The sequence below is a fragment of the Amycolatopsis sp. NPDC104587 genome, assembly GCF_055583645.1.
Window position 1 is genome coordinate 301,663 of the sequence record NZ_JBVJNO010000004.1, and the last position, 52,065, is coordinate 353,727.

General features: G+C 71.2%; 47 protein-coding genes and 1 tRNA gene. 16 read left to right on the forward strand and 32 right to left on the reverse strand.

Annotated features, from left to right (window positions below; translation table 11 throughout):
* Window positions 1–121: 121 nt before the first annotated feature.
* The 11 genes from ACZ61C_RS13305 to ACZ61C_RS13355 all read right to left on the reverse strand — a co-directional run bounded on the left by ACZ61C_RS13305 (window position 122) and on the right by ACZ61C_RS13355 (window position 12,718).
* A complete protein-coding gene (locus tag ACZ61C_RS13305; protein WP_465306212.1) occupies window positions 122–1,750 on the reverse strand; it encodes a solute symporter family protein in 1,629 nt (542 codons plus the stop codon).
* Window positions 1,747–2,097: a DUF485 domain-containing protein gene (locus ACZ61C_RS13310; protein ID WP_465306214.1), complete on the reverse strand. Its 351-nt coding sequence runs from the start codon at window positions 2,095–2,097 to the stop codon at window positions 1,747–1,749. Before ACZ61C_RS13310 ends, ACZ61C_RS13305 begins: the two co-directional genes overlap by 4 nt.
* Before the next feature lie 116 nt (window positions 2,098–2,213).
* Window positions 2,214–4,004, reverse strand: coding sequence for a sodium/solute symporter (locus ACZ61C_RS13315; RefSeq protein ID WP_465306216.1), 1,791 nt, complete (start codon window positions 4,002–4,004; stop codon window positions 2,214–2,216).
* A gap of 30 nt (window positions 4,005–4,034) precedes the next feature.
* A complete protein-coding gene (locus tag ACZ61C_RS13320; RefSeq protein WP_465306218.1) occupies window positions 4,035–4,559 on the reverse strand; it encodes a hypothetical protein in 525 nt (174 codons plus the stop codon).
* Window positions 4,560–4,572: 13 nt separating this feature from the next.
* Entirely contained in the window at window positions 4,573–5,409 is an 837-nt protein-coding gene (locus tag ACZ61C_RS13325) for a LytR/AlgR family response regulator transcription factor (protein ID WP_465306221.1), read from the reverse strand.
* Between the two features lie 84 nt (window positions 5,410–5,493).
* Complete coding sequence (locus ACZ61C_RS13330; protein ID WP_465306223.1) at window positions 5,494–6,888, reverse strand: carbohydrate-binding protein; 1,395 nt, start codon at window positions 6,886–6,888, stop codon at window positions 5,494–5,496.
* Between the two features lie 116 nt (window positions 6,889–7,004).
* Window positions 7,005–8,117, reverse strand: a complete 1,113-nt coding sequence (locus ACZ61C_RS13335; RefSeq protein WP_465306225.1) for a TetR/AcrR family transcriptional regulator — start codon at window positions 8,115–8,117, stop codon at window positions 7,005–7,007.
* A 1-nt stretch (window position 8,118) separates the two neighbouring features.
* Complete coding sequence (locus tag ACZ61C_RS13340) at window positions 8,119–9,657, reverse strand: acyl-CoA synthetase (protein WP_465306227.1); 1,539 nt, start codon at window positions 9,655–9,657, stop codon at window positions 8,119–8,121.
* A 349-nt stretch (window positions 9,658–10,006) separates the two neighbouring features.
* Window positions 10,007–10,468, reverse strand: coding sequence for a hypothetical protein (locus ACZ61C_RS13345; RefSeq protein WP_465306229.1), 462 nt, complete (start codon window positions 10,466–10,468; stop codon window positions 10,007–10,009).
* A 68-nt stretch (window positions 10,469–10,536) separates the two neighbouring features.
* Complete coding sequence (locus tag ACZ61C_RS13350; RefSeq protein ID WP_465306231.1) at window positions 10,537–11,382, reverse strand: S49 family peptidase; 846 nt, start codon at window positions 11,380–11,382, stop codon at window positions 10,537–10,539.
* Between the two features lie 19 nt (window positions 11,383–11,401).
* A complete protein-coding gene (locus tag ACZ61C_RS13355) occupies window positions 11,402–12,718 on the reverse strand; it encodes a sensor histidine kinase (RefSeq protein ID WP_465306233.1) in 1,317 nt (438 codons plus the stop codon).
* 173 nt (window positions 12,719–12,891) lie between these two features.
* Between ACZ61C_RS13355 and ACZ61C_RS13360 the strand changes: the two genes are divergently transcribed.
* Window positions 12,892–13,938 (forward strand): serine hydrolase domain-containing protein, encoded by a 1,047-nt coding sequence (locus ACZ61C_RS13360; RefSeq protein WP_465306235.1) that lies wholly within the window; start codon window positions 12,892–12,894, stop codon window positions 13,936–13,938.
* On the opposite strand, the gene ACZ61C_RS13365 is transcribed toward ACZ61C_RS13360, so the two are convergent.
* The 3 genes from ACZ61C_RS13365 to ACZ61C_RS13375 form a co-directional block, all read right to left on the reverse strand.
* On the reverse strand, window positions 13,939–14,799 hold the full coding sequence (locus ACZ61C_RS13365; RefSeq protein WP_465306237.1) for an Fpg/Nei family DNA glycosylase: 861 nt from the start codon (window positions 14,797–14,799) through the stop codon (window positions 13,939–13,941).
* Between the two features lie 39 nt (window positions 14,800–14,838).
* Window positions 14,839–15,279 (reverse strand): DUF983 domain-containing protein, encoded by a 441-nt coding sequence (locus ACZ61C_RS13370; RefSeq protein ID WP_465306239.1) that lies wholly within the window; start codon window positions 15,277–15,279, stop codon window positions 14,839–14,841.
* Window positions 15,280–15,392: 113 nt separating this feature from the next.
* Window positions 15,393–16,925: a sigma-70 family RNA polymerase sigma factor gene (locus tag ACZ61C_RS13375; protein ID WP_465306241.1), complete on the reverse strand. Its 1,533-nt coding sequence runs from the start codon at window positions 16,923–16,925 to the stop codon at window positions 15,393–15,395.
* Window positions 16,926–17,112: 187 nt separating this feature from the next.
* Between ACZ61C_RS13375 and ACZ61C_RS13380 the strand changes: the two genes are divergently transcribed.
* Both ACZ61C_RS13380 and ACZ61C_RS13385 read left to right on the forward strand, forming a co-directional pair.
* Window positions 17,113–17,185: transfer RNA gene (locus ACZ61C_RS13380), tRNA-Gly, on the forward strand.
* A 245-nt stretch (window positions 17,186–17,430) separates the two neighbouring features.
* Window positions 17,431–18,900: a phosphocholine-specific phospholipase C gene (locus ACZ61C_RS13385; RefSeq protein WP_465306243.1), complete on the forward strand. Its 1,470-nt coding sequence runs from the start codon at window positions 17,431–17,433 to the stop codon at window positions 18,898–18,900.
* Between the two features lie 42 nt (window positions 18,901–18,942).
* Here the strand turns inward: ACZ61C_RS13385 and ACZ61C_RS13390 are convergent, their stop codons facing one another.
* The 3 genes from ACZ61C_RS13390 to ACZ61C_RS13400 all read right to left on the reverse strand — a co-directional run bounded on the left by ACZ61C_RS13390 (window position 18,943) and on the right by ACZ61C_RS13400 (window position 20,497).
* Window positions 18,943–19,236 carry a YiaA/YiaB family inner membrane protein gene (locus tag ACZ61C_RS13390; protein ID WP_465306245.1) on the reverse strand — a complete coding sequence of 98 codons (294 nt, stop codon included), beginning with the start codon at window positions 19,234–19,236 and terminating at the stop codon, window positions 18,943–18,945.
* A 286-nt stretch (window positions 19,237–19,522) separates the two neighbouring features.
* Window positions 19,523–19,924, reverse strand: coding sequence for an immunity 7 family protein (locus tag ACZ61C_RS13395; protein ID WP_465306247.1), 402 nt, complete (start codon window positions 19,922–19,924; stop codon window positions 19,523–19,525).
* A gap of 33 nt (window positions 19,925–19,957) precedes the next feature.
* On the reverse strand, window positions 19,958–20,497 hold the full coding sequence (locus tag ACZ61C_RS13400; protein ID WP_465306249.1) for a DUF2716 domain-containing protein: 540 nt from the start codon (window positions 20,495–20,497) through the stop codon (window positions 19,958–19,960).
* A gap of 134 nt (window positions 20,498–20,631) precedes the next feature.
* Between ACZ61C_RS13400 and ACZ61C_RS13405 the strand changes: the two genes are divergently transcribed.
* On the forward strand, window positions 20,632–21,309 hold the full coding sequence (locus ACZ61C_RS13405; protein WP_465306251.1) for an alpha/beta fold hydrolase: 678 nt from the start codon (window positions 20,632–20,634) through the stop codon (window positions 21,307–21,309).
* Here the strand turns inward: ACZ61C_RS13405 and ACZ61C_RS13410 are convergent.
* The 3 genes from ACZ61C_RS13410 to ACZ61C_RS13420 form a co-directional block, all read right to left on the reverse strand.
* Window positions 21,294–22,853, reverse strand: a complete 1,560-nt coding sequence (locus ACZ61C_RS13410; RefSeq protein ID WP_465306253.1) for a serine/threonine-protein kinase — start codon at window positions 22,851–22,853, stop codon at window positions 21,294–21,296. The two genes, ACZ61C_RS13405 and ACZ61C_RS13410, sit on opposite strands and share 16 nt — an antisense overlap.
* A 234-nt stretch (window positions 22,854–23,087) precedes the next feature.
* Window positions 23,088–23,711 carry a hypothetical protein gene (locus tag ACZ61C_RS13415; protein ID WP_465306255.1) on the reverse strand — a complete coding sequence of 208 codons (624 nt, stop codon included), beginning with the start codon at window positions 23,709–23,711 and terminating at the stop codon, window positions 23,088–23,090.
* Between the two features lie 90 nt (window positions 23,712–23,801).
* Window positions 23,802–25,571 carry a hypothetical protein gene (locus ACZ61C_RS13420; protein WP_465306257.1) on the reverse strand — a complete coding sequence of 590 codons (1,770 nt, stop codon included), beginning with the start codon at window positions 25,569–25,571 and terminating at the stop codon, window positions 23,802–23,804.
* 211 nt (window positions 25,572–25,782) lie between these two features.
* On the opposite strand from ACZ61C_RS13420, the gene ACZ61C_RS13425 reads away from it, so the two are divergent.
* From ACZ61C_RS13425 to ACZ61C_RS13450, 6 genes are all read left to right on the forward strand, one after another.
* Entirely contained in the window at window positions 25,783–26,916 is a 1,134-nt protein-coding gene (locus tag ACZ61C_RS13425; RefSeq protein ID WP_465306259.1) for a flagellar basal body-associated FliL family protein, read from the forward strand.
* Between the two features lie 109 nt (window positions 26,917–27,025).
* Window positions 27,026–28,237 (forward strand): hypothetical protein, encoded by a 1,212-nt coding sequence (locus tag ACZ61C_RS13430; protein WP_465306261.1) that lies wholly within the window; start codon window positions 27,026–27,028, stop codon window positions 28,235–28,237.
* Between the two features lies 1 nt (window position 28,238).
* Window positions 28,239–30,608, forward strand: a complete 2,370-nt coding sequence (locus ACZ61C_RS13435) for a glycosyltransferase (protein ID WP_465306263.1) — start codon at window positions 28,239–28,241, stop codon at window positions 30,606–30,608.
* Window positions 30,605–31,882 carry an alginate O-acetyltransferase AlgX-related protein gene (locus ACZ61C_RS13440; RefSeq protein ID WP_465306265.1) on the forward strand — a complete coding sequence of 426 codons (1,278 nt, stop codon included), beginning with the start codon at window positions 30,605–30,607 and terminating at the stop codon, window positions 31,880–31,882. Before ACZ61C_RS13435 ends, ACZ61C_RS13440 begins: the two co-directional genes overlap by 4 nt.
* 21 nt (window positions 31,883–31,903) lie before the next feature.
* Window positions 31,904–32,995 (forward strand): hypothetical protein, encoded by a 1,092-nt coding sequence (locus ACZ61C_RS13445; RefSeq protein WP_465306267.1) that lies wholly within the window; start codon window positions 31,904–31,906, stop codon window positions 32,993–32,995.
* The gene (locus tag ACZ61C_RS13450) at window positions 32,992–35,331 is read left to right on the forward strand and encodes a glycosyltransferase family 4 protein (RefSeq protein ID WP_465306269.1); all 2,340 of its coding nucleotides are present in this window, start codon (window positions 32,992–32,994) and stop codon (window positions 35,329–35,331) included. The genes ACZ61C_RS13445 and ACZ61C_RS13450 overlap by 4 nt, the downstream gene beginning before the upstream one ends.
* Here the strand turns inward: ACZ61C_RS13450 and ACZ61C_RS13455 are convergent.
* The 5 genes from ACZ61C_RS13455 to ACZ61C_RS13475 all read right to left on the reverse strand — a co-directional run bounded on the left by ACZ61C_RS13455 (window position 35,325) and on the right by ACZ61C_RS13475 (window position 40,121).
* Window positions 35,325–36,248: an FkbM family methyltransferase gene (locus ACZ61C_RS13455; protein ID WP_465306271.1), complete on the reverse strand. Its 924-nt coding sequence runs from the start codon at window positions 36,246–36,248 to the stop codon at window positions 35,325–35,327. The two genes, ACZ61C_RS13450 and ACZ61C_RS13455, sit on opposite strands and share 7 nt — an antisense overlap.
* Window positions 36,245–37,240: a GDP-mannose 4,6-dehydratase gene (gene gmd / locus ACZ61C_RS13460; RefSeq protein ID WP_465306273.1), complete on the reverse strand. Its 996-nt coding sequence runs from the start codon at window positions 37,238–37,240 to the stop codon at window positions 36,245–36,247. Before gmd ends, ACZ61C_RS13455 begins: the two co-directional genes overlap by 4 nt.
* A 197-nt stretch (window positions 37,241–37,437) precedes the next feature.
* Window positions 37,438–38,106, reverse strand: coding sequence for a response regulator transcription factor (locus ACZ61C_RS13465; protein WP_465306275.1), 669 nt, complete (start codon window positions 38,104–38,106; stop codon window positions 37,438–37,440).
* A complete protein-coding gene (locus ACZ61C_RS13470) occupies window positions 38,103–39,221 on the reverse strand; it encodes a sensor histidine kinase (RefSeq protein WP_465306277.1) in 1,119 nt (372 codons plus the stop codon). Before ACZ61C_RS13470 ends, ACZ61C_RS13465 begins: the two co-directional genes overlap by 4 nt.
* Window positions 39,222–39,287: 66 nt before the next feature.
* Window positions 39,288–40,121, reverse strand: a complete 834-nt coding sequence (locus tag ACZ61C_RS13475; protein ID WP_465306279.1) for a helix-turn-helix transcriptional regulator — start codon at window positions 40,119–40,121, stop codon at window positions 39,288–39,290.
* 101 nt (window positions 40,122–40,222) lie between these two features.
* Here ACZ61C_RS13475 and ACZ61C_RS13480 point away from each other — a divergent pair, with 101 nt between their 5' ends.
* A complete protein-coding gene (locus ACZ61C_RS13480; RefSeq protein WP_465306281.1) occupies window positions 40,223–41,647 on the forward strand; it encodes an MFS transporter in 1,425 nt (474 codons plus the stop codon).
* Here ACZ61C_RS13480 and ACZ61C_RS13485 read toward each other — a convergent pair.
* Window positions 41,613–41,807 carry a DUF397 domain-containing protein gene (locus ACZ61C_RS13485; RefSeq protein WP_465306283.1) on the reverse strand — a complete coding sequence of 65 codons (195 nt, stop codon included), beginning with the start codon at window positions 41,805–41,807 and terminating at the stop codon, window positions 41,613–41,615. The two genes, ACZ61C_RS13480 and ACZ61C_RS13485, sit on opposite strands and share 35 nt — an antisense overlap.
* 20 nt (window positions 41,808–41,827) lie before the next feature.
* Complete coding sequence (locus ACZ61C_RS13490) at window positions 41,828–42,655, reverse strand: helix-turn-helix domain-containing protein (protein WP_465307014.1); 828 nt, start codon at window positions 42,653–42,655, stop codon at window positions 41,828–41,830.
* Between the two features lie 111 nt (window positions 42,656–42,766).
* Here ACZ61C_RS13490 and ACZ61C_RS13495 point away from each other — a divergent pair, with 111 nt between their 5' ends.
* Genes ACZ61C_RS13495 through ACZ61C_RS13505 form a run of 3 tightly spaced genes read left to right on the forward strand, consistent with a single transcriptional unit; the run spans window position 42,767 to window position 44,490 of the window.
* A complete protein-coding gene (locus ACZ61C_RS13495; RefSeq protein ID WP_465306285.1) occupies window positions 42,767–43,093 on the forward strand; it encodes a hypothetical protein in 327 nt (108 codons plus the stop codon).
* 4 nt (window positions 43,094–43,097) lie between these two features.
* Complete coding sequence (locus ACZ61C_RS13500) at window positions 43,098–43,622, forward strand: RNA polymerase sigma factor (protein ID WP_465306287.1); 525 nt, start codon at window positions 43,098–43,100, stop codon at window positions 43,620–43,622.
* Window positions 43,615–44,490, forward strand: a complete 876-nt coding sequence (locus ACZ61C_RS13505) for a VOC family protein (protein ID WP_465306289.1) — start codon at window positions 43,615–43,617, stop codon at window positions 44,488–44,490. Before ACZ61C_RS13500 ends, ACZ61C_RS13505 begins: the two co-directional genes overlap by 8 nt.
* Here the strand turns inward: ACZ61C_RS13505 and ACZ61C_RS13510 are convergent.
* Genes ACZ61C_RS13510 through ACZ61C_RS13520 form a run of 3 tightly spaced genes read right to left on the reverse strand, consistent with a single transcriptional unit; the run spans window position 44,487 to window position 48,089 of the window.
* Window positions 44,487–46,253 (reverse strand): gamma-glutamyltransferase family protein, encoded by a 1,767-nt coding sequence (locus ACZ61C_RS13510; RefSeq protein WP_465306291.1) that lies wholly within the window; start codon window positions 46,251–46,253, stop codon window positions 44,487–44,489. The genes ACZ61C_RS13505 and ACZ61C_RS13510 overlap by 4 nt on opposite strands.
* Window positions 46,254–46,266: 13 nt before the next feature.
* Window positions 46,267–46,764 carry a VOC family protein gene (locus ACZ61C_RS13515; protein ID WP_465306293.1) on the reverse strand — a complete coding sequence of 166 codons (498 nt, stop codon included), beginning with the start codon at window positions 46,762–46,764 and terminating at the stop codon, window positions 46,267–46,269.
* Window positions 46,765–46,784: 20 nt separating this feature from the next.
* Window positions 46,785–48,089: a UDP-glucose dehydrogenase family protein gene (locus ACZ61C_RS13520; protein WP_465306295.1), complete on the reverse strand. Its 1,305-nt coding sequence runs from the start codon at window positions 48,087–48,089 to the stop codon at window positions 46,785–46,787.
* Between the two features lie 183 nt (window positions 48,090–48,272).
* On the opposite strand from ACZ61C_RS13520, the gene ACZ61C_RS13525 reads away from it, so the two are divergent.
* The gene (locus tag ACZ61C_RS13525; protein ID WP_465306297.1) at window positions 48,273–49,031 is read left to right on the forward strand and encodes an SDR family NAD(P)-dependent oxidoreductase; all 759 of its coding nucleotides are present in this window, start codon (window positions 48,273–48,275) and stop codon (window positions 49,029–49,031) included.
* A gap of 9 nt (window positions 49,032–49,040) precedes the next feature.
* On the opposite strand, the gene ACZ61C_RS13530 is transcribed toward ACZ61C_RS13525, so the two are convergent.
* Window positions 49,041–49,721, reverse strand: coding sequence for a class I SAM-dependent methyltransferase (locus ACZ61C_RS13530; RefSeq protein ID WP_465306299.1), 681 nt, complete (start codon window positions 49,719–49,721; stop codon window positions 49,041–49,043).
* 21 nt (window positions 49,722–49,742) lie between these two features.
* Complete coding sequence (locus tag ACZ61C_RS13535; protein WP_465306301.1) at window positions 49,743–51,383, reverse strand: TM0106 family RecB-like putative nuclease; 1,641 nt, start codon at window positions 51,381–51,383, stop codon at window positions 49,743–49,745.
* Window positions 51,384–51,474: 91 nt separating this feature from the next.
* Between ACZ61C_RS13535 and ACZ61C_RS13540 the strand changes: the two genes are divergently transcribed.
* Entirely contained in the window at window positions 51,475–51,936 is a 462-nt protein-coding gene (locus ACZ61C_RS13540) for a DUF6474 family protein (protein WP_465307016.1), read from the forward strand.
* Window positions 51,937–52,065: the final 129 nt, after the last annotated feature.

Consider the following 52,065-nt stretch of genomic DNA (forward strand, 5'->3'; position numbering starts at 1 on the left):
GAGGGCGCATGCGGAGGAGGGAAAAAGGGGGACCCTTTCGGATTAGGGGGCCCCGCCGGTTGGGGGGGGGGACCGCGGGGGCGGTGGTTCCCCCCCGCCCCCCCCCCCCCCCCCGGCCGGGTCAGTGCGTGACGGCCTTCTCGGCGCCCGCTCCGGTCAGGGCGCGGACCTCCATCTCCGCGTACTTCTTCGGGTTCCGCTCCTTCGACAGGACCGTGCCGAGCCAGCCGAGCAGGAACGCCGCCGGGATCGAGACCAGGCCCGGGTTGTCCAGCGGGAACCAGTGGAAGTCGACACCCTGGATCATCGACGCGCTCTTGCCCGTCTTCGCGTCGATCGGCTTGCCCGAGACTGCCGGCGAGAAGACGATCAGCACGATCGTGACGACCAGGCCGCCGTAGATCGACCAGAGCGCGCCCTGGGTGTTGAACCGCTTCCAGAACAGCGAATACAGGATCGTCGGCAGGTTCGCCGACGCCGCGACCGCGAACGCCAACGCGACCAGGAACGCCACGTTCTGGCTCTTCGCCAGGATGCCGCCCGCGATGGCCACCGCGCCGATCACCAGCGCCGTGACGCGGGCGACGCGAACCTCGCCGCCGGTCGAGACCTGGCCCTTCTTGATCACGTTGGCGTAGACGTCGTGCGCGAACGACGCCGACGCCGTGATCGTCAGGCCCGCCACCACCGCGAGGATCGTCGCGAACGCGACCGCCGAGATGAACCCGAGCAGCACCGGGCCGCCGAGCTCGAGCGCCAGCAGCGGGGCCGCCGAGTTCGTCGTGCCCGGCGCCTTCGCGATCTTGTCCGGCCCGACGATCGCGCCCGCGCCGTAGCCGAGCACCAGCGTGAACAGGTAGAACACGCCGATCAGGACGATGGCCCAGACCACCGAGCGGCGCGCGTCCTTCGCCGTCGGCACGGTGTAGAAGCGCATCAGGACGTGCGGCAGGCCGGCCGTGCCGAGGACCAGCGCGACGCCCAGCGACAGGAAGTCGAGCTTCGTCGTGCCGGTCTTGCCGTACTGCTTGCCCGGGTCGAGCAGCGCCGCGCCGCCCTTGCCGCCCTTGTCGACGGCGGCCTGGAACAGGTCGGACAAGTTGAAGCCGTACTTCCCCAGCACCCACAGCGTCATCGCGAACGCGCCGACGATCAGCAGCGCCGCCTTGATGATCTGCACCCAGGTGGTGCCCTTCATGCCGCCGATCAGCACGTACAGGATCATGATCACGCCGACCACGGCGATCACGACGTCCTGCCCCACCTCGCCTTCGATGCCCAGCAGCAGGTTGACCAGGCCACCGGCGCCTGCCATCTGCGCCAGCAGGTAGAAGAACGAAACGGCGAGCGTCGAAACGGCGGCGGCCGCGCGCACCGGGCGCTGTTTCATCCGGAACGCCAGCACGTCGCCCATCGTGAACTTGCCGGTGTTGCGCAGCAGCTCCGCGACCAGCAGCAGCGCGACGAGCCACGCGACCAGGAACCCGATCGAATAGAGGAACCCGTCGTAACCGTTGATCGCGATGGCGCCCGCGATACCGAGGAACGACGCCGCCGAGAGGTAGTCACCGGAAATCGCGATGCCGTTCTGGGGACCGGTGAACGCACGCCCGGCGGCGTAGTAGTCCGACGCCGTCTTCGTGTTGCGGCTGGCCCGGAACACGATCACCAGCGTGATCGCGACGAAGACCAGGAAGATGATGATGTTCAGGGTGGAGTTGCTGCCCTCCACCCCCGCGGCGAGGCTCATTTGCCGGGCTCCCCTTCGATCCGGGCACGGATCTCGTCGGCCACCGGGTCGAGCTTCCGGTTGGCGTAGCGCACGTACAGCCAGGTGATGACGAACGTCGAGACGAACTGCAGCAGCCCGAAGACCAGGCCGACGGTGATGTTCCCGAACAGCTTCGTGCTCATGAAGCCGTGCGCGTAGTCGGCGAGCAGGACGTACAGCAGGTACCAGAGCAGGAACAGCGCGGTCATCGGGAACACGAACGACCGCAACCGACGCCGGAGGTCCGCGAATTCGGGACTCCCCTGGACCCTCTCCCAGTCGGTTTGCGGCTCCGCGCCACCGACGTCTTGTTCGGTGCTGCTCACGGCGGATCTCCACCTTCCCGTTGTTCGTGCTGGTAGAAACCAACGGAACTTATGGGTCGAAGGTGTAATTCGTAATCCCTCGATCGGGTATCACTTTCTTACAGACTGTCAGCGCATTACTTGCGGTGCCGACCCCGGCCGGCGATTCGCGTCTTTTCTTCTGCTTGTCCGAATCGGGCGACCGCCCTGTCCCGCATGAACCCGAGCGGATCGGGCGCGTGCAGCCGCAGCATGATGTCGTGCACGTGCTCCGGCCGGCCGTAGCCGGTCACCCGGCTGACCAAGTACGTCGTCACGAACGCGGCCGGCACGGTGATCAGCGCCGGCTGGGTGACGAACCACGGCGCCCAGCCGCCGGTGTAGCCGCTCACGACGTTGACCACCAGCGCCGCCAGCACCAGCGCGCCGCCGACGAACATCCCCGCCAGCGCCCCCGGCCAGGACAGCTTGCGCCACCAGATGCCCAGCACCAGCAACGGGCTGAACGTCGACGCCGCGAGCGCGAACGTCAGCCCGATCGACAGCGAGATGTCCTCCGGCCGCAGCGCGACCGCGAGCCCGATCGGGAACAGCGCGACCAGCCCGGTCGCCACGCGGAAGTCGCGCACCCGGCCGGGCAGCAGGTCGGTCGACACGACCCCGGCGACGCTCACCAGCAGCCCGGACGTGCTCGACAGGAACGCGGCGAACGCGCCCGCGGCGGTCACCGCGCCGAGCAGCTGCCCGCCGATCCCCGGCAGGATCGCCGAGGGCAGCCGCAGGATCGCCGCGTCCGTCTTGCCGGTGACGAGCAGCTCCGGGACGTACATCCGGGACAGCGCGCCCAGCAGCGTCGGGAAGAGGTAGAACAACCCGAGCAGCAGCAGGACGTGCACGGTGGTGCGGCGCGCGGCCTTGCCGTCGGGGTTGGTGTAGAAGCGGACCAGCACGTGCGGCAGGCCCATCGTGCCGAGGAACGTCGCGAACATCAGCGAGTACGTCTGGAGCAGGTCGGTGAGGCTGCCCGACCCCGGGTGCAGCCAGCTTTCGTTGTTCGCGATCGCGTCGCTGACCACCGGCACCGGCGTCCCCGCCAGGAACTTCAGCTTCGTGCCTTCGGAAACCGTGTGCGGCGCCAGCGGGGTCCAGTGCGTCGGCCCGGCCGCCGGACCGTTGTCCGTGCGGCCGTAGGCGTACAGGAAGGTGTCCGAAGTGACGTGCAGCGTGACGTCGGTTTGGACGTCCACAGTGGTGTCGGTGACGAACACGGGCGGCGCGGCCACACCGAGCGGGCGGAAACCGTCCGGGCCGCCGCCGGTGAAGAAGACCATGCACAGCGCGAAAGCGGGCACCGAGATCGCGAACAGCTTGAGCCAGTACTGGAACGCCTGGACGACGGTGATCGCGCGCATGCCGCCGGCGATCACGTTGAACGCCACCACGACCATCACCGCGATCGCGCCCGCCCACACCGGCACCGGCAGGATCGTCGCCAGGGTCAGGCCGGCGCCCTGCAGCTGCGGGACCATGTAGAGGATCCCGATGAACACGACGAACGCCGTCGAGAACCGGCGCAGGCCGATCGAGCCGAGGCGCATCTCCAGGAAGTCCGGCAGCGTGTACGCGCCGGAGCGGCGCAGCGGCGCGGCGACGAAGAGCATCAGCGCGAGGTAACCCGCGGTGAAGCCGATCGGGAACCACAGCGCGTCGGCGCCGTCCTTGAGTACGATGCCGGCGATACCGAGGAACGACGCCGCGGACAGGTACTCACCGGAGATCGCGGCCGCGTTGCGCCGGGACCGGACCGTGCGCCGCGCGACCAGGAAGTCGTGGGTGCTCGTGGCCGAACGCGAGGAGCGGTGACCGAGGTAGAAGGTCACCACGGCGACCAGCACGATGCCGGTCAACGCCCACGGGTTCAGCTGCACGGGAGGAATCCTCGCACGAGTCGTGCGGAGCTAGTTTTCGATCATGTCCACGAACGCGCGTTCGTTGCGCTCGGCCAGCCGGTTGTACCAGATGCCGACGCCGAACAGGAACGGGAACGGCAGCACGCCGAGGATCAGCCACGCCACCGGGATGCCGGCCAGGCTCAGCCCGGAGAACCCGGGCACCAGGTAGAACAGCACCGGCAGCGAGCCGAACACGACGACGACGAGCAGCGACAACAGCAACGCCGTCCGCAGCTGCACCTTCACCAGGTGGTCGCGCACCAGCAGTTTTCCCCAGCTGGTCTGCTCTTCCAGCTCGACGCGAGCGCGCAGGGTGCCGGCGCCGCGCCGCGGGTCGTTGAGGATCACCCGTTCCCGCTTGGGCCGGGCGTGGTGCTCCGGTTTCGGCGCTTCTTCGTCCGGCGCCGGCGGGAGCGACTCGACGACGGCCCGGTCGGTCGGCTGCGGCAGTCGTTCGCGGGCGCGCCGGCCGAGCGTGGGATCCGGTTCGCGCACGCCGTTCGCGCGGCGCTCGTAGAAGTCGTCGGTCATGACCGGGCCCGGCTCAGCCGTTCCGGCCCGAACCGACCAGCCGGTCCTTCAGCGCGCGGGTGTGCCGCCGGCTCACCGGCAGCACCTTCTCCTCGTTGCCGATCACGACCTGGTAGCCGCCTTGGCCCATCCGCAGCTCGGTGATCAGCGGCAGCGCGACCAGGAACGACCGGTGGATCCGGACGAACCCGGCCTTCTCCCAGCGTTCCTCGAGCTGGGCCAGCGGGATCCGGACCAGGTGGCTGCCTTCGGTGGTGAACAGCCGCGCGTAGTCACCCTGCGCCTCGACCCAGCGAACCGACGAGCGCGGGATGAGCTTGGTGGTGCCGGCCAGCTCGACCGGGATGACCTCGTCGTCGTTCTTCACGCCCGGCTCGCCGCCCAGCGCGCCGGGCGGGGGCGCCGCGGCGGAGGCCAGCTTGTCGATCACGCGCGTGATCGCGCGGTCGAGGCGGTCCTGCTGGTACGGCTTGAGGACGTAGTCGAGCGCGCCGAGGTCGAAGGCGTTGACCGCCTCTTCCGCGTGCCCGGTGACGAACACCAGGGCGGGCGACGGGCGCAGCGCGGCGAAGACGCGGGACATCTCCATGCCGGACAGGCCGGGCATGTCGATGTCGGCGAAGACGGCGTCGACGATCGGCAGGCCGCGGTCCTTGCGCTCGCGCAGCCTCGGGTCGTCGGTCGAGAGGATGCGCAGCGCTTCCGACGCGTCGATCGCCGGGAACACCTTCGCCACGTGCGGGCTGTGTGTCAGGCAGTGGACGAGTTCGTCAAGCCCTTTCGGCTCGTCGTCCACAGCCAGGACCACGAGCTTCCGGGTGTCATCGTGAGCACTCACAGTGAAACGCATCCTGCCCATTGCCGAGTGCAATGTCCAGCCCCCGTCCGCCTGAAGTGGGGAGACCCGCGGCCAGGGGGCCGCGGGTCCCTCGTCTCAATGCACGAAGGTGAACCAGTTGAGGTTCACGAAGTCGGCGGGCTGGCCGCTTGTGAAGGTCAGGTACACATTGTGCACGCCGGTGACACCGCTGATGTTCGCGGGCACGGTCCGCCAGCTCTGCCAGCCACCGGTGTTCCCGACGGCGAAACTGCCGATCGGGGCGTTGGACAGGCTGTCGAGCCGCACTTCGACCAGCCCGCTGACACCGCCGGCCGCGCCGGACGCCACGCGCGCCTGGAAGTTTGTCGCGGCGGAGCTCCCGAAGTCGACACCCGGGTAGAGCGCCCAGTCGCCGTTGCCCGCCGGCCCGATGCTCTGGCCGCCGCCGGTGTCGCTGGTCGTCTGCTTGGCCAGGCCGTTCTGCTGCGAGTACGACTCGGCCTGGATCGTGCTGTACGCGCTGCCTCCGCTCCCGGGCGGCGGAGTGGTGGTCGTGGTCGGCGGTGTGGTGGTGCCGCCGCCGGAGCCGCGCGTGGACACCGTGACGTAGTCGACGACCATCGGGCGGCCCGGCACGATCCCCGGCCCCGGCGTGGTCGTGCCGGAGTTGTTGTTGGGGAACGCGCCGCCGATCGCGACGTTCAGCAGCACGAAGTAACCCTGGTGGCTGGTCATGTTCGCCCACGTGGTCGCGTCGACCTGGTTCTGGCTCACCGAGTGGAACTGCTGCCCGTCGACGAACCAGCGGAACACCTGCGGGCTGACGCTCGCGTCCCATTCGAAGCGGTAGGTGTGGAAGGCCGACTGGCAGCTGCTGCCGGGGCAGGCGCGGTTGGCCACGATGCCGGTGGTCTCGTTGCACGGGCCGCCCGGGTTGACGCCGCAGTGCAGGACGCCCCAGACGGAGTTGATCCCGTTGACGTTCTCCATGATGTCGAACTCGCCGACGGCGGGCCAGTTCCACCAGTTGCCGCGGTAGGGGCCGCCGAGGGCCCAGAACGCAGGCCAGTAGCCGAGCGCGGCGGCGCCGGTGACGTTCGGCATCTGGATCCGGCTTTCGATCCGCATGACCCCGCCCGCCGGCGGCTTGAAGTCGGTGCGCTGGGTTTCGACGCGCGCCGACGTCCAGTTGCCCGCGCCGTCGCGCAACGGCGTGATGCGGAGGTTGCCGGCGCCGTCCTGGGAGAGGTTCGACGTGCTCGCCGTGTAGTTCTGGATCTCGCCGGTGCCCCAGTTGCCGGGGCCGCCGGGGTAGGCGTGGCCGGTGTCGATGATCCAGTTCGAGCCGGACGGCAGGCTGCCCGCGCCGCCGGTGAAGTCGTCGGCGAAGACCGTGGTCCAGCCCGAGTCGGGCGGCGGGATGGACGCGGCGGCGGGCAGGGTCAGCGGAACCGCGATGAGCGCGGCGCCGAGCACCGCGCCGATGGCGAATCTTCGGGAGTGGGGCATCGGGTACGACCTCCTCGTCGTCCGGATTTGTTGCCGATCGCAACAAAGCCCGTGACAAGGGGACCTCCCGACCGGGGAAGATCGCCAGACCCGTTACCAGGGAAGAGTGATCCGGGTCACAAAGCCTGCCCGGAACTACCCGAACCGGACAGACCGAGCAGGGCCGACCCGATGGCGAGCAGCGCGTCTTCGATGCCCGGCAGCGTACGCAGGTGCGGGGTCCGGGCGACGTCGTTGACCACCGTGAGGACGGCCTGGACCCGAACCCGCGCCGGGCCCGCGTCGAGGTCCGGGAGCCGTTCGACCCACGCTTCGACGTACTCGCGCTGGGTGCGACGAAGGGCGTGCCGCTCGGGTTCCGGCAGCAGCCCGACCTCGGTGATCAGCAGGTCGACCACGTGCCGATGGGCCAGCGAATACCTCGTGTACGACCGCAGCAGCCCGGGCAGCGACGCCGTCCGCAGGCCCTCGCCGAGCGCGTCGGCCCCGGCGCGCAGGGCCGTCATCAGCAGTTCGGACTTGCTCTCGAAGTGGTGGTAGACGCTCGGCCCCGCGATCCCGGCGGCCGCGCCCACCTCCTCGATGCCGACGCTGTGGAAACCGCGCTCGGCGAACAGCCGGGTCGCGGTCGCCAGCAGCAGCTCTCGCCGGTTCGCGGGCTCGGCGACCGGTTCCGCGGTGCGCTCACCCAGGTCCGGGAGGGCGACCGAGGCGACCGTTGCCGCCAGCGACGTCATCAGCTCGTCGTAGGCCGGACGCGGCAGCCCGACCCGCTGGAACGAGACGCTGACCAGCACCGCGAGCACCGACCAGGCCAGCAAGCCGGCCTGGTCGGCGGTCAGCTCCGGGCGCCGGTCCCGGAGCCGGCCGGCGAGCTGCCGCGCCAGCTGCCGCAGCGGTTCGCCGACGCGGTGGCGTTCGGCCGGGTCGAGGTGCCGGGACTCGCGCTGCCACAGGACCCCGGCGTCGCGCCGGTCGAGCACCCCGGTCGCCAGCTCGGCGAGGTCGCCGACGTCGAGCGCGCGCAAGGCGTCTTCGACGACCTCGGCGAGCAGCTCCTGCTTGCCGCGGAAGTGCCGGTACAGCGCGGACGGCCCGATCGCGACGGCCTCGGCGATGTCGCCCATCAGGACGTGCGGGTACCCGCGGCGGACGAACATCTCCGCGGCCGCGGCGACGATCAACGCGCGGCGGTTGCGCGGCCGGGTGCCGCGGGCGGGTGCGGACAACTCAGTGGACCCCGCGGTCGCCGCCGGTCCAGTGCCGCTTCCGCAGCTCGCGCTTGAGGATCTTGCCCGCGCCGGACATCGGGAGCGCGTCGGTGAACTCGAAGGTGCGGGGCACCTTGTACCCGGCGATCGCTTCGCGGCAGAAGTCGCGCAGCTCGTCTTCGGTCGCTTCACGGTCTTCAAGCAGCACGACCACAGCGTGCACCCGCTCGCCCCAGTGCTCGTCCGGCACCCCGATCACCGCGCACGCGGCCACGGCCGGATGCTTCGCCAGGGCGTTCTCCACCTCGGCCGAGTACACGTTCTCGCCGCCGGACACGATCATGTCCTTGATCCGGTCGACGACGAAGACGTACCCGCGCTCGTCCATGTACCCGCCGTCGCCGGTGTGCATCCAGCCGCCGCGCAACGCCGTCGCCGTCTCCTCCGGCCGGTTCCAGTAGCCGAGCATGACGTGGTCACCTCGGCAGACGATCTCGCCGACGGTCCCCCGCGGCACCTCGACGTCGTCCGGATCGACGATCCGGACCTCGGCGTGCGGCGCCGCGCGGCCGGCGGCCCGGCGCAGCGCGGGGTCGTCGTGGTCTTCCGACGAGAGCAGCGTCGCGACCGGCGAGAGCTCGGTCATGCCGTACGCCTGGACGAAACCCGCGCCGGGGAACACCTTCCGCGCGCGTTCCAGCACGGCCTCCGAGATCGGCGAGGCGCCGTAGACGACGTGGTTCATCGACGTCAGGTCGTGCTGCGGGACGTCCGGGTGGTCGACGAGCAGCTGGATCATGGTCGGCACCAGCAGCGTGTCGGTCGGCCGCCGGGTGCTGATCGCCTCGAGCACGCCGGCCGGGGTGAACATCGGGACGATCACGTGCGTCGAGCCGACGAGCTGCCCGGCCGCCCACGCGGCGCCATCGGCCAGGTGGAACATCGGCGCGGCGTGCAGCAGCTTGCCGCGCGCGGTGAGGAAGCGGCCGGTCGCGAGGCTGCCCAGCGCCGACGTCAGCAGGTTGCGGTGGCTGAGCATGACGCCTTTCGGCGTGCCCGTGGTGCCGCCGGTGTAGTAGACGCCGAGCAGGTCGTCCCCACCGCGGCGCGCGTCCTCGACCGGGTCGGCACCGGCGACGAGGTCCTCGTACCCGAGCATGCCGTCCGGCGTCGGGGCTTCGCCGATGTGGATGACCGTGGTCAGGCCGTCTCCCAGCTTCGGGACCATCGGGACGAAGGCGTCGTCGACGAGCAGCACGCGCGTGCCGGACTCGGTGAGTGAGTAGGCGATCTCCGCCGGGCTCCAGCGGATGTTGATCGGGTTGAGCACGGCGTTCGCCCACGGCGTCGCGAGGAGGTACTCGTGGTAGCGGTCGGAGTTGAGGGCGAGGATCCCGACGCGGTCACCGGCGCCGACGCCGAGCTCCTTGAGCGCCCCGGCGAACCGCGCGACGCGCCCGGCGACCTCGCCGACGGTCCGGACGCGGTCGCCGTACTCGGTCATCGGGCGGTCGGGCCCCTGCTGCACGGCCTGGTGGAGGGTCTGCGTGAGGTGCATCCACCGCTCCCTTGCCTAGCGCTGATTCACATAGCCTAGCGCCGATTCACTTAGGAGAACAGACCTCGACGACGCCGGAGCGGATCGGCGCGCTACTCGGTTGCTTTCGGGTGTCCGGTGCTCGCCAAGACCACCCAGACGATCCGGCGGCCAGGGTCGGGGCAGTACCAGATCCGGCCGCCCCCAGTCACCTCGTACTGCCACTGCTCAAGCACCTGGCCACCGATCTCGCGCGTCGCGAAGGCAGGGCTTCCCAGCCCTTCGCCGCCTCGGAGGTCGCGAAGCGGGCCTCCCAGCCACCAGGCCGGGCCGGCGGCGCAACGCGGTCACCGCGCTTTGCGGGCATCGCTCAGCCGTCCGCGGGGCCCGGAACGGGACCGAAGTCCTCGTCGATCGGACCGCTGAGCTTTCCAGCCAGCACGGGATCGGCGTAAATGGCAGCGGTGCTGCGCCACTCGGTGATCGTCTGCGCGAGGACCGACCATTGCCCCAGTTCAGCGGAAGCCTGGAAAGCGCGCGCGAAGTCGTGCACGAACTGCGCCTGCTCCGCTTCGGGCAGGACGTCGACCCACGGGAACTCGTCGAGAAGCGCCATCGCGGCCACGTCCCGCGGCAGGTGAGCCAGCACGTTGCGCAGCGCACGCGCAGCCGCAACCGATCCCTCCGAAGCCGAGTGCGCGCGATCTTCCCTGGTCAGCAGCAGGGCCGCACCATCACGGCGGCGAACCCTGACGTCACCCACGTCGGCGAGCGCAGCGACGCTCTTGGGATCACGCTGCAGCTCGCTCCACTGCACCTCTGTGGTGGCCATGGCTCAATTCTGAACTTTTTCAGAAGTCTTCGCAAGGCTTCTGCTCGGTTTGATCGGCTGGAACTCGCTCAGAGGCCGAAGCGGGACCAGGCCGCCTTGTGCGTCACCGCGTCCAGCAGGGCCGATGCCGCCGCCGGGGCGCCGACGCCCAGACGGGCCAGCAGGGGGCGCTTCGGCTCGGCGACCGAGATCTCCGCGTCCGGGTAGCGCTGGGTGATGATCTGCCGGAGGCTGCCGAGGCCGTCGATCAGGCCCAGCTCCTCGGCCTTCGCGCCGAGCCAGACGTCGCCGGTGAAGAGGTCTTCGGTGGCGGTCAGGCGGTCGCCGCGGCGGTCCTTCACCCAGCTCACGAACAGGTCGTGGAGCTGGGTGTGCATCTTCTTCAGCCACTCGACGTCTTCGGGCTTCTCCGGCGAGAACGGGTCGAGGCGCGACTTGTTCGCGCCCGCCGTGTGGAGGCGGCGCTCGATGCCGAAGCGCTCCAGCAGCCCCGTGAAGCCGAAGCCGCCGCTGATAACGCCGATCGAGCCGACCATCGACGTGCGGTGGGCGAAGATCTCGTCCGCCGCGCAGGCCAGCCAGTACCCGCCGGACGCGGCGACGTCCTCGCAGAACGCCAGGACCGGCACCTTCTTCTCGTCGGCCAGCTGCCGGATCCGCTCGGCGACCAGGCCGGACTGCGTCGGGGCGCCGCCCGGCGAGTTGATCAGCAGCGCGACCGCCTTGAGCCGGTCGTGGGCGAACGCCCTGGTCAGCGCCGACTCCACCGTGGCCAGGTTGATCGCGCCCCTGGCCAGCGGGGACGGCGACGGCGTGATCACGCCGTGCAGCTTCACCACGGCGACGACGTCCTTGCGCTCGACCCGGTCGGCGAGCACCGGGATCCGCGAAGCCAGCTTGTCCGTAACGCTCATAACTCCAGGCTAGCCGGATTCAGCCCATGGGGAGGATGCCGGACCGGGTGCCGTTGACGCCGTTGACCTCGGCGCCGTTGAGCTGGGCCGGGCCGCCCTGCGACGGGACCTCGGCCTCGGTGTCCGAGCTGTAGTCCGGCATGTTCGGGCGGACGCCGGGGACGAACTTCGGCACCCGGAGCGTCACCTTCATGCCGGCGCCGGGCGCGGTCTCGACCATCACCGCGTAGTCGCCGCCGAACACCTGCTGCATGCGCTGGTTGATGTTGCCGAGCCCGACGTGCGCGCCGGTGCGGTGGGCGCTCTTGAGCTCGTTGAGCCGCCGCGGGTCCATGCCGATGCCGTCGTCCTCGACGCTGATCAGCGCCTCGGTGCCGTAGTCCTGCGCGATCACCGTGACGCAGCCGCCGCTGGGCTTGCTGGCCAGGCCGTGCTTGACCGCGTTCTCCACCAGCGGCTGGATGATCAGGAACGGCACGACCACACTGAGCACCTCGGGCGCGATCTTCATCCGTACCTCGAGCCGGCCGCCGAAGCGGGCGTTCTCGATGGTCAGGTAGCGGTCGATGTTGCGCAGCTCCTCGGCGAGCGAGGTGAACATGCCCGACGTCCGGAACGAGTAGCGCGTGAAGTCCGCGAAGTCCTGAAGCAGCTCTCGCGCCTCTTCGGGGTCCGTGCGGATCAGCGCGGAGATCGTGTTCAGCGCGTTGTAGACGAAGTGCGGCGAGATCTGCGCGCGCAGCGCCTTGATCTCGGCCTGCTGCAGCTGCTGCTTCGACTCGTCGAGCCGCGACAGCTCGAACTGGGTGCAGACGAACTGCGCGACCGCGTCGGCCATCTGCACCAGGCGCCCGCGGGTGCGGCCGACGACGATCAGCGCCGCCTCGGTCTCGCCCTCCACCAGCAGCGGCACGATCACCGCCGTCTTCATCCGGCAGGTGCCGCGGTGGTTGCAGGGCATCCGGTCGTGCGCGACGACCTCACGCCGGTGCTTGCGGATCGAGGCGCCGATCGCGTCGACGAGGTCGACGTAGTGCTCGTTCGCCTCGCCGTCCCACGACAGGAGCGTGCCCTCGCTGTCGGTGATGCCGACCGCGACGCAGTCGAGCATCTGCAGCAGCTGCGTGGTGATCTTGTCGGCGGCGTCCTCGTCCAGGCCGGAGCGGAGGTTCGGCGCCGCCTTCGACATCCGGTGGACGGCCTGGAGCATGGCGTCCTCCACCACGCTGGCCGGCTTGCGCAGTTTGACCAGCAGCACGATCACCACGATGCCGAGCAGGACCGCGACCCCCCAGGGGACGACCTGCGCAAGCGGAAACCCGGACACGGCGTCCATGCTCTGCGCTCGATCAACCGGGTGCAAGGCCTGATCCCACTTTCTGTTCAAACGTGACGACCGAGGGTGGGGACGACCCTACTAAGCGTCGGGTGGCTGTCCGCATGGTCACCGTGCGCAACGCGCGGAAGGCTTGTGCTGTTCCACGGGCTCGGGGGAAAGGGGCAGGAAGAGTGCGGTTTCGGGGGTTCGCGGCCGGGGTGCTCGCGGTGCTGGTGACGACGGCAGGGGCGGCCGGCCCAGCACGTGCGGCCGAACGGGGGAATCCGGTGCGTGACGCCGTGACCACGCTCGTGTCCGAGGGGGGATACCCGGCCGCCGTCGCGTACCACCGCGACGGCGACCGGGTCGCGCACTACGCGGCAGGGGTCGCGGACACGCGGACCGGGGAGCCCGCGGCGGCCGGGCAGCGGTGGCGGATCGCCAGCAACACGAAGGCGTTCACGGCGGTGGTCGTGCTGCAGCTGGCCGGGGAGGGCCGGCTGGACCTCGACGCGCCCGTCGGGCTGCCGGGCGTGCCGCCGGTGACGCCGCGGCAGCTGCTCGGCCACACGAGCGGGATCCACGACCCGGCCGACAGCACGCTGTTCGCGCCCTACTTCGCCGGTGACCGCGGGTACGTCTACACCCCCGGCGAGGTCATCCGGCTCGCCCTGCGGACGCCGCCGTCGCCGCCCGGGAAGCACGAGTACTCGAACACCGGCTACCTCGTGCTGGGGCAGCTGGTCGAACGGGTCACCGGCCACGACGTCCGCGCCGAGATCGCCGCGCGGATCCTGCGGCCGCTCGGGCTCGCGCACACGTCGTTCCCGCTGACCTCGCCCTACCTGACCGGCCCGCACCTGCACGGTTACGACCTCGACGGCGTCGACTGGACGACCCTGAGCCCGTCCTACGACTGGACGGCGGGCGCGATGGTGTCGACCGTCGACGACCTGGCCGCGTTCCACCGGGCGCTCTTCGCCGGCCGGCTGCTGCGACCAGCCGAGCAGGCCGAACTCGTCGGCCAGGAGCTGGGCGTCGAGAAGCTGACGCTGCCCTGCGGCCGGACGGTCTGGGGGAACACCGGCGCGGGCCCGGGTTACCTGAGCGTCTCGATGACCGACGGGCGGCTCCAGCTCACCCTGGTCGCCACCGCCTTCGACATCCGGGCCGAGGCCGAGGGCCGCGTGCCGGTGCCGTCGACGACCGAGCAGCCGCTGGTGGCGGTCTTCTGCTGACTACTTCAGCAACCGCGACATCCGGCGGTCGGCCAGCGGCTTGCCGCCCGTCTGGCAGGTCGGGCAGTACTGGAACGACTTGTCGGCGAAGGAGATCTCGCGGATCGTGTCGCCGCAGACCGGGCACGGCAGGCCGGTGCGGGCGTGCACCCGCAGGCCCGAGCGCTTCTCCCCCTTCAGCCGCGCGGCCTTCTGGCCCACCGATCGCTCGACGGCGTCGGACTCGATCTCGTGGATCGCCTCGGCGAGGGTTTCCAGCGCGCCGTCGTCGAGCTTGCCGATCGTGGCGTACGGCGAGAGCTTCGCGCGGTGCATGATCTCGTCGGAGTAGGCGTTGCCGATGCCGGCGATCAGGGACTGGTCGGTGAGCGCCCACTTCAGCCGCGTGTTCTTCCCGGCGAACAGCTCCCGCAGCTGTGCGGCGTCGACGGCCAGCGCGTCCGGGCCGAGGCGGGCGACGCTCGAGATCTCCTGCGGGTCCTTGACGATCCACACCGCGAGGCCCTTCTTCGTGCCCGCTTCGGTGAGGTCGAAGCCGGGCCCGGTGGCGGACTCGAGGTGGACGCGCAGCGAGATCGGGCCCTTGCCCGGCTTGAGCGGCGCCGGGGCCAGGCCGTCGGACCAGCGCAGCCAGCCCGCGCGGGCCAGGTGGACGACCAGGTGCAGGTCACCGGCGACGACGTCGAGGTGCTTGCCGTGCCGGGTCGCGCCGGTGATCTCGCGGCCGTGCAGGTCGGTCCACGGCGGGGTCGCCGTCTTCAGCACGCTCAGCGATGCGACATCGATGCGGAAGATCGTCTGGCCGACGGCGTTCTCACGCAGGTGGTGGGCCAGCGCTTCGACCTCGGGTAGCTCGGGCATGTCCCCAGTTTCACCCCTTCGGCCGAATTCCGGTACCGGTTACTCGACCGGGTGCAGGGGCCCGTCGAAGTCGGGCAGCGAGTGGCGCTGGATGGTCTTCGAGATCTTCTTGACCTCACCCTGCACGGTGAACATGCCGCGGATGGTGCCGACCCAGCGCTCGGACGGCCGGTCGCCGGTCACGTCACCCTCGGTCTCCGCGACCACCGTCCACGGCCGGCGCAGGATCCACCGCAACGGGAAGAACAGCATCACCAGCAACAGCGCCAGCAACACCCACGCCGGGACGTTGACCTGGTCCGGCGTCCACACCACGAGGATCACGGCCAGCAGCGCGGTGACCACGATCATCGCGATGCCGGGGCCGTAGCTGCCGGCGACGTCGTGCTCGAAGTCGTCGGCCGTGGCCGGGGCACGCCATTCCATCTGGGCACGGACCACCCAGTCGCGGCCGTCTTCGCCGCGCACCAGCCGGTTCATTCAGTAGCCTCCCGGGCCGCCCGCAGGGTGAGCAGCACAACGGTACCGTGCGCGGGCTCACCCGCGCGAGGGCGGAACCGGACATCCCACCCGGCGAAGTTGATCACCGCTGATCAGGAACCCGAATCGTCGGACTCGGCGGAATCGGACGATTCGCTCGAACCGGTGACGGCCGACGTGCTGCTCGGGCACGGTTTCCCCGACGTCGGCGTGACCGAGGTCGACGGCTCCGTGGTCACGTCGTCGTCCTTCGGCGTGGGTGTGCTGGTCAGGGTCGGCGTCCACTCCGGGCGGTCGCCCGGCGAGAGCTCCGGCGCGTCCGCGCTCTCCGGCGCGGGCGTGTCACCGGATTCGGTGATCGTCATGTCCGGGGTGGGCGTTTCGGAGTCCAGCCGCGGCGACGTCGAAGAATGGCCGGGCGTGCTGAACGTCGAGGAAGTGATGTCGTCGCGCGGGGTCAGCGCGTCGCCGCCGGTGCTGTTCGGCTCCCCGGCCGGGACGTCGCCGCCGGGCACCCCCGGCACCTCGTTCGCCCCGAGCTGACGCTGCCCGCCGCGCTGGCGGACCGGCAGGGCCCCGGTCCCGCGGCCGTTGAGCACGCCGATGCCGATCTGCGGGTCCGGCTGCGACTGGGGCGGCGGCTGGTGGTGCGTCTCGCTCGGCGGCACCACCACGAGCTCCGGAGCGCCACCGGTCAGCCCGACGTCCTGCACGGGCGCGGAGCCGAACAGCACCGGACCGGCCGCGACGCCGACGGCGCCCACGGCGGCGGTCGACGCCAGCGCCAGCCCGATCTTGACCTTGGAGCCGACGAGGACACCCTTGAGCGCCGCGCCCAGCCCGGTCAGCACGCCGCTGCCGCCCGCCGCGGCCGGCACCAGCAGCACCAGCACCCCGGCGTGCGCGCGCAGCGACGAACAGACGTCACGCAGCTCGTCCTGGGTCGCCCGGCACGACGAGCAGCCGTGCAGGTGCGCCTTGATGCGCTCGGCCTCGGCCCCGGTGACGCTGCCCGCGGTGAACCCGCCGAGCTTCTCGACAACGGCACGGCACGAGTCCGGCCCGCGGCTCACCGAGAGGTGGGCCTGCAGGTAGGCCGCGCGCAGCCCCTGGCGGGCGCGGCGGGCCAGCGCCGCGGTGGCGTTCGCGCTCAGCCCGAAGTGCGGGGCGACCATCGCGGGCTGCTCACCCTCGACCTCGGTCTGCCACAGCACGGACCGCCAGCGCTCGGGCAGGCTCGTGAACGCCGTGGTGATCAGCGTGTGCTCGGCCGTGCGGGCGTGCGTGTCGGCGCCTGCGCCGGCGCGGAAGGTCAGCTCGTCGTCGGACACCGGGACGTCCCGGCGGGCGCCGTGCCACTCCCAGGAGACCCGGCGGGCGACGGTGAGGAGGTACGCGCGGACGTAGTCCCGGGGGCCGGAGCCACGGCGAAGAGCCTGGAGCACGCGGAAGAACGTCTCCGCGGTGATGTCCTCGGCCTCGGACCGGTCGGAAGCCAGGCTCTGCGCCAGTCTCCGGACGGCGGCGGCGTGCAACTCGAACAGCTCCCCGAACGCGGCGTCCTCACCGTTTCGAAGTCGTTGCAGCAGTGCCTGCTCGTCGGATTCCGAGGCCGCTGGTGGCGGCACCGTGCCCAGCTCGGTCATCCGGCCCGGCACCTCCTCCCCGAAGGTCTCCCCGTTCGGTCGAATGGGGACACCATACGGAGGGAATCAGCCGTCGTCACCCCTTGTACGCCAGCTGTGACACCGAAGCACCGGGTCAGGGCACCGGGGGACCCGCTCATCGGAGCGGATTCCGGAGGGTATAGAGTGCTCTCATCAGCAAGGCAGTGCGGATGTAGCGCAGCTGGTAGCGCATCACCTTGCCAAGGTGAGGGTCGCGGGTTCGAATCCCGTCATCCGCTCGAGTGCGAGAGGGCCATGTCGGCAGAAAGCGCCGACATGGCCCTCTCGCCATTTCACCCGGGGGCCGAGCCCCCGGACCCCCACGGTGCCTGAGCCTCGGGTCGGGAGTGACCGCGGTCACAGGGGGCGCCGTTACCTTCTGGCGGGGTTTGTCGGGGTTCGGGAACTGTTTTCATCTGGTGTTCCGGCGTCGTTCGGCCGAAGCCACCTTTTCGGGTGATGCTCGGGCGTGATCGTGCTTCGCATGACCGAACTGACTCGTCGCCGTCTTCTCGGATCTGCCGCCGGGGTCGCCGCCACCGCGGCCGCGGCCACCCTCATGCCGCCGAACGTCCAGCGCGCGCTCGCCCAGGGCGCCCCCAAGCACGGCTCGCTGAAGGACATCGAGCACGTCGTGCTGCTGATGCAGGAGAACCGCTCGTTCGACCACTACTTCGGCACGCTGTCCGGGGTCCGCGGGTTCTCCGACCCGCACGCGGCGCGGCTGCCGAACGGCAAGCCGGTGTTCTACCAGCCGGACGCCGAGAACCCGGCCGGGTACGCGCTGCCGTTCCACCTGGACACGCACGCCACCAACGCGCAGAAGATCCCCTCGACGTCGCACGCGTGGTCGGTCCAGCACGAGGCCTGGAACGGCGGCAAGATGGACAGCTGGCTGCCGGCGCACCGCAAGGCCGACGGCAAGAACGGCCCGTACGTGATGGGGTACCACACGCGCGCCGACCTGCCGTTCCAGTTCGCGCTCGCCGAGGCGTTCACCATCTGCGACGCCTACCACTGCTCGGTCTTCGGCCCGACCTGGCCGAACCGGATGATGTGGATGACCGGCACGGTCGACCCGGACGGCGAGAACGGCGGCCCGATCCTCGACAACAAGGCGCCCGCCGGCGGCTACACCTGGACGACGTACGCCGAGCGGCTGCAGACGGCCGGCGTCAGCTGGAAGGTGTACGAGCAGAGCGACACCTACGGCTGCAACATGCTGGAGAACTTCGCGAACTTCAAGAACGCGCCCGCGGACTCGCCGCTCGCGGTCAACGGCCTCACCCACCGGCCCGAGGGCCAGTTCGAGTACGACGCGCGCAACGACAAGCTGCCGACGGTCTCCTGGATCATCTGCACCTCTACGGCGTCGGAGCACCCGCAGTACACACCGGCCGAGGGCGCCGCGTTCGTCGCGTCGAAGATCGACGCGATCGCCGCCAACCCCGAGGTCTGGGCCAAGACGGTGTTCATCCTCAACTACGACGAGAACGACGGCCTGTTCGACCACGTCGTCCCGCCGACCCCGCCGGCCGGCACGCCGCACGAGTTCGTCACGAAGACGTCCCCGGGTGGCACCCCGGGCAACGGCCTCCCGGTCGGCGCGGGCTACCGCGTCCCGGCGATCGTCGTGTCCCCGTGGACCGCGGGCGGCTGGGTGTGCAGCGAGAACTTCGACCACACCTCGACGCTGCAGTTCCTCGAGAAGGTGACGGGCGTGGCCGAGCCGAACATCTCCGACTGGCGCCGCCGCACCTTCGGCGACCTGACGTCGGCGTTCCGCTTCGGCGACCACAAGGCGCAGCCGCCGGTCCTGCCGGACACGTCGGGCCCGCTGACGCTCTCGCGCTTCGAGCAGGCCAACCTGCCGGCGCCGACGTTCCCGGGCACCGACCAGAAGCCGCCGCGCCAGGAGCCGGGCGGCCGCCCGCGGGTGCCGCGCCACCCGTGACGGATCGCGGCCACCCCCTTTTCACGGGGGTGGCCGCTTTTCTTACACCGCGGAGGTTTTGAAGGGATCGTGCTCGGCGAGGAGCTTGTCGAGCCGGGCCTGGTCGACGCGGGAGACCACCGAGGTCTCGTCCTGTCTGTCCCGGACGCACTTGGCCAGGGTGAAGGTCGAGGTGACGAGGTAGAGCATGCCGAGGGCGAGGAAGCCCCGCATCCACCCGTCGACCGGCAGGTACGTGATCGCTCCGACGACCGCGGCCAGCGCCAGGCCGAAGGAGAGGGCCGCCTGGATGTAGAAGGCCGTCGTGGTGGGGGACGTGGTTCCGGATTTGGTCATGTGACCACGGTCTCGCCGAGCGCGGCGGGTGTCTTGAGCAGAACTACTCAGCGCCGGTTGCGATGGAGCTACATCTCCGGCGCGGCGGCCCTGCGGCCCAACCCCCGCGCGTAGGCAGCCCCCGCCCTCTCTGGGGCCGGCCCCGCTTCCAGCGTATCGGCGGGGCCGACGAGAAGCCGGGATGAGCCGGAATCCGGCTTGGTTGTCCACATTCGCGGGAGGCTGTGGACAGCCAACGCGGCGGGAGCGCGGTGTCTTGACCAGAACTACTCAGGGACAGCGCCGGTCAGAGCTCGTAGACGTCCAGGACCGTCGGGGCCACCGGGGTCAGGTGAGGGTCTTCGCGCTCCGTCACCTGGCCGCGGGCCATGCGGTAGACGCGGAAGTCGTTGTCGTGCTCGGTGTCCTGGTCGTCCCACGTGTACAGGAGCCCGTACGAGCCCGGGGCCAGCTCGCCGACCCTCGTGAAGAGGTCCAGGAGCTCCGGGCCGAGGCGGCCGCCGTGTTTGTCGAAGCCGCCGAAGTGGAGCATCGGCATGCCCGCGCTCCAGCGGAGGTCGACCAGGTCGAAGTCACCCGCGTCGCGGATCGCGCGGTGGACGCGGTCGACCAGGCGCTCCAGGAGCGCCGCGTCGTCGTCGCCGCTGGTCGTGGCCTGGATGGTCGCCCACCCGTGATACTCGAACACCCGCAGAACGGTAGCAAGAGATCAACGCCGGGCTCAGCGGGCCAGCGCGGACGGCTTCCCGTCGCGGCGCAGGACGTTGTTCAGCACACCCTCGCCGTGCCGCTCGAACGCCGGCACCAGCTTCTCGCCGAACACGCACAGCGTGCGCTCCCACGGGTGGCCGAGCGTGCCGAACGAGAAGTCCGAGGCCAGGAACAGGTGGTAGTCCGCGCGCGGGAACACCGGCACCGGCCAGCGGGCGCCGTCGGTCATCCGGTGCGGGCGGACGCGGTAGGACTGGTGCTGCCAGTGCAGCGCCCACAGCCAGTCGTCCGGGCCGCAGACCTCGCGGAACGCGGCCGCCGCGATGGCCGAGACCTGGTGCTCGTCGACGGCGTACGGGCCGAGGCGGAACTCGGCCGACGCGCGGTCCAGGTCGCCGGGCGAGAGGTCCCAGGTCCGCGACGGCGCCGGCTCGCGGAAGCCCGGCCAGGCGTGGGCGTAGGTGCTCGGCCAGAACGCCAGCTTGTCGTACACCCAGTACCAGGCGGGCTCGTCGGCGACGCGGGAGACGGCTTCCCAGGCAGCATTCACTTTTTCGACCTCGAGGTTGGCCAGGCACGGAAGAACACGCGAAAGCTTCGTGTTCGGCCTCCGGTTTGTCCAGTCCTCGTCCGCTCCGCGCGAACTGTGTCACTCGACCGGGTGGGTTCTGCCAAGTTGTCACCATGAGGATCGTCTTTGTACACGGAGCGTTCGTCCGGGACGGCGCGTGGTGGTGGCAGCCGACCGCCTCCGTGCTGAGCGCGCAAGGTCTTCGCAGCTCAGCGGCGGTGTTGCCGAGCTGCGAAGGCAATCCGAAGGGTGACCTCCACGACGACGCGGCGGCCGTCCGCGCGCTGCTCGACGCCTCCGACGAGCCCGCGGTGCTCGTGGGGCACTCGTACGGCGGAATGGTGATCTCCGAAGCCGGCGGCCACCCCGCGGTCCGCCGGCTCGTGTACGTGACGTCGTTCCTGCCGGACGCCGGCCAGGCGCTCGCCGGCTTCGGCACCGGCGAGCCGGCGCCCTGGCACGTCAGCCACGGCGACGGCACCGCGAGCGTCCGGGAGGAGCTGGTGCGGCCGCTGTTCGCCCAGGACTTCGACGACGCCACCTACGCGGGCGCCGCGGCCCGGCTCACCCCGCAGAACGAGGTCGTCTTCGGCCAGCCGACGACCACCGCGGCGTGGCGGGACGTCCCGTCGACCTACGTCGTCTGCGCCGACGACCGCGCCACCCCGCCGGAGACGCAGCGGCAGCAGGCGAAACGCGCGACCGACGTCGTCGAGCTGGCCGTGGCGCACCACCCGTTCGTCACCCGCCCGGAGCTGGTGGCCGACATCGTGCTTCAGACGACGACGTAGCCCATCAGGAACTCCTTGGTCTTGCCCTCGCAGCCGGCGTCGAGCGAGTCGAAGTGGCTCGCGCCCGCGTTGCAGCGGTAGATCGCCCGCGCGCTCGCCCAGGACGGCGGGTTCGCGTAGAGGTGACCGAGCAGGCCGAGCGGCTGCTGGCCTTCGCACTTGCCGCTCTGGTCGGTCGAGCTGAACCAGTCCTTCTGGTCCTTCACCTTGCAGGCGAACAGCTTCCGCGTGCCGGGCTCGGCCGTCGCGACGAGCGAGCCGAACACGCCTTCCTTCGTGAAGCCGGCCGGCGGGCCGACCTTCTTCGTGCCGCTGAAGTGGCCGCCGTCGGGCTGGTGGTAGCGGGTCAGCGGCACCTCGGCGGGGTGCGGCTTGTCCCCCGCGCTCGACGGCGGCGGGGCCGCGGCCGAGCTCGCGCCGGGCAGCGCGGACGCGCTCGTGGCCGGCGGCGCCGAGGACTTCTTGGGGCTGGACTTCGGATGCGCCGGCGTCGCGGACGTCGTCGGGGTGGGTCCGGCCGAACCGCCGGGCGCGCTCGCGGCCGCCGGGGTCGTGCCGTCCGGCTTCAGCAGGAAGATCGCGCCGAGCGCGGCGACCACGGCGACCGCGACCCCGGTCAGCACCAGCGGAAGCCGCTTCTTGCGCGGCCGGTCCCAGTCCACTGTGGTCGGTGACGGCGTCGCGACCTTCGCCGTCACCGGCTCGAAAATGATCGTCGGCAGCGAAGCCGGGTCGACCGCCTGGGTCGGCGCGTCGGTGATCGCGCTGCGGGCGGTGGAAAGCAGCCCCCGCAGGCCGGCCGCGCCCAGCCGGTCCGAAGTGGACTGCGTGAGCAGCCCGCGCACGGCGTCGGCGAGCGGGCCGCGGCAGTGCTCGAACACCGGCTGGTCGTACATGATCGCGTGCAGCGTCGCGGCCGTGGTGGTGCGCTGGAACGGCGCCCGGCCCTCGGCGGCGTGGAACAGCGTCGCGCCGAGCGACCAGAGGTCCGCCGCGGGCGACGGCCCGGCCCCGGCGAACAATTCGGGCGCCATGTACCCGGGCGAGCCCATGACGCCGCCGGTCTGCGTCAGCGACGGGTCGTCCATCGCCCGCGCGATGCCGAAGTCGGCGAGCTTCACGCGGTCGCCGGGCAGCACTATGATGTTGCTGGGCTTGACGTCCCGGTGCACGATGCCCGCCGCGTGCGCGCTCTCCAGCGCGCCGAGCACCTGCAGGCCGAGCGCGGCGACGCGGTCGTTCGCCAGCGGGCCTTCGCGGCCGACGATGTCGGCGAGGGTCGGCGCGACCACCAGCTCCATCACGATGAAGGTGGCGCCGTGCTCGCTGACGACGTCGTAGACCGTGACGACGCCGGGATCGTTGAGGCGCCCGGCCGTGCGCGCCTCGCGCATGACCCGCTCGAGGTTCGTCCCCGGCGGGGTGGCCAGCTCCTTCAGCGCGACCGGCCGGCCGAGCACCCTGTCCTCGGCGCGCCAGACGACGCCCATGCCGCCCCGGCCCAGCTCGGCCGAGATCGCGTACCGTCCCGCGACCAGTCTCATCGTCGCCCCCCTGAACGCTCGGGGCGATGCTAGTGGTTGCCGTCGGGAGTCCTTCGGGGGTATTCGGCGGATCCAGGTTTCCGCTGGGGGTGCGGCCGCGAGGCCCTCGTACCGGCGTTGTACTCGGGCCTTGCGGCCGTACACCCAGCGGGAAGCTGGGCCGTCGAGACCCCCGGAGGCCTCCCGACGGTGACCACTAAGGGAGGCGCCGGGCGGACCCGGCGCCTCCCCTTCTCAGGCGGCGTCCCAGAGTGTCAAGAACGCCGAGGCCTCGCTGCGGGCCCAGGGTCGCAGCCGTTCACGGTCACGCGCCGAAAGCTGGTACTCCTTCGCCCGGCGGACGTCGATCACCAGCGCCTCGCCGCCCGGCAGGACGTCCGGCATCGCCTGCTCGAGCACCCACAGCGCGAGCTGCGCGGAGTCCTTCGTCAACGGCTCTTCCTTGAAGTAGAGCCAGGTCGCGTACCGGCGGCCGTTGCTCTTGCGCAGCCCGAGCTGCGGGCTGACGCCGATCTCGAGCTCACCGATGCGGCAGCGCCCGCGGCCGACCTCGATCAGCCGTGGTGACTTCCGGCCGAGGTAGCGCAGCCAGCCGTCGGCTATCGCGGCGTAGTGCGGTTTCACCTTCTCGTCGGCGGCGTTGACCAGTGCGCGCAACGCTGTCGCGTCCTGGTTGGCCGCCCGGCCGGACCGCACGGCGTTGGCCGCCCGGCGGTAGTAGTTGAACGCGGCCCGCGCCGGGTCCTCGTACAGCCGGCGCTGCCGCCGGACGAACGACGACCGCGACGGACCGGAACTCGCGCTGTAGCCCACGAACGTGGGCAGGGTGATGTAGGCCATGGCCCTGCCTTCCTCCATCACGCCACCCGCGCGGTGCGGGCGGCATCTCCCCTGGACAACGCCCATTTTAGAACATATGTACGACAGTTTCGGGGGCCGAAGAGGTGACTAGCGCAGGGTGAAGGCGACCAGGTCCGTCGACTCGGTGCGGGTGAGCGGCAGCCCGTCGAGCGGGCGGGTGAGCGCCTGCTCGTACGGCGTCCCGGCGGCGCCGACCTTCAGCACCAGCACCCGGGGGATGCCGTACTTGCGCAGCACGTCGACGCTGTGGACGTCCGGGAACGTCTTGAAGGCCTCGTTGATCTCGGTGTACTGCGGGGGCTGCAGCCCGTTGACGCCGTTCGCCAGCGCCGGGAAGCCTTCGACCGACCAGAACTGGATGACGTACTCGCTGAACGGCCGGTCGGGCTGCTGGACCATCGGCAGGATCACCGCCGGCCGCGGGTCGTCCCGGAAGGTCGCGGCAAGGTCCGGCGGGATGCCCGGCGGCGACGGGTGGGGGACGGCGGGGATGCCCTCCGTCAGCGCGAACAGCGCGGGCACCACGAGCAGCACCTGCAGGAAACGGCCGCGGTCGTAGGTCGTGTCGCGGTCGCGCAGCCACTCACCGGCGCGGGTCAGCGCGCCCGCGGCGAGGACGATCAGGAGCAGCAGCACCCACAGCATCAGGCGGCCCGGCGTACGCAGGGCGTCCCAGCCCGGCAAGTACTTCCACAGGACGTAGTAGGTGAACTCGCCGCCGAGGAACCGCGAGCCCAGCGCGAAGACGAACACCACGACCGAGCCGAGGCCGAGAGCCAGCCGCACCCGGAGCGACCAGGCGCTGACGAACAGCCCGGCCACGGCCACGAGCAGCAGCGCCAGCCCGGGGAACAGGACCTTCTCGGACGCGCCGGACTGCGTCAGCCAGTCCGGGTCGACCAGGATGCCGGTGTACGGGTCGAGCGCCGTGCCTTGCCACAGCCAGGACCCGACAGTGGTGAAAAGCCCCTCCGCCGGTGGGGAGAAGACCTTGACCTCCTCCCAGCTCCGGACGAACCCGTAGTCGGTGACGACCTGCCGGTACGGCGCGGTCATCAGGTAGGTCACCACGAGGAAGACCAGCACGCCGGCGCCGTCGAGCACGGCGAGCCTGGTGCCGAAGGCCCGCCACCGCCGCAGCGCCGTCACCAGGATGACGAGCCCGACGACGCCCAGCAGGTAGATGAACGGGAGGCCGATCGCGAACCCGAGCGTCACCTGCCACGCCGCGACGACCCAGCCGGCGAACGCCCACCACGGGCGGGCCAGCTCGGGACGGCGGCCGTGCCGCAGGGAGTAGCCGTGGCCGCGGGCCAGCGCGAAGAGGGCGAGGGCGATCGCGCCCGAGGAAAGGATGTTGAGGTGGCTGATGTGGGTCAGCCGCCAGGGCGCCCAGGCGAAGGCGGCGCCGGCCAGCGCCGCGGCCTGCCAGGTGCCGCCGAGCTGACGCACCAGCAGGTACGCGCCGGCGTAGGCCATCGCGAAGGCGATCAGGAAGACGATGTTGTAGCGGAAGATCGCGGCGTACTGGCCGTCGCCGAACAGGGTCAGCGGCAGGTAACCGAGCAGGGAGTCCGAAAAGGCGAAGCTGTCGACCGCCGGGAAGAGCGTGTTCCCCGTCCACAGTGGCCCGCCGCCGGTGGCGAAGTTGTGCTGCCACGCCAGCTGCCACGCCTGCAGCAGCGGGTCGCCGAGGTCGGCGGTGACCGACGACTTCGGGTGCAGCAGCACGGGGTAGTTGAACAGTGCCGACAGGACGGCGCCGACGACCAGGGCCAGCAGGCCTTCCCGGGCGCGGCCGGTCGGCCGGATGCGGCCGAGCGCGCGCTGCGGCCTGGGTGGTGCTTCGGTGGTCACGTGGCTCCCCTCTGAAAGCCCAGCCGGCTCCCCGACCGCCGTGACCTGGGCAGCCGGACTGTACCGGAGGCACATAATCGGATGCGGGCGCGGCGAGGACTCCCGAAACCACGCCACTTGCGCTACGTTGCCGATCAACCTCAAACCGCAACCTCGCAGGTCGGCCGCACGTGCCAGACTGATGCCCCGAATGGTGGATGGGGGTCGAAGGATGAGCTGGCAGGAAGATCTGCGCCGACTCGACGCGGACCTGGCGGCCGGCCGGATCGAACCGGCTGCGCACCGGAAGCAGCGAGACGAGCTGCTCGCGCAGGCATCGGGTTCGACCGTGCCTTCACCCGTGCCGTCGCCCCTGCGGCGGCCCCCGTCTTCGTGGCACAGCGCGAACCCCGCCGCGCAGCCGGTCGATCCGCGGTCCGCGCCGCCGCAGCGGATGGACACGCCGCACACCGGCCCGCAGCCGTTCCAGCAGCAGCCTCCCCCGCGCCCGGCGCCGCCGTGGCAGCGGACGGAGTCGTCGTCGCAGAAAACGCTCTCGCCTCGCGCCGTGCCGCCGGTGCCGGACCACCTCACGACCGCGCCCAGCCCGGCCGACATCGTGCCGACGCGGTACATGCGCGTCGAAGGGTCCGTGCCGGAGGCCGACCAGATCAGCCGGTTCCCGCCGCTCGGCCGCCCGGTGCACCACCGGCCGGAAGAAGCCGAGGAGCCGGCGGGCAAGCACCGCTCCGGCGGTGGCCGGCCGACCTGGCTGTTCCTCGGCCTCGGGGTGCTGGTCGTGCTGGCGATGGTCGTCGGCGCGACCGCGTGGCTCGGCTCGGGCGACGACACCTCGCCGCAGGGCGCGCCCGCGCCGACGACGTCGGCCGCGTCCGGGGTCCGGCCGGAACCGCTGGAGGACCGGCTGCCGAAGCTGCCCGGCGAGGCCAACCCCAACAATTCGACGGTGACGATCGCCAAGGCTCGTGACCTGAAGCTGATCCCCGGCCCGACCGCCGACCTGTTCACGTCCAACGGGGCGAAGGAGATGGTGTTCCGCGGCGGCTCCGACAAGGGTGTCAACTACCTTGCGCTGGTGATCCCGACGGGTGGCGCCACGAACGCGCAAGCCGTCGTCGAGACGCTCTACCAGCAGGCGTTGGCGTCCGGCATGCGCCCGGTCGCGACCGATGTCCGGACGGCGTCGGGCCGGATCGAGAACCAGTTCCTCAACACCAGCTGGTACGGCTCGGGCAACTACGCCGTCGTCCTCGGGATCGGGCTCCCCTACAAGGGCCAGTCCGGCATGAGCGGCGAGCTGGACGGGATGCTGAGGCAGTTCGAAAGCGTCCTGCCCGCCGGTTGAGTGCCGAGGGTCACGAACCGACCCTCCGGGCCCCGGTGAGCAGGGCTGAGTGCACAATGATGCGTGAGCTGGCTCGGCTGGCAACCGCTGACGAGATAGGGGGCCGGGTTTGTCCTGGCAGGAGGAACTGCGCCGGTTGGACGAAGAGCTGGCCGCTGGTCAGATTTCGGCCGACGACTACCGGCTGCGCCGGGACAGTGTCCTGTCCGCGGCCGTCAACGCCGATCCCCAGGCCGCACCGGCGGCGGGCAATCAGGCCGAGTCCACCCAGATCATCGCCCCGGTCTCACCGCCGTCCGGCCCGACCCCGGCGCAGCAGCCCGGGGGCGCCACGGCGGCGGACCAGACCCAGATCGTGAACTCCGGCTTCGGTGACGGCGAACGCACCCAGGCCGTCAGCCAGGGCGGCGCGCCGCAGGGCTGGGCGCCGGCCGGCGACGCCGACCGCACGCAGGTCGTGCCGGGCATGCCGCAGCAGCAGCAGCCGGGCCCCGGCGGGTACCGGCCGCAGGGCCAGGGCTCCGGCGGGTTCCCCCAGCAGGCTCCCCAGTACCACCAGCAGGGCCAGCAGCAGGGCCAGCCGATGCCCTGGAACGTGCCGAGCCAGGACACGAGCACCCCGTGGGGCGGCTCGGAGTTCCCGGCCGACACCAACTGGGTCGCGCAGGGCCCGGAGCCCTCGTTCGAGGCGGCGCCGGCCAAGGGCGGCAAGAAGGTCATCGCGATCGTCATCGCCGTGGTCGTGCTCGCGGGCCTCGGGGTCGGCGGGTACTTCCTCTTCTCCGGCAACTCGAACGAGACACCGCCGGTCGCCCAGTCGTCGAGCGCGGCCCCGAAGCCGACGCAGAAGCCGAAGGACGACCTCGAGATCGCGAAGCTGCCGGGCAACGTCCTGGCCACCAACGACTTCGCGACCTTCGACGAGTACAAGGGAACCAAGGCGCTCACCGAGAACGAGTTCACCCTGCTCGCCCAGGCGAGCCCCACGAAGTCCCGCCAGTCGGTGGCCAAGCTGCCGTCCGGGGCGACCGCCGTCGTCCTGACCATGCTGGCCTCCGACGCGTCCGCCGCGTCGAACGCCGTCGACGCGCTCACCGACCAGCAGTCCAAGTTCAAGCTCGTCAAGTACACCGGCACGACGCCCCCGGGGGTCGAGGTCATGCAGCTGGACAAGGACGGCGTCGCGCTGATCCGCGCGCACTACGTGCACAAGCAGACGATCGTCCGCGTGCAGGTCGACGGGCCGGACATGGCCACCGTCTCGAAGGTGTTCGACGAAATCCTCGCGAAGCAGCTGGCCGAGCTGCCCGCCAGCAGCTGACATGACGGGAAGCGGTCCCCGGATCACCGCCTGCACGGTCGTCACCGGGGACCGGCGCGCCGCCGCCGGCGTGCTCGCCGCGTCCTACCGCGCGCACCACCCCGGCCACGGCTTCACGGTGCTGGACGCCGACGACGACACGGCTTCCGGCCGGCTCGGCCTCGACCCGGACGAGTACCACCGGCTCGCGACCTGCCACGCCGGCGCGGATCTGGTCGACGTCCTGCGACCGCTGCTCGTGCGCACCTTGCTCGACGACTACGACGTCGTGGTGCTGCTCGACCCGGAAACCGAGGTGCACGCGCCGTTCGAGGACGTCAGCGTGCTCGCGGCCGGCCACGGGCTGGTCGTCACGGCCGCGCTGCTCGAACCGCTGCCGACCGACGGTCTGGAGCCGGCCCAGGTGCCCGGCGTCTTCGACGGCTTCCTCGCCGCCGGCCAGGAAGCCCGGCCGTTCCTCGGCCACTGGGCGGAGCAGGCACGCCGGCGCTCGCCGCACCGGACCGAGCCGACCTGGCGGTGGCCGGATCTCGCGGCCGGGGTGTTCGACCACCTCGTCGTCCGGGATCCCGGGCTCGCCGTCGGCTACTGGAACCTGCACGAGCGGTCCCTCACCGGGCTGAAGTCCCTGGTGTTCCGCGGGTACGACGCCGAGACGCCGTGGCTGCTGACCACCGACTGCGGGCATCGGCCGCGCGTGCGGCTGTCCGCCGACCCGGCGCTGCGCGAGCTCTGCGAGAGCTACGGCGAACGCGTCGGGACCACTGAGGACGGAAAGCCGCCGTACGGCGAGCTTTCCGACGGTTCGCCGCTCACGATCCAGATGCGGCAGCTCTACCACGACACCTGGACCCGGGCGGAAACCTCGCGGCACACTCCGGACCCGCTCGGCCGCGTGGCCGAAAAGCTGCCCCCGCACCCGTTCGGCGACGACGGCGGGCACGCGTTTCGGCAGTGGCTGGCCGAACCCGCGTCCCCGCTCGACGCCGCGACCGGGCTGACCCGGCTGGCCGCCGCGGTCTGGCTGGCCCGCGTCGACCTGCAGGCGGTGTTCCCGCACCCGCGGGGCGCGGACCGCGCCGGGTTCCGGCAGTGGTGCGCGACGCACGGCGCCGAGGAAGGCATCGTGCCGGAGTGGGCCGTGCCCGCGGAGCCCCCGGCGCCGACCCCGCCGGTGCCCGGCTTCGGGGTGAACGTCGCCGGGTACCTGACCGCCGAGCTCGGGCTGGGCGAGATGGCCCGGGTGACCCAGCGGGCCATCGCCGCGGCCGGCGTGCCGATGGTGTCGGTCGTCGAAGAACACTCGCTGTCCGGCTCGGTCCGCACCGGGCTGGCCGCCCCGGACGACGTCGGCGCGCCCCGGTTCGGGGTAAGCCTGCTGACCGTGAACTCGGACTTCACCCGGCTCATCCTCGACACCCACCCGGACACCGGGGCGGGCCGCTACCGGATCGGGCTGTGGGCGTGGGAGCTCGAGGAGTTCCCGGCGGTGATGCACGACGGCTTCGCGCTGGTCGACGAGATCTGGACGCCGAGCGACTTCGCCACCCGGGCGATCGCGGCGCACTCGCCGGTGCCGGTCCGGACCATTCCGGTGGCCGTGCCGGACCCGGGTGAGCCGGTCCGCGAGCCAGGCCCGGTCACGCAGTTCCTCTTCATCTTCGACTTCAACTCCACCGGCGGCCGGAAGAACCCGTGGGGGGTCGTCGAGGCGTTCCACCGCGCGTTCCCCGCGCGGGACGACGTCCGGCTGGTGCTCAAGGCGACCAACGGGCACCTGAACACCCCGGCCGTGGAACGCCTGCGCCGCGCGGTCGGCGAAGACCCGCGCATCGAGCTGCTGGAGCGTTATCTTACGGTGACCGAACTCGGCGCCCTGTATGCCGAGACCGACGCCTACGTTTCGCTGCACCGCAGCGAGGGGTTCGGACTCACGGTCGCGGAGGCGATGGTCAGGGGGATTCCGGTGATCGCCACCGACTACTCGGGCACCACCGAGTTCTTCGGGCCCGAGCACGGCTGGCCGGTGCCGTTCACGATGACGGACGTCGGCCCGGGCTGGCCGCCGTACCAGCCGGAAGGCCGCTGGGCCGACCCCGATCTCGACGCCGCGGCCGAGGCGATGCGCGCCGTCGCGGACGACCGCGACGAGGCACGGCGGCGCGGGCAGGCCGCCCGCGCGCACATCCTGCGCACCCGCTCGACGGACACCGCCGCGGCGTGGATGCGCGAGCGGCTGACCGAAGCCCACCGGACGTGGCTGGCCGGCCGTCCGCAGCCGGCGCCGAAGCGGCATCCGCTGGTCGCCGGGGCCCGCCGGGTGCTCCGGCCGGTCCGCGCCGCGGCCCGCCGGATGGGGGTGAGAGCGTGACGCGCACCGAGGGACCCAAGCCCACGCTGCCGCCCGTCTACGAGGCGTTCCTCCCGCGCGAGCACGCGCTGTACCGGCCGCGTCACGGCCGCAAGCAGCTCGCGGCGCTGCTGTGCGCGACGGTCTTCTTCGCCACCCCGGCGTTGTCGGCGATCCTCGGCGCACGGCCGTCGGAGTTCGAGAACCGCAAGCTGACGCCGTTCCCGGGCATCGGCCAGGGCTGGTCGTTCTTCACGCAGCTGGGCCAGTGGACCACCGACCACCTGGTGTTCCGCGAGCAGGCCGTGCACGCCGCCGACGGCATCAGCCGCGGGGTGTTCGGCGAGCCGCCGCCGCTGCACCAGGAGAACCAGCAGGGACCGCTGCAGGTGCCCGCCGACACCGCGCCCACCAAGCTCGACCGGCGCCAGTTCCCCGACGTCATCGAGGGCAAGGACGGCTGGCTCTACCTCGGCGACGAAGCCACCAGCCACTGTGTGCAGGCGGTCGACCTCGACACGACGTTCGCGCGGCTGCGTTCCTTCCGCGACACGGTCGAGGCGTCCGGACGGCAGTTCGTGGTCGTCGTCGCGCCGGACAAGATCGGCATGGTCCCGCAGCACCTGCCCGACGACTACCTCGGCAAGGACTGCCGCCAGAAGGTGGCCGACGACTTCTGGCGCCGGGTCGACGGCGAGAACTTCATGCTCGACGTCCGCGGCGGCATGCAGGAGTGGGCGAACCGCAAGGGCGAGCCGCTCTACGGCCCGCAGGACGCGCACTGGGACGACGAAGGCGCGATCACCGCGGTCCGCGCGGTCGCCGAAAAGCTCCGGCCGGGGGTCAGCCGGACCTGGCGGCTGCAGCCGAAGGGCGACTGGCAGCTGCCGGCCGACCTACCCCCGTTGATCGGCAAGACCGGCGTCACCTCCGGCACGCACTACGCGCTGATGCCGGACGGCAAGACCGACCGGACCCGGGCGATGCCCGGCGACTACGTCACGCCCGTGCACACCAACACCACGAGCGGAGCCGGCACCTACGGCCTGCGCACGGCCTGGATCGGCGACTCGTTCACCATCCGGGCGCTGCCTTACCTCGCCGCGTCCTTCGGCGACCTGACCGCGCTCCACACCAGCACGGCCGACCACGACAGCGGTGAGGCCATCGCGGACCTGCTCCAAGCCAGCGACACCGTCGTGCTGGAGCTGACCGAGCGCGGGTTCGCCGCCGGCTCGGTGTCGCTGCTGTCGCCGGCCGTGCAGAAGAACATCTCGCGCAAGCTCAACCCATGAGATCGAACCGGGGAACCCGAAATGCCTGCTGACCGCGTGGCCGCCGCTTTGGCCCGCCTCGACGAACACCGCGAACTGCATCTGCCGCTGCCCAAGACCGACCTGCTGGGCCGGCTGGCGCTGCGGTTCCTGTGGAAGCGCCAGGTGAGGTGGCAGGTCGAGGCCAATCTGGCGATCCGGGACGCGCTCGCCGCCGTCGAGGAGCGGACCAGTGCCATCGAAGGCGGGGAAGGCCGGCTCGTACGGCACACCGAGCTGGCCCACGAGATCGAGCAGCTCCGCCGGCACGACCAGACGATGACCGCGGGCCTCAACCAGCGGCTGTACTCGGGGCTGGGCCGGGTCGAGTCGCAGCTGAGCGAGCTGCGGCTGCGCCAAGCCGAAAGCGGCGAAACCGGCGACGACGTCGAGCAGCGGCTGAAGGCGCTCGAGACCCAGGTCGCCGCGCTGACGTCGGCGGCCACCGACGTCCGGCTCCGGCACGCGCAGCTGGACCTCGCGCTCGACCGCGTCCGCGCCGGTCAGGAGCCGGCCGACGTCGAGGCGGCCGACCGCGAGTCGTTCCTCGAGCTCGCGCTGTCCGAGCTGCTGGACGGGCCCGCCGACCACGTCCGCGAAGCTCGCCGCACGCACCTGCCGCTCGTCACCGGCCCGGTCTTCGACGTCGCGCCCGCCCGGGGCGAGTGGCTGGAAGTCCTGCGGTCGGCCGGGTTGCCGTTCGTCGCGGCGTCGGACAACACGCTGGTCCGGAAGCACTGCGCCGGGCTGGGGCTCGACGTCGAGGCCCGCGAGCCGCTGGCCGCGCTCGCCGCCCGGCCGCCGCGCTCGCTGGGCGCGGTGACGGCGTTCCGGTACGCCGAACGCCTGGCGCCGGACGTTCTCGCGCGCTTCTTCGACCTCGCCGCGACGGCGTTGCAGCCCGGCGGAGTCCTGCTCGTCGAGACTCCGGCTTCGGAAGCCGACCTGCGGCTGGATCCGTTCGCCCGCAAGGTTTTGCCCGCCGTCTACCTGCGGTTCCTCGCCGAAGCGTCGGGCTTCGCGGACGTCGACGTCGTTTCGGTCGAGGCCCCGCACGGGCTCGGCGAGCGGCTGCGCCTGGTCGCCCGCCGATGAGCAGGGCACGCGCAGCGGTGTGGACGCCGCTGCCGCCGCAGACCAGCGGCATCGCGGACTACAGCTACCGGCTGCTCGGCGCGCTGGCCGAGCTGGCCGACGTCACCGCCGTGCACGACTCGCCGTCGGCACGTGTGCCGGACGGCGTCGAGCTGCGCTCCCCGGGCGATCCCGGTGATGGCGTGCCGATCTACCACATGGGCAACCACGCGGGGGTGCACGGCGAGATCTACCGCGAGGCGGTCGAGAACCCCGGCATCGTCGTGCTGCACGACCCGGCCCTGCTCGACTTCCACGCCGGGTACCTCGGCGGGTACACCAGCGACGCCTTCCGGGCGGAGGTGCGGTACGCGCACGGGCCGATCTGGGGCCATGCCACCGATCCGGCGCTGCTGCACGGCATGCCGGCCATCGAGGTCGACGGCGTCAAGACGCTCGACTACGCGACGCTGAGCATGGAACGCCGGCTCGTCACGAGCAGCCGCGGGGTGATCGTGCACGACCCGCACTCCGCACGGCTCCTCCAGGCGCGCTACCCGCAGGTGCCGGTGCACGCCGTGCCGCTCGGCGCGACGCTGCTCGACGGCTCCCGGCGCGACACCATCCGCGCCGACCTCGGCTGGACCGACGACCAGGTCGTGTTCGGCGTGTTCGGCAGTCTGGTCCGGTACAAGCGCGTCGCCGCCGCCGTGCTGGCGTTCGCCGAGCTGCGCCGCCGCTGGCCGAACGCGCGGCTCGTCGTCGCCGGGCACGCGGGTGAGCCCGAGCTGCTGGCCGAACTGCGGGAGACGATCGCGCAGAGCGGCGCGGGCGGGTCCGTCCACTTCGAACTGTCGCCGGACGAAAGCCGGTTCGACGAGCTGATCCTGGCCACCGACGCCGTGATCAGCCTCCGCTGGCCGACCGCGGGTGAGACCAGCGCCGTGATGATGCAGGCCTTGGGCGCCGGCCGGACGATCATCGCGAGCGACCTGCCGCAGCACCGGCACTTCGACCCGGCGTTCGTCTGGACCGTGCCGACCGACCCGGCGGGTGAGGCGGCCGGGCTCTACCGGCTGCTGGAACGCGGGATGTGCTGGCCGGAAGAGCTGCGCGCGGCCGGGGAGCTCGCGCGGAAGTGGGTCGGCGAGAACGCGTGCTGGCCGGTCGCCGCCCAGGGGTACGCCGCGGCGATCGAAGCGGCGTTGCCCGAGCCGGCGCCCGAAGTGCGGCGCCCCGGTGTCAACACCTTCGCCGACGTCCGCGCCAGCACCGGGCTGTCGGAGTCGGCGCGGCGGCACATCCAGGCGCTCGCCGCGACGGACACGAACGTCACCTTCACGGAGTTCAACAGCCAGGCGCCCTACCGGGCCGTGCCGGTGCCCCCGGACATCGCGGAACTGCGGCGGGGCAAGGAGTTCGACGTCGACCTCTGGATCGTCAACGTCAACGAGTGGCAGCTGATCCCCGAGCACGCGCTCGACCGGTACACGATCGCGCTGTGGGCGTGGGAGCTGCCGGAACCGCCGCCGCACGCGCTGCCGCACCTGCCGGGCATCAACGAGCTGTGGGTGCTGTCGTCGTTCGTCTCGGACGCGTTCCGCACGGTCACCGACATCCCGATCACGGTGGTGCCGAGCGTGGTGCCGCACGCGCCGGGCATCCGGCCCGACCGGGCGCGGCTCGGCCTGCCGGAAGACGGCCTGATCGTGCTGTACACCTTCAGCGCGTCGTCCAGCGACGCGCGGAAGAACCCGTGGGCGCTGATCGAGGCGTTCCGCCGCGCGTTCCCGCCCGAAGAGCGCGGCACGAAGGCCCACCTGGTGCTCAAGGTGAACAACCTCGAACGCTTCCCGGAGCTGGACACCGCGTTGAGCGCGGCGATGGCGTCGGTCGGCGGCACGCTGCTGCGACGCGAGATGTCCCGCGACGACATGGACACGCTGCTCGCGAGCTGCGACATCTACGCGTCCCTGCACCGGTCCGAGGGCTTCGGCATGGGCATGGCCGAGGCGATGGCCATGGGCAAACCCGTGGTGGCCACGGGGTTCAGCGCCAACCTCGACTTCATGCCGCCGGGCTCGGCCGCGGTCGTCGGGTACGACGTCCGCCCGATCTCGAAGCACGACCACCGCTTCGGCGCCGAGTTCGGTGACTGGTACTCGGTCGGCCAGCTGTGGGCGGAGCCGGACGTCGAGCAGGCCGCGCAGTGGCTGCGCCGGCTCGCCGACAGCCCCCGGCTGCGCGCGTCGATGGGCGAACGGGCGATCCAGGCGATCCAGGACTGGTCCAGCCCGGCCGCCGTCGGCAAGGTGATGACCGAACGGCTGGCGCAGCTGGCCCGCGAACGTCAGTAGCGGCGGACGCCGGGCTGGGCTTCCAGCTCGGCGACGCGGTGTTCGAGGGCGGCGGCCCGGCGGCGGTGCTCCTCAGCCGTCCGGCGGGCCTGCGCGAGCTCCTGCTGAGCCGCGTCCAGCTGCCCGCCGAGCTCACCGCGCGCCTGCTGTGCCGCTTCGACTGTCTCTTCGAGCCGCCGGATGTAGGCGACTTCGGACGGCCGTGCCTGACGCAGCTGGTCACGCTCTTCGCGGATCTCGAAAGCCGCGTAGCGCTCGAAGTCGTCGAAGACGTTGGCGGGCGCGGCAAGCGCGGCCAGGGCGTCGGTGTCGGTGGCCTGGGCGTAGAAGCGGTTGAGGCCGTCGAAGAGCCCGCAGCGGTAGCCCGCTTCGAGCAGCATCGGCTCCCACTCGTCGTGTGCGGGCTTCGGCGAGCCGGGCTCGGTGGCCTCGACGACGAGCACCCGCGGCCGGTGACGGCTCCAGTCGGCACCCTCGATCACCGCGCGTTCGGCGCCCTCGACGTCGACCTTGAGGAAGTCGACGTCGCCGGGGTGGTCGTCGAGGAGCTGGGCGAGCGTGACGACGTCGACCTCGACGTCGCGGAGGCGCCAGTCCTCCTTGTACTGCGCGGCGAGCGAGTCGTCGACCGTCGCGCGGCCCCACTGGCCGTCCACCACGTGCAGCACGGTCTTGCCGGGCTCGGCCCCGACGGCGACCCGCAGGTTGACGTCCCCGGGGCGCGCCTCATCGAGCTCGTCGGCCAGCGCCGGCTCCGGCTCGACGTTGATCCCGCGCCAGCCGAGGTCGTAGAAGTGCTTGGTGACCGAGTCCCGCGTCGGGTAACCGGCCCCCAGGTCGACATAACGACCGGTGGCCTGACCCGCGAAGACCCGGGCCAGGACGACGTCCTCCGCGTTCTGCGCGTAGGAGATCACGGGAGCGAGATCCCGGCCTTCGCGGCTTCGACCCGCAGGTCGTGGTCGACCATCATCGCGACCAGGTCCTCGAACCCGACCTCCGGCTTCCAGCCGAGCTCGGTGTGGGCCTTGGTGGCGTCGCCGACCAGGAGGTCGACTTCGGACGGCCGGAAGAACCGCGGGTCCTGCTCGACGAACCGCTCCCAGTCGTCGAGGCCGGCGTGCTTGAACGCGAGGTCGACGAAGTTGCGGACGCTGTGCGTGCGCCCGGTCGCGACGACGTAGTCCCCCGGCTCGTCCTGCTGCAGCATCTGCCACATCGCGCGGACGTAGTCGCCGGCGAAACCCCAGTCGCGGCGCGGGTCGAGGTTGCCGAGCACGAGCTTTTCCTGCAGGCCCAGCTTGATCCGCGCGACGGCGTTGGTCACCTTGCGGGTGACGAACTCGATGCCGCGGCGCGGGCTCTCGTGGTTGAAGAGGATGCCCGAGCAGGCGAAGAGGCCGTAGCTGTCGCGGTAGTTCACGGTGATGTCGTGCCCGAACACCTTCGCGACGCCGTAGGGCGAGCGCGGGTAGAACGGCGTGGCCTCGGTCTGCGGCGACTCGCGGACCTTGCCGAACATCTCGGAGCTCGACGCCTGGTAGAAGCGGATCGGGTTGTTCTGGCTGCCGCCGACCATCCGGACGGCGTCGAGCAGCCGCAGCACCCCCAGCCCGGTGACGTTCGCCGTGAGCTCGGCCTGCTTGAAGCTCAGGGCGACGAAGGAGATCGCGCCGAGGTTGTAGACCTCGTCCGGCTGCACCTGCTCCAGGACCCCGACCAGGCTGGAGAGGTCCTGCAGGTCGCCCTCGACGATCTCGACGTACGGGTAGCCGGCGCGGATCATGTCGATCCTGGGGTTGTTCTGCCCCTTGACCAGGCCGAAGACCTCGTACTGTTGCTCGTGGAGCAGCTCGGCAAGGTACTGGCCATCTTGACCGGTGATACCGGTGATCAACGCACGACGCACGGGCTGAGCTTAGCCGGGTAGTCACCCACGCTTAGCCCGAAGGTGTGACTTCGGCCGTGTCAGTGAACGCCGTCCCCCGCTCGGACGCCTCTTGAGCAGAGCATCGGCCGGGAGAGGAGGCACCATGGTCTGGATCTGCCTGGTCGCGGTCCTCGCGCTCGTCTTCCTGGTCCGCGCCGTGCGCGTCGTCCGCCGGGTCAGGCGGGGCGACGGGGTCTGACCAGACCCGACTCGTAGGCCAGCACGACCAGCTGCGCCCGGTCGCGCGCGCCGATCTTCGTCATGATGCGGCTCACGTGCGTGCGGGCCGTCGCCGTCGAGATCACCAGGTGGGCGGCGATTTCGTCGTTCGACATGCCGCCCGCCACCAGCCCGAGCACCTCGCGTTCGCGGTCGGTGATCTCCCGGACCGCGCTCGTGTTGATGCTCCGGTTCTCCGGGCGGCCGACGAACTCCTGGATCAGCCGGCGCGTCACGGTCGGCGCCAGCAGCGCCTCCCCGCTCATGACGACGCGCAGCGCGCGCAGCAGCTCGACCGGTTCGGTGTCCTTCAGCAGGAACCCGCTGGCGCCCGCGCGCAGGGCTTCGTAGACGTACTCGTCGACGTCGAAGGTGGTCAGGACCAGCACCTTCGTCCCGGCGAGGTCGGGGTTCGCGGTGATCCGGCGGGTCGCTTCGAGGCCGTCGACGCCCGGCATCCGGATATCCATCACGACGATGTCCGGCTTGTGCTCGATCGCGCCGGCCACGGCCTGCTCGCCGTCGCCCGCCTCGCCGCAGACCTCGAAGCCGTCTTCGGTCTCCAGCAGCACGCGGAACCCGGCGCGGACCAGGACCTGGTCGTCGGCCAGCAGGACGCGGATCATGCTTCCCCCTCGATCGGTAGCTCGACACGCACTTCGAAGCCGCCGTCGACCGGCCCGGCGGTGCACCGGCCGCCGAGCGCGGCGGCGCGTTCGCTCATGCCCCGCAGGCCGTGGCCCGGTGTCGGCTGGGCGGTGCCGCGGCCGTCGTCACGCACCCGGAGCGTGAAGGCGCCCGGCTTGCGCTCGAACCGGACGTCGACGTGGTTCGGCTGGTCGGCGTGCCGGACGACGTTGGTCAGCGACTCCTGCAGGATCCGGTAGCCCGCGGCGTCGACCGGTGCGGGGAGGTCACCGGGCTCGCCGTGAACGTCGACGACGAGCCCGGCGTCACGCGCGTGGGCCAGCAGCTCGGCGGCCTGGGCGAGGCTCGGCGCGGGCGCCTTGTCCTCACCGGAGCGCAGCACGGCCAGCGTCGCGCGCAGGTCCTTGAGCGCGGACGCGCTGGCTTCCTTGATGTTGAGCAGCGCCTCTTTCGCCTGCTCGGGCCGCCGGTCGGCGACGTGCGCGGCGACGCCCGCCTGGACGTTGATCATGGCCAGGCTGTGCGCGACGACGTCGTGCACCTCCCGCGCGATGCGCAGCCGCTCCTGCTCGGCGAGCCGGTGCCGGTGCTCGTCGGCCTGCTCGCGGCGGGCGGCGAGCGCGTCGAGCTGGTACCGGACGGCGGTGCCGATCCCGATGACGGCCACCAGCCACACCACGACGAACCCGGCGCCGACCGCCAGCGTGAACGACCCCGACGTCACCACGTGCGCCAGGTAGGCGACGGTCAGCGCGGCGGCGCCGGTGATCCCGGCGGTGACCGGGCCGCGCTGCCGGGTGAGCAGGAACAGGGCGATGGTCGGCACGATGATCACCGGCCCGCCGGGCAGCCCCGAGGCGTAGTAACCGAACGCGGACGCGGCCGTCACCAGGAAGAGCGTCAGCGGGAAGCGGTGGACGACCAGCAGCGTCAGCGTGGTGGCGAGCAGCCACAAGAGGGCGCCGGTGGTCATCGCCGGCGCGGCGGGATCCCACCGCGACGCCCCGCTGGTCGCCCCGAGCACGAACCCCGTGACAACGATGGTGCGCACCACGCGCCCCACCCACGGGGACCAGCCCGGCTGCCATCTCATGCCGCGAAAACTACCGGTCGTGGCGGGTCGGCGCGTCCGTCACAGAGCGACAGTCCGCGTACGTCGTCAGTCGACCATGAGCGGGAGCTTCGCCGCTGTCTCCTCGTCGGCCGGGGTGTACGTCGACACGGTGATCTCCGAGCGGCGGCCGTAGTAGAGGTACGTGAAGTTGAACTGCAGCAGCCCGACGTCCGGGTGCAGGTAGCGCTTGGTGCGGATCGGCTCGGAGTTGACGTCGTGGTGCGGCCAGAGCTCGGCGAACAGCGGCGACTCCGCCTTCAGACGCTTGACCAGCTGCTTCCACGCCGGCTCGGCGACGTGCTCGGCCATCGCCGCGCGGAAGGACGCGATCACGCGCGGGATGTTCGTCTCCCAGTCGAGCATGCGCTCGCGCCACTGCGGGTTGAGCAGGCACTGGACCAGGGTGTTGCGGTCCTCGAACGGGATCGCGTCGACGTCGCCCATCAGCCGGCTGTAGCCGCGGTTGTAGCCGAGCAGGTCGCAGCGGGCGTTGCGCACCGCGACCGGGTACGGCTCCAGCTTCTTCAGCATCAGCTCCAGCTGCGGCGAGAGGACCTGGCAGTCCTTCTCGCTCTCCGGCTCGGGCGCGCCGGCCAGGCGGAAGAGATGGGTGTGCTCGTGGGGGTCGAGCCGCAGCGTGCGGGCGATCGCCTGCAGCACCTGCTCGGACGCGTTGATGTCGCGCCCCTGCTCGAGCCACGTGTACCAGGTGACCCCGACGCCGGCGAGCTGCGCGACCTCTTCGCGACGCAGCCCTGGCGTCCGGCGGCGGCCCATGATCGGGAGGCCGACCTGCTCGGGCGTGATCCGCTCACGCCGGCTGCGCAGGAACCTCGCGAGTTCCTGGCGGCGAAGCTCGGATTCGACGGCGGTGGTCATGGTGCCAGGATCGCACGCCCCTGAACCTGGTACCAGGTAGTGACGGTACCTGGATAAACAGCAACTGGTACTAGGTTGGATTCGGGTCGATCGTAGTAGTCATGACCACGACTCACCTCGCGCCGAGCACCCTCGGCGCCCCTTCCCGGCCGGGACTGACCCCCGCCGGCCTGGTCACCGTGCTGCTGGGGGCGGCACTGCCGATCATCGACTTCTTCATCGTCAACGTCGCGCTGCCGACGATCGATGCCGACCTCCACGCGTCCACGGCGACCCTCGAACTGGTGGTGGCCGCCTACGGCATCGCGTACGCGGTGCTGCTGGTGGTCGGCGGCCGCCTCGGCGACTCGTTCGGCCGACGGCGGCTGTTCTTCGCGGGGCTATGGCTGTTCACGCTGACGTCCCTGGCCTGCGGAATCGCCCCGACTGCGACCACGCTGGTGATCGCCCGCGCCGCGCAGGGGGCGGCGTCGGCGTTGCTGCTGCCGCAGGTGCTCTCGATCATCCAGGCGACGACGTCCGGCGAAGAACGTTCACGGGCCCTGGGCTTGTACGGCGCCACGGGCGGCCTCTCGACGGTCGTCGGCCAGCTGGCCGGCGGCGCCTTGGTGGCGGCGAACCTGTTCGGCACCGGCTGGCGCCCGATCTTCCTGGTGAACGTGCCGATCGGCCTGGTGGTCCTGGTGCTGGCCCGGCGGCTGCCGGAAAGCCGCGCGCACAACCCGCTGGGCGTCGACCGCCTCGGCACGGCGTTGCTGGCGACGACCCTGCTGTCGTTGCTGGTCCCGCTGATGGAGGGGCGAGCACTGGGCTGGCCGGTGTGGTCGATCGTGCTGCTGGCGCTGTCCCCGGTGTCGGCCGCGGCGTTCGTGCACGTGGAGCGGCGCCTGGAGCGAACCGGCGGCACACCGCTGCTGCCACCGTCGGTGATGCGGCTGCCGAGTGTGCGCAGCGGGCTGATGGTGGCGATCCCGTTCTTCGGCGCGTTCGGCTCGTTCATGTTCGTGTTCGCGATGACGCTCCAGGAAGGCCTGCACTTCGGGCCGCTGGGCGCGGGCGCCGCGCTGACGCCGCTCGCGGTCGCGTACTTCACGGTGTCGATGCTGAGCAGCAGGCTGGTGACCCGGTACGGCCAGAAGGTGGTCCCGATCGGCGGCGCGATCACGGCGGTGGGCATGGTGGCGCTGCTGTGCACGACGCTGTCGACGTGGCCGCACGTGACGGTGGTGGACCTGGCGCCGTCGATGGTGGCGATCGGTGTCGGGAACGCGCTGGCGATGACGACGCTGTTCCGGATCGTGCTTTCGCACGTGCCCACGGATCTGGCCGGGGTCGGGTCCGGGGTGATGACGACCAATCAGCAGACGTCGCTGGCGCTGGGTGTGGCGACGTTGGGGAGTTTGTACGCGGCGCTGTCGGGTTCGATGGGGACCCGGGACGCGTTCGCCCTGGTGATCGGGCTGGTGGCGGTGCTGGCAGTGATCGTGGCGGTTACCGCGCGGCGGTTGCCGGACCCCCGGGTGTGAGCTGAGCCGTGAAGGCGAGCCAAGCGGCCGGTGGCACTTCGAGTGCCCCGGCCGCGGGCGCTTTCGAGTCCCGAGCGGCGACGGCGGCACCGGCGAACGCGACCTCGACACAGTCATCGTTGTTGCCGCCGCCGCTGTAGCTGCTCTTCCGCCAGTCCACGGTGCTCGCCTCTCGTCGGACTACATCTCGGCGATCATCTCCGCGATGAGAGTGCGCGAGTCTTCGTCGTCCAGAGCCAGATCGGCGAGATGATCGAAACTCAGCCTAGCAGCGCGCACATCAGCCTCCTTTTCGATCTGAAGAGCACCGAATCCGTACTGCACGTAGGCCAGGTCAGTCTCAGCCTTATCCGGAAATTCTGCGAGGATGAAGTTGCTGTACAGACCATCGTGCGATCCAGCCGTCCACGGAAGCACCTGAATCACGACATTCGGCAGCTCACCGGCCTCGATCAGGCGGCGCAACTGCGCCGCACCGCACGGCTCGCGCCGAATCACGGATTCGTCGATCACCGCATGCAGCTTCAGCAGCGGCGCCTCGACCAGGCGAAGCTGGCGGCGCAGGCGAACCTGGATCTGGTTCTCCAGATCGGCGCCCTCGAACGAGTCGCGCGCACCGGCGAAGGTGGCACGCATGTACTCCTCGGTCTGCAGCAATCCCGGCACGAACCCGAGCTGGTAGTTCCGGATCCAGGAAGCCTCGGCTTCCACGCTCACGAAACCGCGATCGTTCAAACCGAAGGCGTGCCACCAGCCCTTCTCCTTGGCGTAGTCGAACATCCGCACGTACTCGCCGTAGTCCGAGCTGATGATCCCGTAGCGGTCGAGCAGCGCCAGGAAGTCGTTGTAGCCCGGGATGAACCCCTGCTCGATCCGGCTCATCTTCGACGTGGAGAACCGAAGCGGCCCGCCCGCCTCCTCTTGGCTCAGCCCCGCCGCCTCGCGTAGCTTGCGCAGGGTGCGGCCGAGCTGGCGTCGCCGGTAGTTCGGCTTTGTCGGCCGATCCATGGTGGTCACCCCTCGCTGTCGATCAACCACGAATCGTAGGGCGGGCGGTCCGAAGCGGGATTCCCCCTTTGTGGCCGTGTTGTGCTGACTTGCGTCGAGAACCTGCAGGTCATGGACAGGTACGGCTACCCCCACGAGCTCGAGTACCGGCGCGAGGCCGAGGACGGGCGGGTGCACGAATACACCGAACTCGTCGATGACATGGGGTTCGTGCTGGAGCACCGCAGTGATCGGTACCAGGGGTGGACCGTCCGGTACGGGACGGCCTGCGCGCACGACTACCTGTCGCGGAAGCGGGCGCGGCCCGGGACCTTCGTCGTCAGCGTCTACCGGCTCTTTCCCGGGCGGCGTGATCACGTTGTCACCATCCGGGTGAACTGGCCGCCGAAAAAGACGCGGGTTCACCCGTCGGAAAAGGTGCCCGCCAAGCGACGATGAGGGTGTGACGGAACCTCGGGTACGACCGGACCCGGCCTTCGCGCTGCTCGGGCTCTACGAGACCGCGCTGCCGGAGGTCTACGGGTACCTGCTGTCCCGGTGCGGTGACCGCACGCTCGCCGAGGAGCTCACGTCCGAGACGTTCCTCGGGGCGGTCGCCGCCTGTCGCAAGGAGTACGCACCTCCAGTGAGCACCGGGTGGCTGATCGGCGTCGCCCGGCACAAGCTCGCCGACCACTGGCGGCGCAAAGAACGTGAGGAACGCGGGCTGCGGCTGGTGCACGACAGCGAGCCGGCCGTCGAGGACCCGTGGGACGAGCAGCTCGACGCCCTGCGCGCGAGACAGGTGCTCAAATCGCTCGGGCCGCACCACCAGGCGGCGTTGACCCTGCGCTACGTCGACGGCCTCGGGGTGCCCGAGGTCGCCGGCCACCTGGGCCGCAGCGTGCACGCCACCGAGGCGTTGCTCGTGCGGGCCCGTGCCGCGTTCCGGCGTGCTTACGAAGAGAAGGAGGGTCGCGATGCCTGAGCCTTTCGACGCGCTTCGCCGCCCCTCCGCGCGGGTCGCGCCCGACCCGGACTTCGCCGCCGAACTGCGTGACAACCTGCGTCGCGCCATCTTGAACGGAGCCGATATGACCACCACTTCAGAGGCACCCGCCACTCAGCTGCGTTCCCTGACGCCCTACCTCGCCGTGTCCGACGCCCGGGCCGCGCTCGACTTCTACGTCGACGTCTTCGGCGCGACCCGCCGCGGCGACCCGATCGTCATGCCGGACGGCAAGGTCGGGCACGCCGAGCTGGCCATCGGCGACGCCGTCCTGATGCTCGCCGAGGAGCACCCGGAGATCGGGCACGTGGCACCCCGCGAAGGAGGTGCGTCGGTGCGGGTCGAGGTGCCGGACGCGGACGTCAGCGTCTCCCGGGCCCTGGAGCTGGGCGCGACGCTGATCCGCGCGGTGAGCGACTCGCCGTACGGCCGGGGCGGCTCGTTCCGCGACCCGTTCGGCCAGCGCTGGCTCGTCTCGCAGGCCGCACCCGCCGCCGCCGCTTCGCCGAAGCAGGGCGAGGCCATGTACTTCACGTTCCAGGTCCCGCAGGACGAGCCGGCGAAGACGTTCTACGGCGCGGTGCTCGGCTGGGAGTTCACCGCGGGCTCGCAGCCGACGGCCTGGAGCATCCAGGGCCACGGCCTGGAGGGCGGCCTCTGGGGCGGCCCGGACCGGCAGGTCGGCTGGAAGCTGATGTTCGCGGTGGACAACCTGGAAGCCGCCCTGACGCGGGTCCGCGAGCAGGGTGGCCAGGCAGGTGCAGTCGAGAACCACCCCTACGGCTTCACGGCCGACTGCACGGACAACCAGGGCATCGAGTTCTGGCTCTGGGAGCGGCCGAGCTAACGCCCGGCTGCGTAGCCCTGCATTCCCCGGGCGTTCGCCGCCGCGTGCAGGAGGCCGTCGGTGCGGGAAACCGCTGACAGGCGGCCCAGCGCCCAGTCTCCGGCGTCCACGAGCTGGTGGCCGCGGTCGCGCAGGGCGTCCAAAGTGGACGCTCCCAGCCGGGACTCCACCACCAGCTCCCGCGGGTTCCACGAGCGCGGGTAGAACGAGCTCGGGAACGCCGTTGTGTGCCACGCGGGTGCGTCGATCGACTCCTGGAGGTTCAGGCCGCCGTACACGTGGGCCAGCCAGAAACAAAGCTGCCACTGGTCCTGCTGGTCGCCGCCCGGAGTGCCGAACGCCAGCGTCGGGACTCCGTCGCGCAGGGCCAGGGACGGCGACAGCGTGATGCGCGGGCGCTTGCGCGGGGCCAGGGAGTTCGGCAGGCCCTGCTCCAGCCAGAACATCTGGCCGCGCGAATCCAGGCAGAAGCCCAGCGACGGGATCGTCGGGCTCGACTGCAGCCAGCCGCCCGACGGGGTCAGCGAAACCAGGTTGCCTGCCGCGTCGACGACGTCGAGGTGGACCGTGTCGCCGCGGGTCTGGCCCTGGGGGCCGATCGTCGGCTCGCCCGTCGCGCCGCCTTCGGCCCGCACGCCCTGCAGAGAATCCAGGATCGCCGGGAGCCGGGCCGGGCCACGAGCGTCCCCGGGGCGAAGCGCGGCAGACGCCGTATCGGTGATCAGCGCCCGCCGGGCATCCGTGTAAGAAGCAGAGAGCAGCACGTCCAGTGGCACCTCCGTGTCGCCGTACCACGCCTCGCGGTCCGCGAAGGCGAGCTTCGCCGCTTCAGTCGCCAAGTGGACCGTGCGCTCCGACGCCACGCCGTCCACAAAGGACAGCTCGTCGCGGAAGCCGTGCATCAGCAGCGCCTGCTGCAGCAGGGCCGGGCCCTGCGTCCAGCCGCCCATCTTGACCAGGCGCCAGTCGTCGACGTCCACGAACGCCGGGTCCTCGTACGACGCCGACCACGACGCCAGGTCGTCGCCGGTGAGCAGGCCCGCGTGGTCGCGGCCGGAGTCGTCGCGGAACGCGGTGCGGCTGAACTCCTCGATCGCTTCCGCGACAAAACCCTGTGACCAGGCCCGACGTCCCGCGTCGATCTGCGCCTCCCGGCCCGGGACGGACTCCGCCTCGCTCAGGAGCCGTTCCCAGGTGTCCGCCAAGGTCGGGTTCCGGTGCAGGCCCGACGCGGGTTTGCCGTCCGGCATCCAGAGTGCCGCCGACGTCGGCCAGTGCTCGGTGAACAGCCGCGAGACGGCGCTGATCGTGTCCCCCACCCGCGACACCAGCGGGACGCCGTTGCGCGCGTAGCCGATCGCGTACGACAGCACCGAGCGAAGCGACTTCGTGCCGTAGTCGCGAAGCAGCAGAAGCCAGCCGTCCCACGCGCCGGGGACGGTCGCCGGGAGCAGACCGCTGCCGGGGATCAGGTCGAGCCCGAGCGACGCGAAATGCGCGGCGGTGGCCCCCGCGGGCGACGGGCCTTGACCGGCCAGTGCCCGCGGGGTCGGGTCGTCCGCCGTCACGAAGAGGCCGGGCACCTGGCCCGCCGGGCCGCACAGGTGCGGCTCGGCGACCTGCAGGACGAACCCGGCCGCGACCGCCGCGTCGAACGCGTTGCCGCCGTCCTCCAGCACCGCCATCCCGGTGGCCGAGGCCAGCCAGTGCGTTGATGCCACCATCCCGAAGGTGCCGGCCAGCTCCGGCCTCGTCGTGAACATGCCCCGATGGTAACTACCAGGACGCCGGGCGACGCCGTTCCGGCTCGTACGGCTGCGTGATGACTTCGATCCCGTTGCCGCCGGGATCGAGGAAGTAGACGCCACGGCCGCCGTGGTTGTGGTTGATTTCGCCGACCTGCTTTCCCTGCGGATCGGCGTGGTAGGTCACGCCGGTTTCGACGAGCCGCGCAAAGACGGCGTCGAAGTCGTCTTCCGGGATCAGGAAGCAGTAGTGCTGCAGGCGCAGGTCACCTTCGGGGATGCTCGCGAAGTCCAGCCGGACGCCGTTGCGCGTCTCGACGGGAATGAACGGACCCCATTCTTCCCCGATTTCGAGGCCGAGCAGGTTCGCGAAGAATTCAGCGGATTCCCGGTTGTTCCGGGACGGGACGATCAGATGGTTCAGTTCAACGGAAACGGAAACTGACACGAGTGAGATGCCTCCGGGGCACTCCCGCCACCTCCATGCCTCACCCAGCCGGTGACCGACACGCGATGCCGTGCCGATCACCTTAGCCGGAGGAAGCCCCGTCAGGAAACCTTGATCCGCGCGGCCGCCCGCGGCCGCCCGACACCCTGCCAGGACAGCCCGGCGTCGACGACCGTGCGCGGGTCCAGCAGGTTCCGCGTGTCGACGACGTCGATGCCGTCCATCAGCTCGGCCATCGCGCGCCAGTCGAGGTGCTTGAACTCGGCCCACTCGGTCAGCACCACGACCACGTCCGCGTCCTTCGCGACCTGGTAGGCGTCGTCGACCACGGTCATCCCGTCGATCTCGCTGCCGACCGCCGGGTCGTAGGCGACCAGCTCGGCGCCGAGCGCGCACAGCACCGACGCGACGGCGAGCGCGGGCGAGTCGCGCAGGTCGTTGGTGCCCGCCTTGAAGGCGAGGCCCAGCACGCCGATCCGGGCACCGGCCAGCGTGCCGCCGACCGCGCCGGCGATCTTCGCGACGATCCGGTCGCGCTGGGCGATGTTCTCCTCGATGGCCGAGGTCAGCATCTTGAAGTCGTACTGCACCGACTCCGCGACCTTGACCAGCGCGCTCGTGTCCTTCGGCAGGCAGGAGCCGCCCCAGCCCGGACCCGGCTTGAGGAACGTCCGGCCGATCCGGCGGTCGTAGCCCATGCCCTCGGTGACGAGGTTGATGTCCGCGCCCAGCCGCTCGCACAGCTCGGCGATCGAGTTGACGTAGGACAGCTTCAGCGCGAGATAGCAGTTCGCGGCGTACTTCACGAGCTCCGCGCTCGCCGCGTCGGCGACGACGACCGGCGCGTCCAGCTCGGCGTACAGCTCGCCGACCCACTGCGCGGCGGCGTGGTCGTCGGAGCCGACGACGATCCGGTCCGGGCCCAGGAAGTCCGCGACCGCGGTGCCCTCGCGGAGGAACTCGGGGTTCGACACCACCGGGACGTCGGTGCGGCCCAGCATCTCCTGGATCCGCTTCGACGTGCCGACCGGCACGGTCGACTTGGTGACCAGGGCGCAGCCGGCGGTCAGGACGTCGCCGATCTCGGCGGCCACCGCCTCAACCGCGCGCAGGTCGGCGGAACCGCCCGCGCCCATCGGCGTCGGCACGCACAGGAAGACCGCCTGCGCGTCGCGGACCGCGTCCCGCGCGCCGACGACGAACTGCAGGCGTCCGGCCGCGATGCCGCGGGCGACCAGGTCGGCCAGCCCCGGTTCGAGGATGTCGACCCGGCCCGCGCTGAGCCGGGAAACCTTCGTTCGGTCGACGTCCACGCACGTGACGTAATGACCCAGACTGGCCAGGGAGGCCCCTGTGGTCAAGCCGACGTAACCGGTTCCTACCACCACGATCCGAGCTGGCGTCATGGTGCTGAAGGTGACAGCCGGAGTTGACCACCGCGCTAACGGAACCGGACACGGGTGAGTACTCCACGCGACACCGCGGCGGTGCGTTAACAGCAGTTTGCGGGCGGTGAGAGAGCACACAAATCAGCGGTGCGAACGAGCGTTAACCTGTGTCCGGAGCCCACGCGGGAGAGGAACGCACAGATGCAGATCACCGACACGGCCGCGCTCGTCACGGGGGGCGCGTCCGGCCTCGGCGGGGCGACGGCCAAGGCCCTCGCGGCCAAGGGCGCGAAGGTGTTCGCGCTGGACCTGGCGCCGTCGATCGAGCAGGCCGAGCAGGTCGAGGGCATCACCTACGTCGAAGCCGACGTGACCGACGTCGACCAGGTCGAGGCCGCCGTCGCGACCGCGGCGGGCTCGGGCGTGCCGCTGCGGACCGTGGTGAACTGCGCCGGCATCGGGCCGTCCGCGCGGATCCTGTCGAAGAAGGGCCGCCACGACCTCGCGCTGTACGCGAAGGTCGTCCAGATCAACCTGGTCGGCTCGTTCAACGTCCTGACGATCGCCGCCGAGGCCATCGCGAAGACCGAGCCGCTGGCCGACGACGCCCGTGGTGTCATCATCAACACCGCGTCGATCGCCGCCTACGACGGCCAGATCGGGCAGGTCGCGTACTCCTCGTCCAAGGGCGGGATCGTCGGGCTGACCCTGCCGGCCGCGCGCGACCTGGCCTCGCACGGCATCCGGGTGCTGACCATCGCGCCGGGCATCGTCGACACCCCGATGCTCGCGACGGTCAGCGACGAGTTCCGCGCGGCGCTCGCCGCCGGCATCCCGTTCCCGAAGCGCCTCGCGCGGCCGGACGAGTACGCGCAGCTCGCGCTGTCGCTCATCGACCACGACTACCTGAACGGCGAGGTCGTCCGCATGGACGGCTCGCTCCGGATGGCCCCGCGCTGACGGCCGCGGTCAGCGGGTCAGGCGGACCTCCAGGCCGACGCCGTCGGCGGTGACCGGGCAACCGCCGAAAGCGCTTTCGGCGGCCAGCTCCCGGAACTGCGCCGGCGTGAACGCGCGCCGCCGCAGCCAGCCGAGCGTCTGGCGGACCGTGAACCCGCTGACCGCGCCGACGTTCATCCCGTCGACCTCACGCCGGATGTCGGCGCCGGTGGCTTCGTGGTTCAGGTCGTGGATCACGGCGAACCCGCCCGGCCGCAGCAGCCGGTGCATCTCGTTCAGCGCCGCCACCGGCTGCCGGAAGTTCTTGAACGCGGCCTGACAGACCAGGAAGTCGAACGACTCGCCGTCGAACGGCGCGGTGGTCACGTCTCCCTGCCGGAAGGCGACGTCCACACCGGACTTGCGGGCTTCGTCGAGCGCGATCTCGACTATCGTGTGGCTGATGTCGAGCCCGGTGACGCGGAAGCCGAGCTTCGCCAGCTCGAGGGCGAAGAACCCGGGACCGGGCGCCACTTCGAGGATCTCGGCGCCGGCCTGCACCTCGGCGGCCTGCTTGCCGTACTGCTTGAGCTGGGCCTCGGTGCCGCGGTTCTTGGCGTACCAGCGTCGGCTGATCGTCTGGTCCGGGCCGAGCACGCCCAGCAACGACAGGCCCGCCTCGAACCGCGGGGTCTCCCGGTCGACAAACAAGTGTCTTAGTCGGCGAACTACTCAGAGATCGAACATGTACGGGACTTCGGTCTGCGCCCGGGCGTCGATCCACTCGCGCAGGGCACGGGTCGCGAGGACGTCGTCCTCGTTGTAGCGCAGCAGGCGCTCGCGCTGGCCGTCGTCCGGGATTTCGCCGTCCATGCCGACCGCGTCGCGGTACCAGCGCATCGACGCCTCGCCGCCCGCTTCGGGGTCGCGCCACGCGAACCCGGCCACCGGGGCGATCACCTTCAGGCCCTTGCCGTGGGAGCAGAGGAACTGGTCGGTGACACTGCGGAAGAGGTCGACCCACTCCTCGGAGTCCACAAAGGACTGAATGTCCTTCTTCGTGGGCACCCCGGGGTGGTCGCCGAAACGCTCGACGGAACCGAAGAGCCAGCGGTTCTCGGCGAGCGCGTTGTAGCAGTAGGCGCGGAAGGTCAGGCCCGCGGCCTCGGTGCGCTCGCGGACGTCCGTGAGCCACGCCCAGAACTCCGCGAACGACCGCGCCTCGTCGTCGGTGGGCAGCGGGTCCCACGTCGCGAAGGCGCGGTAGCCCGGCTCCAGCCCGATGTCGGCGCCGGACAGCAGGCAGCCCCAGAGGTACGCGCCCGCGTCGCCGAAGCTCTCCATGTCGACGTCGACCTCGACGTCGGCGCGCGGGACCTCGACCCGGTCGACGCGGCGGACCAGCGTCAGGTCGGCCAGCCAGGCGCGGGCGAGCACCACGGCGTCCGGGAACGTGACGCCCGTCCAGTTCACCGCCGGTGGCTCGCCCGCCGGGTCGAGCGCCGCCAGCTCGTCCACAGTGGACACGCCGGCGCGGCGCAGCTCCATCGCGTCCTCCCCGCGGACCACCAGGCTGACGTCGCGGGTTTCGGTGAGCAGCGCTTCGCACGTCGGCCACCACGGGCAGCGGCGGCACTCCAGCACACGCGACGGCTCGGCCAGCGGCTCCTCGCCGTTCGCGGCCGCGGTCGCGATGGCGAGCCGGTCGGCGAACCGGACCTGGTACTCGGTGAGCGCGCTGCGCCCGCCCGGCCAGGTGCCCGCCGTGAGGTCGTGCCAGACGACGACGTCGGCGTCGAGGCCGATCACGCCGCCGACGACGAGGCTTTCGTCGGCCTGCCCGAGCGTCTGCAGCATGCGGCGGATGTGCACCAGCCGCAGCTGGTCACGCGGCTGCGACCGGACCTTGCGGCCCTCGTCGGAGCCGCGGTTCGCCGGGTCGAGGTCGGTCGGCCCGGTGACGATCGCGCCGGTGCCGCGGTCGGTGATGCGGTGGCGCACGACGAGCACCGGGACGTACCCGCGGCCGGTGCGGACGAGCAGGTCGATGCCACCGCGCCGGTGCCCGGCCGGGTCGACCGGCAGCAGCGCGCCCCAGATGTAGGGCGCCTCGGCGGCAAAAGCGCGTTCGGTCTGCTCGACGCGCTCGTGGGCCGGGAGGTCACGGCCGATCTTCACCCAGGCGCCAGGGTTCGCGGCCATCAGCCGGGTGACGATGTCCTCGCGGTGCGCGGTGGCGTCGGCGATCCGCTGCTGCGCCGTGGGGTCCGGCGGGGACAGCGGCACCTCGCGCATCGTCGGGTCGTGCTCGAGGTGCACCCGTCGCCGGCAGCGGCTGACCGCTCCCGCGTCGAGTACCACCTCGCCCTTCATGGAGATCACTCTAGATTCCCCCGGCCGAGCCGACATGCCCGCCACCCTGGCGCACAGTAAGTTCGACCTCGACACGTCGCAGGAGGGTGCCATGGCGCGCAAGGCCAAGATCGAGGGTGAAGGCCGATTCACCCCCAAGAAGGCGAAGAACGCGGTCGCGGTGGCCAAGGTGCTCGGCCCGGCCGTGATCCCGGTCGTCGCGCCGTACGCGGTGCGCGCGGCGGGCGCCGCGCGGGAGATGTACGACCGCTACCAAGCACGCAAGCTCGGGGTCGCGGTCGACAAGCTGGGCGACTACACCGGGCGCGGAGCGGCGCTGCACGCACGGATCGCCGGCCTCGCCGAAGGCTGCCGTGACCTGCAGAAGTCCGACAAGGCGTCGAAGGCCGACCAGGACTTCGCGAAGGACTCGCTCGGGACGCTGGAGCAGCTGTCGGCGACGGTCCGCGCGGCCGAGCGCATGCCGGCGGCCCGGCGGAAGTCGGCCCACCGGGCGGTGGCCGGCGAGCTGGAACGGCTGGAGGGCCAGCTGCTGCACCGGCTGGGCATCTGACCACGAGCACTGGGGCCGCACTTTCCCGTGAAAGTGGGGGCCCGGTGGTGCAGGGTTCCCTCCCTCAGCCCCTCTTTCCCCCCCCATCGTGGGGGGCCCCTCCCCCGTCCCGGTCGTCGAAATCGACCC

Coding starts and splice junctions, on each gene's coding strand:
- ACZ61C_RS13305 (WP_465306212.1), bottom strand. CDS start 1,750: ATGAGCCTCGCCGCGGGGGTGGAGGGCAGCAACTCCACCCTGAACATC.
- ACZ61C_RS13320 (WP_465306218.1), bottom strand. CDS start 4,559: ATGACCGACGACTTCTACGAGCGCCGCGCGAACGGCGTGCGCGAACCG.
- ACZ61C_RS13325 (WP_465306221.1), bottom strand. CDS start 5,409: ATGCGTTTCACTGTGAGTGCTCACGATGACACCCGGAAGCTCGTGGTC.
- ACZ61C_RS13330 (WP_465306223.1), bottom strand. CDS start 6,888: ATGCCCCACTCCCGAAGATTCGCCATCGGCGCGGTGCTCGGCGCCGCG.
- ACZ61C_RS13340 (WP_465306227.1), bottom strand. CDS start 9,657: ATGCACCTCACGCAGACCCTCCACCAGGCCGTGCAGCAGGGGCCCGAC.
- ACZ61C_RS13345 (WP_465306229.1), bottom strand. CDS start 10,468: ATGGCCACCACAGAGGTGCAGTGGAGCGAGCTGCAGCGTGATCCCAAG.
- ACZ61C_RS13350 (WP_465306231.1), bottom strand. CDS start 11,382: ATGAGCGTTACGGACAAGCTGGCTTCGCGGATCCCGGTGCTCGCCGAC.
- ACZ61C_RS13355 (WP_465306233.1), bottom strand. CDS start 12,718: ATGGACGCCGTGTCCGGGTTTCCGCTTGCGCAGGTCGTCCCCTGGGGG.
- ACZ61C_RS13365 (WP_465306237.1), bottom strand. CDS start 14,799: ATGCCCGAGCTACCCGAGGTCGAAGCGCTGGCCCACCACCTGCGTGAG.
- ACZ61C_RS13370 (WP_465306239.1), bottom strand. CDS start 15,279: ATGAACCGGCTGGTGCGCGGCGAAGACGGCCGCGACTGGGTGGTCCGT.
- ACZ61C_RS13375 (WP_465306241.1), bottom strand. CDS start 16,925: ATGACCGAGCTGGGCACGGTGCCGCCACCAGCGGCCTCGGAATCCGAC.
- ACZ61C_RS13385 (WP_465306243.1), top strand. CDS start 17,431: ATGACCGAACTGACTCGTCGCCGTCTTCTCGGATCTGCCGCCGGGGTC.
- ACZ61C_RS13390 (WP_465306245.1), bottom strand. CDS start 19,236: ATGACCAAATCCGGAACCACGTCCCCCACCACGACGGCCTTCTACATC.
- ACZ61C_RS13405 (WP_465306251.1), top strand. CDS start 20,632: ATGAGGATCGTCTTTGTACACGGAGCGTTCGTCCGGGACGGCGCGTGG.
- ACZ61C_RS13410 (WP_465306253.1), bottom strand. CDS start 22,853: ATGAGACTGGTCGCGGGACGGTACGCGATCTCGGCCGAGCTGGGCCGG.
- ACZ61C_RS13415 (WP_465306255.1), bottom strand. CDS start 23,711: ATGGAGGAAGGCAGGGCCATGGCCTACATCACCCTGCCCACGTTCGTG.
- ACZ61C_RS13425 (WP_465306259.1), top strand. CDS start 25,783: ATGAGCTGGCAGGAAGATCTGCGCCGACTCGACGCGGACCTGGCGGCC.
- ACZ61C_RS13435 (WP_465306263.1), top strand. CDS start 28,239: ATGACGGGAAGCGGTCCCCGGATCACCGCCTGCACGGTCGTCACCGGG.
- ACZ61C_RS13445 (WP_465306267.1), top strand. CDS start 31,904: ATGCCTGCTGACCGCGTGGCCGCCGCTTTGGCCCGCCTCGACGAACAC.
- ACZ61C_RS13450 (WP_465306269.1), top strand. CDS start 32,992: ATGAGCAGGGCACGCGCAGCGGTGTGGACGCCGCTGCCGCCGCAGACC.
- ACZ61C_RS13465 (WP_465306275.1), bottom strand. CDS start 38,106: ATGATCCGCGTCCTGCTGGCCGACGACCAGGTCCTGGTCCGCGCCGGG.
- ACZ61C_RS13470 (WP_465306277.1), bottom strand. CDS start 39,221: ATGAGATGGCAGCCGGGCTGGTCCCCGTGGGTGGGGCGCGTGGTGCGC.
- ACZ61C_RS13475 (WP_465306279.1), bottom strand. CDS start 40,121: ATGACCACCGCCGTCGAATCCGAGCTTCGCCGCCAGGAACTCGCGAGG.
- ACZ61C_RS13480 (WP_465306281.1), top strand. CDS start 40,223: ATGACCACGACTCACCTCGCGCCGAGCACCCTCGGCGCCCCTTCCCGG.
- ACZ61C_RS13490 (WP_465307014.1), bottom strand. CDS start 42,655: ATGGATCGGCCGACAAAGCCGAACTACCGGCGACGCCAGCTCGGCCGC.
- ACZ61C_RS13495 (WP_465306285.1), top strand. CDS start 42,767: ATGGACAGGTACGGCTACCCCCACGAGCTCGAGTACCGGCGCGAGGCC.
- ACZ61C_RS13505 (WP_465306289.1), top strand. CDS start 43,615: ATGCCTGAGCCTTTCGACGCGCTTCGCCGCCCCTCCGCGCGGGTCGCG.
- ACZ61C_RS13510 (WP_465306291.1), bottom strand. CDS start 46,253: ATGTTCACGACGAGGCCGGAGCTGGCCGGCACCTTCGGGATGGTGGCA.
- ACZ61C_RS13520 (WP_465306295.1), bottom strand. CDS start 48,089: ATGACGCCAGCTCGGATCGTGGTGGTAGGAACCGGTTACGTCGGCTTG.
- ACZ61C_RS13525 (WP_465306297.1), top strand. CDS start 48,273: ATGCAGATCACCGACACGGCCGCGCTCGTCACGGGGGGCGCGTCCGGC.
- ACZ61C_RS13535 (WP_465306301.1), bottom strand. CDS start 51,383: ATGAAGGGCGAGGTGGTACTCGACGCGGGAGCGGTCAGCCGCTGCCGG.
- ACZ61C_RS13540 (WP_465307016.1), top strand. CDS start 51,475: ATGGCGCGCAAGGCCAAGATCGAGGGTGAAGGCCGATTCACCCCCAAG.